The sequence below is a fragment of the Ramlibacter sp. genome, assembly GCF_036383835.1.
Lineage (GTDB): Bacteria > Pseudomonadota > Gammaproteobacteria > Burkholderiales > Burkholderiaceae_C > Ramlibacter.
Genome location: NZ_DASVNN010000045.1, coordinates 1 through 57,276, shown reverse-complemented (window position 1 = coordinate 57,276; position 57,276 = coordinate 1). Strand labels below are relative to the sequence as shown.

At 68.3% G+C, this 57,276-nt stretch carries 51 protein-coding genes, 1 tRNA gene and 2 pseudogenes; 12 read left to right on the top strand and 42 right to left on the bottom strand.

Going from position 1 to position 57,276, the window contains the following annotated elements:
• Window positions 1–45: 45 nt before the first annotated feature.
• The 13 genes from VF522_RS07820 to guaB all read right to left on the bottom strand — a co-directional run bounded on the left by VF522_RS07820 (window position 46) and on the right by guaB (window position 12,903).
• Complete coding sequence (locus tag VF522_RS07820) at window positions 46–963, bottom strand: LD-carboxypeptidase (protein ID WP_330907670.1); 918 nt, start codon at window positions 961–963, stop codon at window positions 46–48.
• Window positions 960–2,345 (bottom strand): tRNA adenosine(34) deaminase TadA, encoded by a 1,386-nt coding sequence (gene tadA / locus VF522_RS07815; protein WP_330907669.1) that lies wholly within the window; start codon window positions 2,343–2,345, stop codon window positions 960–962. Before tadA ends, VF522_RS07820 begins: the two co-directional genes overlap by 4 nt.
• The gene (locus tag VF522_RS07810; RefSeq protein WP_330907668.1) at window positions 2,342–2,557 is read right to left on the bottom strand and encodes a hypothetical protein; all 216 of its coding nucleotides are present in this window, start codon (window positions 2,555–2,557) and stop codon (window positions 2,342–2,344) included. Before VF522_RS07810 ends, tadA begins: the two co-directional genes overlap by 4 nt.
• On the bottom strand, window positions 2,557–3,201 hold the full coding sequence (locus tag VF522_RS07805; RefSeq protein WP_330907667.1) for an FMN-binding negative transcriptional regulator: 645 nt from the start codon (window positions 3,199–3,201) through the stop codon (window positions 2,557–2,559). The genes VF522_RS07810 and VF522_RS07805 overlap by 1 nt, the downstream gene beginning before the upstream one ends.
• 64 nt (window positions 3,202–3,265) lie before the next feature.
• Window positions 3,266–3,793, bottom strand: coding sequence for a hypothetical protein (locus tag VF522_RS07800; protein WP_330907666.1), 528 nt, complete (start codon window positions 3,791–3,793; stop codon window positions 3,266–3,268).
• 14 nt (window positions 3,794–3,807) lie between these two features.
• Window positions 3,808–4,197 (bottom strand): hypothetical protein, encoded by a 390-nt coding sequence (locus VF522_RS07795; RefSeq protein ID WP_330907665.1) that lies wholly within the window; start codon window positions 4,195–4,197, stop codon window positions 3,808–3,810.
• Between the two features lie 92 nt (window positions 4,198–4,289).
• Window positions 4,290–6,176, bottom strand: a complete 1,887-nt coding sequence (locus tag VF522_RS07790) for a sensor histidine kinase (protein ID WP_330907664.1) — start codon at window positions 6,174–6,176, stop codon at window positions 4,290–4,292.
• Window positions 6,173–6,886: a response regulator transcription factor gene (locus VF522_RS07785; RefSeq protein ID WP_330907663.1), complete on the bottom strand. Its 714-nt coding sequence runs from the start codon at window positions 6,884–6,886 to the stop codon at window positions 6,173–6,175. Before VF522_RS07785 ends, VF522_RS07790 begins: the two co-directional genes overlap by 4 nt.
• Window positions 6,887–7,054: 168 nt before the next feature.
• Window positions 7,055–9,013: an acyltransferase family protein gene (locus VF522_RS07780; RefSeq protein ID WP_330907662.1), complete on the bottom strand. Its 1,959-nt coding sequence runs from the start codon at window positions 9,011–9,013 to the stop codon at window positions 7,055–7,057.
• Window positions 9,010–10,623: a glutamine-hydrolyzing GMP synthase gene (guaA, locus tag VF522_RS07775; RefSeq protein WP_330907661.1), complete on the bottom strand. Its 1,614-nt coding sequence runs from the start codon at window positions 10,621–10,623 to the stop codon at window positions 9,010–9,012. Before guaA ends, VF522_RS07780 begins: the two co-directional genes overlap by 4 nt.
• A 1-nt stretch (window position 10,624) precedes the next feature.
• Window positions 10,625–11,041 (bottom strand): type II toxin-antitoxin system VapC family toxin, encoded by a 417-nt coding sequence (locus VF522_RS07770; RefSeq protein ID WP_330907660.1) that lies wholly within the window; start codon window positions 11,039–11,041, stop codon window positions 10,625–10,627.
• Window positions 11,028–11,336 carry a type II toxin-antitoxin system prevent-host-death family antitoxin gene (locus tag VF522_RS07765; protein WP_330907659.1) on the bottom strand — a complete coding sequence of 103 codons (309 nt, stop codon included), beginning with the start codon at window positions 11,334–11,336 and terminating at the stop codon, window positions 11,028–11,030. Before VF522_RS07765 ends, VF522_RS07770 begins: the two co-directional genes overlap by 14 nt.
• A gap of 97 nt (window positions 11,337–11,433) precedes the next feature.
• A complete protein-coding gene (gene guaB, locus VF522_RS07760) occupies window positions 11,434–12,903 on the bottom strand; it encodes an IMP dehydrogenase (protein ID WP_330907658.1) in 1,470 nt (489 codons plus the stop codon).
• 122 nt (window positions 12,904–13,025) lie between these two features.
• Between guaB and VF522_RS07755 the strand changes: the two genes are divergently transcribed.
• Window positions 13,026–13,535, top strand: coding sequence for a DUF4124 domain-containing protein (locus tag VF522_RS07755; protein ID WP_330907657.1), 510 nt, complete (start codon window positions 13,026–13,028; stop codon window positions 13,533–13,535).
• 64 nt (window positions 13,536–13,599) lie between these two features.
• Here VF522_RS07755 and VF522_RS07750 read toward each other — a convergent pair whose 3' ends face one another.
• Both VF522_RS07750 and VF522_RS07745 read right to left on the bottom strand, forming a co-directional pair.
• Entirely contained in the window at window positions 13,600–13,929 is a 330-nt protein-coding gene (locus VF522_RS07750; RefSeq protein WP_330907656.1) for an RnfH family protein, read from the bottom strand.
• A gap of 4 nt (window positions 13,930–13,933) precedes the next feature.
• Window positions 13,934–14,374 carry a type II toxin-antitoxin system RatA family toxin gene (locus tag VF522_RS07745; RefSeq protein WP_330907655.1) on the bottom strand — a complete coding sequence of 147 codons (441 nt, stop codon included), beginning with the start codon at window positions 14,372–14,374 and terminating at the stop codon, window positions 13,934–13,936.
• Window positions 14,375–14,434: 60 nt separating this feature from the next.
• Between VF522_RS07745 and smpB the strand changes: the two genes are divergently transcribed.
• From smpB to VF522_RS07725, 4 genes are all read left to right on the top strand, one after another.
• Window positions 14,435–14,908: an SsrA-binding protein SmpB gene (smpB, locus tag VF522_RS07740; protein WP_330907654.1), complete on the top strand. Its 474-nt coding sequence runs from the start codon at window positions 14,435–14,437 to the stop codon at window positions 14,906–14,908.
• Between the two features lie 82 nt (window positions 14,909–14,990).
• Entirely contained in the window at window positions 14,991–15,371 is a 381-nt protein-coding gene (locus VF522_RS07735) for a hypothetical protein (RefSeq protein WP_330907653.1), read from the top strand.
• Between the two features lie 77 nt (window positions 15,372–15,448).
• Entirely contained in the window at window positions 15,449–16,009 is a 561-nt protein-coding gene (locus tag VF522_RS07730; protein WP_330907652.1) for a sigma-70 family RNA polymerase sigma factor, read from the top strand.
• Window positions 16,010–16,022: 13 nt separating this feature from the next.
• Window positions 16,023–16,826 carry an anti-sigma factor gene (locus tag VF522_RS07725; RefSeq protein WP_330907651.1) on the top strand — a complete coding sequence of 268 codons (804 nt, stop codon included), beginning with the start codon at window positions 16,023–16,025 and terminating at the stop codon, window positions 16,824–16,826.
• Between the two features lie 97 nt (window positions 16,827–16,923).
• Here VF522_RS07725 and VF522_RS07720 read toward each other — a convergent pair whose 3' ends face one another.
• Together VF522_RS07720 and VF522_RS07715 are read right to left on the bottom strand one after the other, a co-directional pair.
• Window positions 16,924–18,006, bottom strand: a complete 1,083-nt coding sequence (locus VF522_RS07720) for an enoyl-CoA hydratase/isomerase family protein (protein WP_330907650.1) — start codon at window positions 18,004–18,006, stop codon at window positions 16,924–16,926.
• Window positions 18,007–18,061: 55 nt separating this feature from the next.
• On the bottom strand, window positions 18,062–18,934 hold the full coding sequence (locus VF522_RS07715; protein ID WP_330907649.1) for a DMT family transporter: 873 nt from the start codon (window positions 18,932–18,934) through the stop codon (window positions 18,062–18,064).
• A 197-nt stretch (window positions 18,935–19,131) separates the two neighbouring features.
• Between VF522_RS07715 and VF522_RS07710 the strand changes: the two are divergent.
• Both VF522_RS07710 and infA read left to right on the top strand, forming a co-directional pair.
• Window positions 19,132–19,386, top strand: a pseudogene (locus VF522_RS07710) (RNA recognition motif domain-containing protein); the annotation flags it as partial.
• A 32-nt stretch (window positions 19,387–19,418) separates the two neighbouring features.
• On the top strand, window positions 19,419–19,691 hold the full coding sequence (infA, locus tag VF522_RS07705) for a translation initiation factor IF-1 (RefSeq protein ID WP_330907648.1): 273 nt from the start codon (window positions 19,419–19,421) through the stop codon (window positions 19,689–19,691).
• Window positions 19,692–19,739: 48 nt separating this feature from the next.
• Here the strand turns inward: infA and typA are convergent, their stop codons facing one another.
• The 15 genes from typA to VF522_RS07630 form a co-directional block, all read right to left on the bottom strand.
• Entirely contained in the window at window positions 19,740–21,569 is a 1,830-nt protein-coding gene (gene typA, locus VF522_RS07700; protein ID WP_330907647.1) for a translational GTPase TypA, read from the bottom strand.
• Window positions 21,566–22,522, bottom strand: coding sequence for a tRNA pseudouridine(55) synthase TruB (gene truB, locus VF522_RS07695; RefSeq protein ID WP_330907646.1), 957 nt, complete (start codon window positions 22,520–22,522; stop codon window positions 21,566–21,568). The genes typA and truB overlap by 4 nt, the downstream gene beginning before the upstream one ends.
• Window positions 22,523–22,525: 3 nt before the next feature.
• Window positions 22,526–22,894, bottom strand: a complete 369-nt coding sequence (gene rbfA / locus VF522_RS07690; RefSeq protein WP_330907645.1) for a 30S ribosome-binding factor RbfA — start codon at window positions 22,892–22,894, stop codon at window positions 22,526–22,528.
• A gap of 165 nt (window positions 22,895–23,059) precedes the next feature.
• Window positions 23,060–25,966: a translation initiation factor IF-2 gene (gene infB / locus VF522_RS07685; protein WP_330907644.1), complete on the bottom strand. Its 2,907-nt coding sequence runs from the start codon at window positions 25,964–25,966 to the stop codon at window positions 23,060–23,062.
• Window positions 25,967–25,985: 19 nt separating this feature from the next.
• A complete protein-coding gene (gene nusA / locus VF522_RS07680) occupies window positions 25,986–27,488 on the bottom strand; it encodes a transcription termination factor NusA (protein ID WP_330907643.1) in 1,503 nt (500 codons plus the stop codon).
• 3 nt (window positions 27,489–27,491) lie between these two features.
• On the bottom strand, window positions 27,492–28,061 hold the full coding sequence (gene rimP / locus VF522_RS07675; protein WP_330907642.1) for a ribosome maturation factor RimP: 570 nt from the start codon (window positions 28,059–28,061) through the stop codon (window positions 27,492–27,494).
• Between the two features lie 167 nt (window positions 28,062–28,228).
• Window positions 28,229–28,798, bottom strand: a complete 570-nt coding sequence (locus VF522_RS07670; RefSeq protein ID WP_330907641.1) for a hypothetical protein — start codon at window positions 28,796–28,798, stop codon at window positions 28,229–28,231.
• 1 nt (window position 28,799) lies between these two features.
• Window positions 28,800–29,420: a nucleotidyltransferase family protein gene (locus tag VF522_RS07665; protein WP_330907640.1), complete on the bottom strand. Its 621-nt coding sequence runs from the start codon at window positions 29,418–29,420 to the stop codon at window positions 28,800–28,802.
• Window positions 29,417–30,544 (bottom strand): vWA domain-containing protein, encoded by a 1,128-nt coding sequence (locus VF522_RS07660; RefSeq protein ID WP_330907639.1) that lies wholly within the window; start codon window positions 30,542–30,544, stop codon window positions 29,417–29,419. Before VF522_RS07660 ends, VF522_RS07665 begins: the two co-directional genes overlap by 4 nt.
• Entirely contained in the window at window positions 30,538–31,431 is an 894-nt protein-coding gene (locus VF522_RS07655; RefSeq protein ID WP_330907638.1) for a MoxR family ATPase, read from the bottom strand. Before VF522_RS07655 ends, VF522_RS07660 begins: the two co-directional genes overlap by 7 nt.
• Window positions 31,428–32,000: an SRPBCC family protein gene (locus tag VF522_RS07650; RefSeq protein WP_330907637.1), complete on the bottom strand. Its 573-nt coding sequence runs from the start codon at window positions 31,998–32,000 to the stop codon at window positions 31,428–31,430. Before VF522_RS07650 ends, VF522_RS07655 begins: the two co-directional genes overlap by 4 nt.
• A gap of 3 nt (window positions 32,001–32,003) precedes the next feature.
• Window positions 32,004–34,412, bottom strand: a complete 2,409-nt coding sequence (locus tag VF522_RS07645; protein WP_330907636.1) for an aerobic carbon-monoxide dehydrogenase large subunit — start codon at window positions 34,410–34,412, stop codon at window positions 32,004–32,006.
• An 11-nt stretch (window positions 34,413–34,423) separates the two neighbouring features.
• Window positions 34,424–34,909: a (2Fe-2S)-binding protein gene (locus VF522_RS07640; protein WP_330907635.1), complete on the bottom strand. Its 486-nt coding sequence runs from the start codon at window positions 34,907–34,909 to the stop codon at window positions 34,424–34,426.
• An 18-nt stretch (window positions 34,910–34,927) separates the two neighbouring features.
• Entirely contained in the window at window positions 34,928–35,791 is an 864-nt protein-coding gene (locus VF522_RS07635; RefSeq protein ID WP_330907634.1) for a xanthine dehydrogenase family protein subunit M, read from the bottom strand.
• Between the two features lie 126 nt (window positions 35,792–35,917).
• Window positions 35,918–36,718, bottom strand: a complete 801-nt coding sequence (locus tag VF522_RS07630) for a PAS domain-containing transcriptional regulator (protein ID WP_330907633.1) — start codon at window positions 36,716–36,718, stop codon at window positions 35,918–35,920.
• A 117-nt stretch (window positions 36,719–36,835) separates the two neighbouring features.
• On the opposite strand from VF522_RS07630, the gene VF522_RS07625 reads away from it, so the two are divergent.
• Entirely contained in the window at window positions 36,836–38,242 is a 1,407-nt protein-coding gene (locus tag VF522_RS07625; protein WP_330907632.1) for a selenium-binding protein SBP56-related protein, read from the top strand.
• Window positions 38,239–38,889 (top strand): hypothetical protein, encoded by a 651-nt coding sequence (locus tag VF522_RS07620; RefSeq protein ID WP_330907631.1) that lies wholly within the window; start codon window positions 38,239–38,241, stop codon window positions 38,887–38,889. Before VF522_RS07625 ends, VF522_RS07620 begins: the two co-directional genes overlap by 4 nt.
• Here VF522_RS07620 and VF522_RS07615 read toward each other — a convergent pair.
• From VF522_RS07615 to VF522_RS07600, 4 genes are all read right to left on the bottom strand, one after another.
• On the bottom strand, window positions 38,886–40,514 hold the full coding sequence (locus VF522_RS07615; RefSeq protein ID WP_330907630.1) for a dipeptide ABC transporter ATP-binding protein: 1,629 nt from the start codon (window positions 40,512–40,514) through the stop codon (window positions 38,886–38,888). The two genes, VF522_RS07620 and VF522_RS07615, sit on opposite strands and share 4 nt — an antisense overlap.
• Window positions 40,511–41,548 carry an ABC transporter permease gene (locus tag VF522_RS07610; RefSeq protein ID WP_330907676.1) on the bottom strand — a complete coding sequence of 346 codons (1,038 nt, stop codon included), beginning with the start codon at window positions 41,546–41,548 and terminating at the stop codon, window positions 40,511–40,513. Before VF522_RS07610 ends, VF522_RS07615 begins: the two co-directional genes overlap by 4 nt.
• Before the next feature lie 76 nt (window positions 41,549–41,624).
• Complete coding sequence (locus tag VF522_RS07605; protein WP_330907629.1) at window positions 41,625–42,653, bottom strand: microcin C ABC transporter permease YejB; 1,029 nt, start codon at window positions 42,651–42,653, stop codon at window positions 41,625–41,627.
• Entirely contained in the window at window positions 42,653–44,482 is a 1,830-nt protein-coding gene (locus VF522_RS07600) for an extracellular solute-binding protein (protein ID WP_330907628.1), read from the bottom strand. The genes VF522_RS07605 and VF522_RS07600 overlap by 1 nt, the downstream gene beginning before the upstream one ends.
• Before the next feature lie 37 nt (window positions 44,483–44,519).
• Here VF522_RS07600 and fabI point away from each other — a divergent pair, with 37 nt between their 5' ends.
• Window positions 44,520–45,302: an enoyl-ACP reductase FabI gene (fabI, locus tag VF522_RS07595; RefSeq protein WP_330907627.1), complete on the top strand. Its 783-nt coding sequence runs from the start codon at window positions 44,520–44,522 to the stop codon at window positions 45,300–45,302.
• 107 nt (window positions 45,303–45,409) lie between these two features.
• Here the strand turns inward: fabI and VF522_RS07590 are convergent, their stop codons facing one another.
• Window positions 45,410–47,698 (bottom strand): arginine/lysine/ornithine decarboxylase, encoded by a 2,289-nt coding sequence (locus tag VF522_RS07590; protein WP_330907626.1) that lies wholly within the window; start codon window positions 47,696–47,698, stop codon window positions 45,410–45,412.
• 113 nt (window positions 47,699–47,811) lie between these two features.
• On the opposite strand from VF522_RS07590, the gene VF522_RS07585 reads away from it, so the two are divergent.
• The gene (locus tag VF522_RS07585; protein ID WP_330907625.1) at window positions 47,812–48,228 is read left to right on the top strand and encodes an NfeD family protein; all 417 of its coding nucleotides are present in this window, start codon (window positions 47,812–47,814) and stop codon (window positions 48,226–48,228) included.
• 16 nt (window positions 48,229–48,244) lie between these two features.
• Window positions 48,245–49,234 (top strand): SPFH domain-containing protein, encoded by a 990-nt coding sequence (locus VF522_RS07580; RefSeq protein ID WP_330907624.1) that lies wholly within the window; start codon window positions 48,245–48,247, stop codon window positions 49,232–49,234.
• Here the strand turns inward: VF522_RS07580 and VF522_RS07575 are convergent.
• From VF522_RS07575 to VF522_RS07550, 5 genes and pseudogenes are all read right to left on the bottom strand, one after another.
• Window positions 49,198–49,587 (bottom strand): hypothetical protein, encoded by a 390-nt coding sequence (locus VF522_RS07575; RefSeq protein ID WP_330907623.1) that lies wholly within the window; start codon window positions 49,585–49,587, stop codon window positions 49,198–49,200. The two genes, VF522_RS07580 and VF522_RS07575, sit on opposite strands and share 37 nt — an antisense overlap.
• Before the next feature lie 20 nt (window positions 49,588–49,607).
• A complete protein-coding gene (locus VF522_RS07570; protein WP_330907622.1) occupies window positions 49,608–51,098 on the bottom strand; it encodes a MerR family transcriptional regulator in 1,491 nt (496 codons plus the stop codon).
• A gap of 343 nt (window positions 51,099–51,441) precedes the next feature.
• Window positions 51,442–51,532 (bottom strand) — tRNA-Ser (locus VF522_RS07565).
• Window positions 51,533–51,562: 30 nt separating this feature from the next.
• Window positions 51,563–53,653 (bottom strand): response regulator, encoded by a 2,091-nt coding sequence (locus VF522_RS07560; protein ID WP_330907621.1) that lies wholly within the window; start codon window positions 53,651–53,653, stop codon window positions 51,563–51,565.
• Between the two features lie 26 nt (window positions 53,654–53,679).
• Window positions 53,680–57,276: pseudogene (locus VF522_RS07550) on the bottom strand (response regulator); the annotation flags it as partial.

Here is a 57,276-nt window from a genome sequence, read left to right as displayed (position 1 = left end):
CGTCCGTAGGGTGGGCAAGCTGGCTTGCCCACCGGTAGCGCGCCTTCAGTGCCGGTGGCCCCAAAGGAGAAAGGCGTCGCGGCCTTCCGCGGCCAGCGTGACCTCCGCACCCACCGGCAGGCAGACCTTGGTCGGCACGTGGCCGAACGGCAGGCCGGTGAACACCGGCGCCTTCACCTGCGTGCGCAGCCAGTCGATCACGGTCTTCAGCTTGAAGCCCTTGTCGTGCGGGACGGGCACCCAGTTCGTGAAGTGCCCCAGCAGGATGGCTTTCTGCTTCTGCAGCACGCCGGTGTACAGCAGCTGCGTCAGCATGCGCTCGACGCGATACGGGTGCTCGTGCACGTCCTCGAGGAACAGGATGCCGCCCTTCACCTGCGGCAGCCACGGCGTGCCCGCCAGGGCCGAGACGATGGCGAGGTTGCCGCCCCACAGCACGCCCTTCTGCTGGATGGGCTTCTCCACGCGCTCGGCCGCCGGCAGCTGCCAGCCGGTGCCCTCGCCCTGGCCGGTCAGCAGATCCTCGAAGCAGGCCTGCATGATCTCGTCGGGATCGGCATCCACGCCGAAATCCTCGCCGACGGCGGGCCCGGACCAAGTCACGCGGCCGGTCTCGGCCAGCACCGCATTCTGGAAGGCGGTGAAGTCGCTCAGGCCCACGAACTGCATGCCGCGGTCGATCGCCTTGGCCACGGCCTTGTAGGGGATGCGGGGCAGCAGCCGCGTGAGGCCGTAGCCGCCGCGCGTGATGATGGCGACGTCGGCGCCGCTCGCCGCCGCGCGTTCGATCGCGGCGAGCCGGGTTTCGTCGTCGCCGGCGAAGCGCATGTGCCTCGCGAACACGTCGGGATCGAGTTCGACCTCGTGGCCCATGGCCTTCAGCCGCGCGATGCCGCGGCGCACCGCCGCCTTGTTGCCGACGGCACTGGAGGGGGAGAAGATGTAGATGCGCTGTTTCGTCACGGGCGGAAGTATCCCACTGCCGTGCGCGCGATCTCCTCGCCCTGCTCCTGCACGAAGTGGCCCGCGTGCGGCAGCACGATGGGCTCGGGGCAGCCGCGGATCTGCTGGCGCAGCGCTTCCATCACCGGCACGCCCAGCACGGGGTCCTGCGCGCCGACGAACATCAGGCTGCGCCCCTTCCATTGCCGCGACAGGAAGTCGCGCGCCTGGCGGGAGATCGCCGCGCCGGGCGCCTCCGGCTTGTCCGGCACCATGAGCGGGAATGCGCGCAGCGCGGCGCGGTGGCCGGCATCCGGGAACGGCGCCCCGTAGGCCGCGCATTCCTCTGGCCGCAGGTGCGGGTTGCCGCGCTCGAACAGGCGCGGCACGTCGAAATCCGGCTTCTTGCGGCACATGTCGCGCCAGGCGACGAAGCCCAGGCTCAAGGGCACATCGCCGGTGCCCAGTGCCGTGTTCATCGCCAGGAGGCCGCGGTAACGCTGCGGATCCTCCATCGGCAGGGTCAGTCCCAGCAGCCCACCCCAGTCCTGCATCACCAGCACGGTGTTGCGCAGCTCCAGGCGCTCGACGAATTCCAGCAGCACCTGGCGGTGCCACTCGAAAGTGTGGGCGCCGTCCTTCTTCGGCTTGTCGCTCTTGCCGAAGCCGATCAGGTCCGGGGCCACCACGCGCCCGCCCGCTGCCAGGAAGATCGGGATCATGCGCCGGTACAGGTAGCTCCAGGCCGGATTGCCGTGCAGGCACAGCCACGTGAGCGGCGCCTCGCGCGGACCTTCGTCCAGGTAGTGCATGCGCAGGCCGGCCAGCGACGGCAGGTCGTGGACGTAATGCGGCTCCCAGGGATAGTCCGGCAGGTCGCGGAAGCGTTCCTCCGGCGTGCGCACCGCATCGTCCCGCAACGGCCGCGCGTTCACCCGCGCCTCCTGCCGGCGCGAGCGGAAGAAGTCCGACAGCACGGCAGCGCTTTCCTGCGCGAGCACGCCAGGCTGCACCTGCGTCTGGTGATTGAGCTGCGGCTGGGCGAACAGGTCGACCACCGAGCCGGCGGCGCCGGTCTTCGGATCGGCGGCGGCGTACACGACGCGTGCGAGCCGCGCGTGCATCATGGCGCCGCTGCACATCGCACAGGGCTCCAGCGTCACGAAAAGCTCGCAGCCGTCGAGGCGGTAGTTGCCGAGGACCTGCGCGGCCTGGCGCAACGCCCGGATCTCGGCGTGGGCGGTCGGGTCGTGGCTGCCGACCGGGCCGTTGTGCCCACGCGCTATCACCCGGTCGCCATGGACCACCACGGCGCCCACCGGGACCTCGCCCGCGGCCAGAGCCAGGCGGGCCTGCGCGAGGGCTTCGCGCATGAAGCCTTCGTCGCGCGCTGCTGCGCTCACTTCTCGTTGTCCGGCATCGGGCGGGCCTGCTGCAGCGCGCCCTGCACGGCCTGCTCGAACTGCTGCACCTGCGCCTTGGGGGTGGCCGCCGGCGCGCTCGACCCCGGTGCATTCGCCACGGGCGCCACGCCCGCGGAGAGCTGCTTTTTCGCCAACAGGCCGACGATGGCCACCACGACGAGCAGCCCGATCAATCCGAAGATTCCCCGCATCACGCACCCTCCATGCCGAGCCGCTGCATCCACGCGGCGAGTTGCCGTTCGTCCTGGCTGCCGGCGGCATACACCTCGCGCATCTTCGCGTGGGCTTCGCGCCGGTGCTGGTTCAACTTCAGCTTGCAGGACCACTCCACGACGTCCAGCTCGAAACCGACGATGCCGGCCAGCATCTTGTGGGCGAATTCATCGCCGAGGCTGCGCCACTGCTCCGCGTAGGGCGGCTCGTGGTCGCCAATCAGCTTCTTCAGCAGGCGGTCCTTGGCGAGCGGGTCTTCCACCAGCCGCGCCTGCACCTTGCAGTGCACGGCGAGGTAGTTCCAGGTGGGGACGCGCTGCAGGTCCGGATAGACCTTCGGCGACAGGTAGGCATGCGGCCCCATGAACATGGCCAGGGCCGCCGGCCGCGCCTGCAGGTAGCGCCAGTGCGGGTTGGGCTTGGCGCAGTGTCCGAGCAGCACGAAGCCGGCCGCCTGCCCCGGGCTTGATCCGGGGTCGCGCTCTTCCAGGTGCAGCGGCAGGTGCGTGGCGAAGGGGAAGCCGCCGTCGTCCGTCGACACCAGGGTCGCGAACGGGTGGGAGCGCATCAGCTCCGCGGCGATGGCGGGATCGTCGGACTTGAACTGCGGCGGCTGGTACATGGCCGCATTGTGCCCCGGCGGCCGCGCTGGATCGCCGCCCCCTCGCGGGGACGGCCCTTTCAGCTCAGAGACGGAAGTTCTGGCGATACCACTGCTGCACGTCCGGCTTGCGGACGTAGCTGCACAGGCCGCCGCCGTTGCCGCCGTGAGCCGGCATGTCCACTTCCGCGGCATGCTTCACCGCCGGATGCGGCACGACCTCGTACGACGGCGCGGACTTGCGCGTGGGGTCGATGTTGCGGAAATTCGCGCATTGGTTCAGCGCGCGCTGCGCCTCGGGGTAGCGCTTCTGGTCGTAGCGCGCCTGCGCCGCGAACTGGTCGTTTGGGCGCACGACCTGCTCCCGCGTCGCCGGCGGCTTGGCCGCCTCCGCGCGGACCTTCGCCAGGAGGTCGGCATGGTTGCCCCAGTGGCCGTTGCCGTAGCGGCGCGGATCGCATTCTCCGATCGTGCCGGAGTCGTACGGCGCGCGGCCGTGCACTTCCTCGAAGGCCTTCGTCAACCAGGGGTCCTGGCAGCGGCCGGCATGCGCGCTCCCCGCGAGGGCGAGCGCGGCGAGGCCGAGGCCCGTGGTGACGAATTTCCTCATCATGGCGGCGCCTTGCATCAGCGCTGGATCAGGTTGGCGCCACCGGGCGCGACCACGTTGCCGCCGCCGGGGGACACCACGTTGGCGCCGCCAGGGGCGATGACGTTGCCGCCCGACATGACGGGCCGGCCGTTCACGAGGCCGTTGCCGGCCGGTCCCGGCCTGGCCGAGCCCGCGATGTTCATGCCGAAGGCCGTCTTCACCTTGCCCACCAGGTCCGGATAGCTGCTCCATCGGCCGCCGCCATAGCGGTGGATGTCGCATTCGCCGCTGCTGCCGGAGCCTTGCGGGGCACGACCTTTCACTTCCTGGATCGCGCGGGTAACCCAGGGGTCCTTGCAAGCGCCCGCGTTCGCAGCGCCGGCGATGGCGAGCAGGCCCAGGCCGATGGTGAACAACTTCTTCACTGATCTCTCCAATGACGTCTCCGCAAAAGTCGCGGCACTGCCCCGCCACGCGGCAAGGCCAGCCGACTGTAACTATCGGTGACGGAGAGAACCTATCCGCTGAAAAGAGTATTCCCGCCAGCGGACAGTCCCGCCTGCAGCGGCACACGCAGCGTGAGCCGCGTGCCGGCGCCGCTGCTGGCGATCTCGAGCGAACCGTGCAGCTGTTGTTGCGCGCGCAAGCGCATGTTCTTCAATCCGCGGTGGGCCGGGGATGCCCCCTGCCCGCCGTCGTCGAAGCCGCGGCCGTCGTCCTCCACGTGCAGGACGAGCTCGTCGCCCTCGCTGCGGCAGGCCAGGCGCAGCACGCCGGCGCCCGCGTGCTTCAGGACGTTGGTCACGGCCTCCTGGACGATGCGCAGCACCTGCAGCGCCGCACTCGGCGAAGGCAACGCCACGCCGTCGTCCACAGCCCACTCCAGGTGCAGGCCGGCCGCGCGCAGGCGCGGCTCCAGCCGATAGCGCAGGTTGCCCAGCGCGAGCTGCAGGGAATCGCGTTCGGGCTCCAGCGAATCGATCACGAGGCGCAGGTCGTCGATGCAGTCGCGCAAGTGCCGCTCCACCTCCCGGCTGTCCGCCTTGCCGCGCTGCACGGCATCGAGCGTCGTGATCAGCTGCGAGCCGATGCCGTCGTGCATGTCGCGCATCAGGCGGTCGCGTTCGGCCGCCACGGTGGCTTCGCGTTCGAGGGCCCGCAGGCGCTCGTGCGTGCGCTGCAGCTCCTCGGCGCGTTCCTGGACGCGCCGTTCCAGTTCCGCGTTGAGCGCACGCGCATCGTCGTAGGTCCGGAAGTAGTTCTCGGCCAGCGCATACACGAGCGCGCACAGAAGCAGCGGCGCACCGTAGGCCATGCGCGCGGCCGGTCCGAAGGGAAGCAACTGCGCGGACACGCCGAGGTCGGTCAGTCCCAGCAACAGCGTGAGCACCATGCCGGCCAGGATCACCCAGGGTCCGGCACCCGTCGTCGTGGGCCGTCGCAGGTGGCGCACCAGCAGCAGGATGCTCCAGGCGCCCATCGCGGCGCACAGGACGTACCAGGGCAGGCGCAAGGCGCGCACGAGCAACGGGTCCAGCAAGGCGAACACCGGCACCGCGAGGACGGCCGCCGCCAGCACGAAGCGCTCCATCGCGACCGCCGGATGCCCGGTGTAGCGCCGCATGAACGTCCATTGCAGCACCACGACGAGCCCGAGGCTGCCCAGGACGAAGGCTTCCCAGATGGACGACGGCACGCCGAAGCTGTCCACGGTGTAGTGGAAGTTGCGCAGCGACCAGACCAGCGCCAGGGCCGCGAACAGCCCGTAGATGCCCTCCTCCGGGCGACGCAGCCACAGCAGGAGGACCAGCACGCCGACGAACACCAGGGCCATGTTCAGGGACCGCGGCAACGTGACGCGCAAGGCCAGGTCGCGGTGGTACATCGGCTCCACGAGCGGCTGCGGCCCGAGCGTGAGCGGGCCCAGTCCGCCGCGCAGGTTGGGCGCGACCCGCAGCCGGAGCAGCAGCTCGTTGCGGCCCGCGTGCAGCAGCTGCGGCGCGATGGCATTGAGCTGCGGGCGCCCGAAGGACCGCACGAAAATCCCCGTCATGGGGCCGCCGCCGACCGTGACGCCGTTGATCACGAGCTGGTGGGTCGTCGCCACCGTGGGCAGGTAGGCCGCCCAGGCTTCGGTGGGCGCCTGCGGCAGCTCGAACACCGCCCGGTACCAGCCGTAGCCGGACTGGCCGGGATTGCTGCGGTTCCAGTTGTCCGGCAGGGACCGCACGGTCCACGGCGCGTCGGCCGCGGGCGGCTGCGGCGCATCCGATTTCAGGAAGGCGGCCTGCGTGATGTCGACGAGATGCGCCTCCGCCGGCGGCGCGCCGAGCTGCAGCAGCGCGGCGGCGCCGCCGAGCACCAGGACGAGGAGCAGCAGCAGCGCACCGGCGAGACGGCTCACAGCTTCAGGATCCCGCGCTGGTGCGCGAGGTACACCGCATGCTGCCGCGAGGTGGCTTCGAGCTTCCGGTAGATCTTCTGCACGTGCGACTTCACCGTGAGCGGCGAGATGTGCAGGCTCTCGCCGATCTCCAGCACGCTGCGGCCGCGCGCGATGGCTTCGAGGATGGTGGTCTCGCGCGGCGACAGGGGCGACGGCACGGCGGCATCGCCTGAAAGCGCCGCTTCGGGCGCGGGTACGGCCGTCGGAGCGGGAGCGGGCGCAGGCGCCGCCGCACCGGGCCGCAGCCGCACCAGCAGCAGGCGCGCCAGGGCGGGACTGATCGGCGACTCGCCCGCCTGCAGCGCGTGGATGCTGGCGTTGAAGTCTTCCGGCAGGCTGTCCTTCAGCAGGTAGCCGGTGGCGCCGGCTTCGATGGCCTCGAACAGGTTGCGTTCGCCGCCGAACACCGAGACCACCATGATCGCGGTGTGCGGCGAGGCCTGGCGGATGTGGCGGATGACGTCGAAGCCGCTGCCGTCCGGCAGGCCGAGGTCGATCAGCGCCACGTCGGGCGCGAGGGCTCCGGCCGCCTGGATCGCGTCAGCCGCGCTGGCGAATTCGCCGGCCAGCACGAGGCTGGGGTCGCGCGCGAGGTTCTCCCGGTAGCGCTGCGCATGCAGCGGGTTGTCCTCGACGACGATGACCGTGGTGCGGACTGCGGCGCGCACTGCGTCACTCCCGCTCGAAGCCGCCGTCGTCCGTCGACACCTGGGTGGCGAACGGATGGGAGCGCATCCGCTCCGCGGCGATGGCCGGGTCGTCTGACTTGAACTGCGGCGGCTGGTGCATGGCCGGATTATGAGGAAAGTGCACGACGCGTTCCGTTGCCTCGCGTCCTATGGCTTCGGGAACCTCGAGACCAGAAACTCGGATCCAGCCGTCGTCAGATGCGCCTCGTCCCACGCCGTCAGCTTGTCACCCGTTTCCCCGAGCCGGGCCAGGCAGCCAGTGGCGTCGCACATGATCTGCATGGGGGAGATGTAGTTCACGCCAAGGGCCGCAGCCCTTCCGCGCAGGGCAGCGTCCATCTGGACGGATTTCGGGCTCAAGCCCAGGGTCATCCGATACGGCACGATGTGCGGAAGGCTCTGCCTGAAATACGCGTAGAGCTGCTTCGGCAGGCCGCCGTTCCATTGCGGCACCGGCCCCACCAGGTCGATGTCCGCAACGCCCGCCTTGCGGAGCATCTGGACCGTGGCTTCCAGTCCGGACAGGTCATAGTCGGTCCAGATGGCAGCGAGGACGACCCGAGAGGGACGTTGGACAGCCAGCTGGGACAGCACATGCCGGTTGATCTCCGTGCAATGAGGCCGGTCGGGAGGATCCGTGCCGAGGATCGGCGGGCAGGCGCTGGCCGTCCTCTGCACGAGGGCGAGGGAATCCCCGAAGTGGGTCTTCAAGCCAGGATACAGGTGTGCCGCATGCGAATCCCCCCAGAGCAGGAGCGTCGGCCTGCCGTTCGGGGCCTCCGTCGGGCACTGGGAGAACTGCCGAAAGTCCTGCTCCGGCCTCAGGAAGCAGGTGCCCTCCCGGTAACCGCGCTTGTAGTCGTACTTGTATTGCGTCAGCTCCTGGATGATCGGCGGAAACCGCGAACCCAGCCCGTTTTGCGCGAACGTGCCGTAGCCGACGGATCCCACGACGACCATGGAGAACACCAGCACGAGAGCCTTGCGTGCACCCTTGGTGCCCCCGCGGATGGGACGCTCGACCACGCGGTACGTGAGCCAGGCCAGCAGGATGGACGCCGCGACGGCGGCGACACGCACCTTGCCGCTGGGAGCGTCGGTCGACACGATGCGGGCGAAGGACAGCAGGGGCCAGTGCCACAGGTACAGGGGAAAGCTGATCAACCCGATCCAGACCATGACCTTGTTGGAGAGGATCACGCGATTGGCCCAGGCCTTGGGACCGGCCGCGATCAGCAGTACGGCTCCCGCCACGGGAATCGCAGCCCACTTGCCGGGAAAGCTGGACGTCTTGTCGATGCGCCAGAAGCCGTACAGAAGAAGCGCCACTCCCAGCGATGAAAGCAGATTGGCGATCGCGCTTCCGTCGGGCTCGCGTCGCACGCGATACAGGGCGCGGGTCAGCCATGCATCGAGCCGGAGCCTCCATGGCGTCCACGAATCCTTCCGGAACACGCCGGCCCATGCCAGCAGGCTTCCGCAAAGCAGCTCCCAGATCCGGCTGTGCGGCGAGTAGAAGGTGGCGACCGGGTGCGTTTTCACGCCCTTTGCATTGAGCGCGAATGAGACCGCCGCCACCAGGCCGGTGATCGTCAGCAGGTTGAACTTGCCTTTCCAGGCGATCCAGATCAGGAGCGGCCAGACCAGGTAGAACTGCTCCTCGATCCCGAGGCTCCACAGGTGGAGCAATGGCTTGGTTTCCGCGGAGTTGTCGAAGTAGCCCGACTCGTTCCACAAGACCAGATTGGCGGTGAATCCGGCTCCGGCCATGATGTGCTTGCCCAGCTGCCTGTATTCGTCCGGCAGCAGCACGAACCACCCGAGCGCGAAGCTGGCGGCCAGCACGAGCAGAAGCGCGGGGAATATCCGCTTCACGCGGCGTGCATAGAATTCCGCGAAGCTGAAGCTCCCGTTCTCGAGTGCCTGGAACAGGATGGTCGAGATCAGGAATCCGGAGATGACGAAGAACACATCCACGCCGATGAACCCGCCTTGCACCCAGCGCGGAAAGGCGTGGAATCCCACGACGGAGAGGACTGCCACCGCGCGCAGTCCGTCGATGTCCGGTCGGTATTTGGGATGCGGCAGGGGCGCGAGGTGTGTCATTCCCACTCGATGGTCGCCGGCGGCTTGCTGCTCACGTCGTAGGTGACGCGGTTGATGCCGCGGACCTCGTTGATGATGCGGCTGGACACCTTCTTCAGCAGCGCATAGGGCAGCTCGGCCCAGTCGGCGGTCATGAAGTCGCTGGTCTGCACCGCGCGCAGCGCCACGACGTAGTCGTAGGTGCGGCCGTCGCCCATCACGCCCACGCTCTTGACCGGCAGGAACACGGTGAAGGCCTGGCTGGTCAGGTCGTACCAGCTCTTGCCGGTCTTCTCGTCGCGGAAGTTGCGCAACTCCTCGATGAAGATCGCGTCGGCCCGGCGCAGCAGGTCGGCATATTCCTTCTTCACTTCGCCGAGGATGCGCACGCCCAGGCCCGGACCCGGGAAGGGGTGGCGGTAGACCATCTCGGGCGGCAGGCCGAGCGCCACGCCCAGCTCGCGGACTTCGTCCTTGAACAGGTCGCGCAGCGGCTCCAGCAGCTTCAGGCCCAGCTGCTCCGGCAGGCCGCCCACGTTGTGGTGGCTCTTGATGGTGACGGCCTTCTTGCTCTTGCCGCCGCCGGACTCGATCACGTCGGGGTAGATCGTGCCCTGCGCCAGCCACGCGACGTGGCGCGCATGCGTCTCCTTGATCTTCGCGGCTTCCGCCTTGAACACGTCGACGAACAGGCCGCCGATGATCTTGCGCTTCTTCTCCGGGTCGCTCACGCCGGCGAGCTTGCCGAGGAACAGGTCGCTCGCGTCGACCCGCACCACCTTCGCATGGAGCTTGCCGGCGAACATGTCCATCACCATGTCGCCCTCGTCCAGGCGCAGCAGGCCGTGGTCCACGAACACGCAGGTGAGCTGGTCGCCGATCGCGCGGTGGATCAGCGCGGCGGCCACGGAGGAATCGACGCCCCCCGACAGGCCCAGGATCACTTCCTCGTCGCCCACCTGCCGGCGGATCGCTTCCACCGCTTCGGCGACGTGGTCGCGCATCACCCAGTCGGGCCTGGCCTGGCAGATGCCGCGCACGAAACGCTCCAGCATCGCGTGGCCCTGCACCGTGTGCGTGACCTCGGGGTGGAACTGCACCGCGTAGAACCGGCGCGCCTCGTCGGCCATGCCGGCGATGGGGCAGCTCTCGGTGGACGCCATCAGCTTGAAGCCGGGCGGCATCTCGGCGACCTTGTCGCCGTGCGACATCCACACGTCCAGCATGCCGTGGCCTTCGGGCGTGGTGTAGTCGGCGATGTCGCGCAGCAGTTCGGTGTGGCCGCGGGCGCGGACGGCGGCGAAGCCGAACTCGCGCTTGTGGCCGGCCTCGACCTTGCCCCCGAGCTGTTGCGCCATGGTCTGCATGCCGTAGCAGATGCCCAGCACCGGCACGCCGAGCTCGAACACCGCCTGCGGCGCGCGGTCGGTGCTCTCCTCGTACACGCTGGCATGGCTGCCGGAGAGGATCACGCCCTTGAGCTTGCCGTCGGCCGCGTACTGGCGAACCCATTCGTCGCTGACGTCGCAGGGATGGACCTCGGAATAGACGTGGGCTTCGCGCACGCGGCGGGCGATCAGCTGCGTGACCTGGGAGCCGAAGTCGAGGATGAGGATCTTGTCGTGTTGCATGTCAAACCAGGTCGGTGATCAGGGGATGTTCGAGCTTCAGGCAGGCGCGCCGCAGGGCGCGGTCCATGGTGACGAGGGGCGCTTTCAGGTCGACGGCGACCTTCAGGTAGGCAGCGTCGTAAGGAGTGAGTTCGAGCGATTGCGACCAGTTCCAGAACTCGAGCGGCGAGACGCGCAGGGGCGCGAGCGCCACGGGCAGGCGGCTCAGCAGCCGCAGCACGTGCTGGTGCGCGCTCGGGCTGAAGCGCCCGCGGGCCAGCGCGCGGCCCGCGGCATGCAGCGCCTCGAGCGGGAAGATCGCGGCGCTGGTGGCGCTCTCCTCCTCCGTCATCACGCGCACGAGGGCTTGCGACACCTTGTCGCCGCCCTCGTCGGGGAAGACCCAGCTCGCGAACGCGGAAGCGTCAACGACCAGCACGGCTCGCCTTCGGGTCGTCGGTCCATCCCTCGCCCCGCGCGTCGCGCTCGCGCTTGTGCTCGTCCCACAGCGCCTGGAAGGGTTCGCCGCGGCCCACCTTGGCGCGCAGCGCTTCGAGCTCCTGCGCGATCGCCTGGCGCCGCGCCTCGATGCTCGGCTGCTCGGATTCCGGTTCCTTGATCAGCCGGATCACCCGCTTGCCGTGGCGCGTCAGCACGACCTCCTCGCCGTTCTCGACGGCACGGATCAGCTCGGAAAGCTGGCTCTTGGCCTGATGAATGGGGACGGTTTGCATGAGTTCTGGTTCGACTGCACCGCAATCTGGTCAGATTTTATCGCCGACAAAGAAAAAAGGCCAGAAAGTTCTGGCCTTTTTCCGAAGTTCGGGAGGGTCACTCCGACCGATAGTTCGGGGCTTCCTTGGTGATCTGCACGTCGTGCACGTGGCTCTCGCGCATGCCGGCCGACGTGATCTCCACGAATTCGGCCTTGTTGCGCATCTCCTCGATGTCGGCGCAACCGCAATAGCCCATCGCCGCGCGCACGCCGCCGGCGAGCTGGTACACGATCGCCACCAGCGAGCCCTTGTACGGCACGCGGCCTTCGATGCCTTCCGGCACCAGCTTGTCCGCGTTCGGATTGGTGCTGGTCGCTTCCTGGAAGTAGCGGTCGGCGCTGCCCTGCTGCATGGCGCCGATCGAGCCCATGCCGCGGTAGCTCTTGTAGCTGCGGCCCTGGAACAGCACGATCTCGCCCGGCGCTTCCTCGGTGCCGGCGAACATGCCGCCCATCATGACGGTGCTGGCGCCCGCCGCGATCGCCTTGGCGATGTCGCCGGAGAAGCGGATGCCGCCGTCGGCGATCAGGGGCACGCCGCTGCCGGCGAGCGCCGTGGCGACGCTGTCGATCGCCATGATCTGCGGCACGCCCACGCCCGCGACGATGCGCGTCGTGCAGATGGAGCCGGGGCCGATGCCCACCTTCACCGCGTCGGCGCCGGCTTCCACCAGCGCCCGCGCGGCCGAGCCGGTGGCGATGTTGCCGCCGATCACGTCGACCTGCGGATAGTTCTGCTTCACCCAGCGCACGCGGTCGATCACGCCCTTGCTGTGGCCGTGGGCCGTGTCGACCACGATGGCGTCGACGCCGGCCTTGACGAGCGCCTCGACGCGCTCCTCGGTGCCCTCGCCCACGCCGACCGCCGCACCCACGCGCAAGCGGCCGCTGGGGTCGCGCGCGGCATTCGGGAAGTTGGTCTGCTTGGTGATGTCCTTGACGGTGATCAGGCCCTTGAGCTCGAAGGCTTCGTTGATCACCAGCAGGCGTTCCAGCTTGTGCTTGTTCAGCAGCGCCTTGGCTTCGGCCGCATTGGTGCCCTCGCGCACGGTGATCAGCTTGTCGCGCGGGGTCATGATCTGGCTGACCGGCACGTCGTAGCGCGTTTCGAAGCGCATGTCGCGGCCGGTGACGATGCCCACCACCTTGCCGCCATCGAGCACCGGGAAGCCGGAGATCCCCAGTTGTTCCTGCATCGCGAGCACCTGGCGCACCGTGTGCTGGGGCGTGATCACCACCGGGTCGCGCAGGACGCCGGATTCATAGCGCTTCACCCGTGCCACCTCGGCCGCCTGCTGCTGTGCCGTGAGGTTCTTGTGGACGATGCCCATGCCGCCTTCCTGCGCGATCGCGATCGCCAGGCGCGCCTCGGTCACGGTGTCCATCGCGGCGGAAACCAGCGGCAGGTTCAGCTGGATGTTGCGGGAGAGCCGGGTGGAGAGGGAAGTGTCCTTGGGCAGGACCTGGGAGAACGCCGGCACCAGCAACACGTCGTCGAAGGTGAGCGCTTTTCCGAGAAGCCGCATCTGATCGCTCCAAAAAAAGGATTGTACCCGCGTGCACTTTTGCACGACCCGGCCGGGGTTTGCGCGCCACGGCCAGGCCGATGCCCTACGCGGTTTCCCGACGGTCGGGCTAAACTCGAACGATGAAAGCTGCCCGCCTTGCCCTGCTCGCTCTCGCCTGTTCCCTGCCCCTGGCCGCCGCGGCCCAGTGGCAATGGCTGGACAACAGCGGGCGCAAGGTCTTCAGCGACCAGCCGCCGCCGCCCGACATCGCGCCGAACCGCATCGTGAAGACGGGCCGTGGCGCGGCCGCCACCGCGATCCAGCAGCAGGCCGCCGCCACGGAGGCCCCGGCCGCCGCCGCGGCAGCCACCAGCCTGCCCAAGCCTTCCGGCAAGGACAAGGACCTGGAGGCGAAGAAGAAGGAAAAGGAAGCGGGCGACCAGGCGAAGAAGAAGGCCGACGAGGAGAAGATCGCGGCGACCCGCACGGAAAACTGCAGCCGCGCGAAGAACGCCAAGGCGACCTTCGATTCGGGCCTGCGCGTCGTGCGCACCAACGACAAGGGCGAGCGCGAATTCATGGACGAGGGCCAGCGGGCCGCCGAGGTCAAGCACCTCAACGACATCATCGCGCGCGACTGCGCGAAATGACCGTGCGCGGCGGCGCGACGCGCCGCCAGCAGGGTCATCCCCGCGCAGGCGGGGATCCACGTTTTCAATACCCCGGCTTGGCGCCCGGCCTGCGCTTGGCGAACAGGCCCGTCGCCCGCGCGCCCTGCTTCTGGAAGCGTTCCCGCCGCGCCACCTTGGGGTCCACCAGTAGCGGACGATAGATTTCCACGCGGTCGCCTTCCTTCAACACCTGCTCCAGGCTGCTGCGGCGGCCCCAGATACCCAGGTCGAGCGCGGAAACATCCTGCCCTTGCGTGGCCTCCGGCCAGCCGCTGGCGCGGACCGCGTCGCCCACCGTGGCACCCGCGGGCACGTCCACGGCCCATTCGAGCACCTGCCGCGGCGCCGGCGAATACATCACGACCACGCGCATGGCTTCAGCCGTAGACCTGTTCGGCGCGCTTGACGAAAGCGTCCACCAGGTTGCCGGCGATCTTGTCGAACACGGGGCCCACCAGCGCCGCGAGGGCACTGCTCTTGAAGCCGTAGTGCAGTTCCAGCGTGACCTTGCAGGCGCGCTGGTCGGCTTCGCCCACGGGCTGGAACTTCCAGCTGCCATCCAGGTTGGAGAAAGGTCCCTCCACCAGCTTCATGCGCACCTCGCGCCCCGGCACGTGGGTGTTGCGGGTGGTGAAGGTCTGGCGGATGCCCGAGAAATGGATGCCGACCTCCGCCTTCATGCCATCCGGCTCGATCGCGATCACCGTGGAGCGGTCGCACCAGGGCAGGAACTCGCAGTACTTCGCGACGTCGGTGACCAGCGCGAACATCTCTTCGGCGCTGTACCAGATGAGCACGGACTTGTGGACTGTTTTCATGGAGAATTGCGGGCCCGCGCGGGATTGTAGAGAGCCGCCGCCGGCCTCACCTGTCAGCTCATGACGAAAAAGAAAGAAACGCCCTCCCGCATCGCCGACAACAAGAAAGCCGCCTTCGACTACTTCTTCGAGGAGCGGCACGAGGCGGGCATCGTGCTGGAAGGCTGGGAGGTCAAGGCCGTCCGCGAAGGCAAGGCCCGAATCACCGAAGGCTACGTGGTCATCCGCGAGGGCGAACTGTTCCTCATCGGCTGCCACATCGACCCGCTCAGGACCGCCTCCACCCACGTGAAGGCCGAATCGGCCCGCACCAAGAAGCTGCTGATGCACAAGGACGAGATCCGCCGGCTGATCGGCAAGGTGGAGCAGAAGGGCCACACCCTGGTGCCGCTGCAGCTGTACTGGAAGGCGGGCAAGGTCAAGTGCGAGATCGCGCTGGCCAAGGGCAAGGCCGAACACGACAAGCGCCACACGATCAAGGACCGCGAAGGCAAGCGCGAGGTGGAGCGCGCGATGAAGGAGCGCCACCGCTGATCGGGGAAAAACCCGGGTGCGGGAATAAACGCGTCCCGGCCGTCGTTCATGCAGGTACGAAAACCCCATCCAGGAGAAGACCATGAACCTGCCTCGCCTCGCTGTCACCCTCGCCTGCGGCACCCTGCTCGCAGCCTGCGCCTCGATGATGTCCCACGCTCCCGCCAAGGTGTCCGACGGCGTCTTCGTGGGCTCGAACGGCATGACGCTGTACACCTTCGACCGCGACACCATGGGCTCGGGCAAGTCGGTCTGCAACGGCCAGTGCGCGACCGCCTGGCCGCCCCTGATGGCCAGCGCTTCCGACAGCGCGTCGGGCGACTGGACGATCGTCGTGCGCGACGACGGCGCCCGCCAGTGGGCCTACAAGGGCAAGCCGGTCTACTTCTGGCAGCGCGACACCAAGCCCGGCGACCGCACCGGCGACGGCGTCAACAACGTCTGGCGTCTGGCTCGCCCCTGATCCCGCTGCGGCCGCAACGCTCCCCGTGGGGCGGTGCGCGCCCGAGGCATACCGTCCAGCCAGGCTAGGCTCGCACCATGCACGCCACGTCGTCGTCGCCTCCCGGACTGGCCGGTTCCTCCTCGCGCCCGGGGCTGGTCGGGCACATCCCCGACCTGCGCCGCTACGCGCGTTCGCTCACCGGCGACGCCTGGGCGGCGGACGACCTGGTGCAGGACACGCTGGAGCGTGCCTGCGAGCGCTGGAAGCTGTGGACGGCGGGCAGCGACCTGCGCGCCTGGCTGTTCACGCTGATGCACAACCTGTTCGTCGACGGTGCGCGACGCGCGCTGCGCCAGCAGGCGCACCGGGTGGACGTGGAGGACGTGGCGCAGGAGCTGGCGGCGCCCGGCGGCGCCCCGGACCAGGCGCTGGACCTGCAGCGGTGCCTGCTGCGGCTGCCCGAGGAGCAGCGCGAAGTGCTGCTGCTGGTCACCTTGCAGGACCTTGCCTATGAGGACGTGGCGCGGATCACCGGGGTGCCGATCGGCACGGTGATGTCGCGGCTGTCGCGCGCACGCAGCCGCCTGCGCGAACTGATGGAAGGGCGGCAACCGCCCGCGTCGGGAGCGGCGCCTTCGCTGCGCCGTTTGAAGTGAAAGTAGGTCGCAGATGAACGACGACAAGCGACTGCAGCAGGACGAGGCCGAACTCCACGCCTTCGTGGACGGACGCCTCGATGCAGCCGCGCGCGCGGCGGTGCAGGCGCGGCTGGACGCGGATCCACAAGCCGCCCGCACCGTGGCCGCGTGGACGGAACAGAAGCTGGCGCTGCGCGCCCTGCACGCGCAGTTGCTGCACGAACCCGCGCCGCCCTTGCTGGCGCAGGCGGCGCAGCGGCTCCACCACCGCAGCGACAGCGCTCTGCGCTGGGTCCGCTGGGGCGGCATCGCCGCTTCGGTGCTGCTCGCGTTCGCCGCGGGATGGATGGCGAACACGCAATGGCAGTCCCAGCACGAGGTGCAGCCCATCGCGCGGGCGCGCGGCCCGGGCGAGTTCGCGCGCCAGGCCGTGCTGGCGCACTCGGTGTACCTGCCCGAAGTGCGGCATCCGGTCGAAGTGGACGCCGCGCAGCAGGACCACCTGGTGCAGTGGCTGTCCAAGCGCCTGAACCGGCCGCTGAAGGTCCCCAATCTCGGTGCCATGGGTTACGAGCTGGTCGGCGGCCGCCTGCTGCCGGGGGAAAGCGGCGCCCGGGCGCAGTTCATGTACCAGAACGGCAGCGGCCAGCGCGTGACGCTCTACGTCGGCGCGGTCGATGCGAAAGGCACGGCAGAAACCACGTTCCGCTATTCGACCCAGGGCGACGTGGCGAGCTTCTACTGGGTCGACCAGGGTTTCGGCTACGCGCTTTCGGGCAAGTTGCCGCGCCAGGGGCTGCTGGTGCTCGCGGAGTCGGTGTACCGGCAGTTGTGAACGTTTCGCGTCGCGTAGGGTTGGGCAGCTCCGCTGTCCACCGTTTCCCGGATGCCCGGTGGGCAACGGGCGTTGCCCACCCTACGTCGACCGCGGACTAGCGCAGGTCCCGCAAGGGATGCGCGTGCGCGGGCCACGGACTCGCGAAGAAGGCCTGCACCATTTCCGGCGCGACCTCCTCGATGCGCGCCGGGTTCCACCGCGGCGCGTGATCCTTGTCGATCGCGAGGGCGCGGATGCCTTCGAAGGTCTCGCTGGCCGCGCCGGGACGAAGCTGGAAGCAGTGGCGCACCATGTCGCGCTCCATGCGCAGGTCGTCGGCGAGCTTCATGTGGCGGGCACGCCGCGCGTGCTCCAGCGTGACGTGCAGCATCAGGGGCGAACGCTGGCGCAGTGCAGCGGCGGTCTGCTGCGCCCAGCCGGAGGCGTCCGCCTCGAGTGCGTGGACGATCGCGCTCACGGTCGGCAGCGCGAAGAAATGGTCGATGTCGGCGCGCTGCGCGGCGAGCGCGCTCGTGCCGGTGGCCTGCTGCCGCGTGCGCTCGCGCAGCGCCGCGAAGCCCTCGCCGTCGGCGATGCGCTCCCACAGCGTCGGCAGCTCCGCCGAGGACACCAGGAGGTCGGCCAGGCCGGCCGCGAGCGCATCCTGGCCCGTGATCGGGTTGCCCGTCAACGCCAGGTACTCGCCCAGCCGCCCGGGACAGCGCGCCAGGAACCAGCCGCCGCCCACGTCGGGGAACAGGCCGATGTTGGTCTCGGGCATCGCCATCTTCGTGCGCTCGGTGGCGATGCGCAGGCTGTAGTCGCCGCCGTGCGCGGAGATGCCCATGCCGCCGCCCATCACGATGCCGTCCAGGAAGACGACGTACGGCTTCGGATACACGTGGATCAGGTGGTTGAGCGTGTATTCCTCGGTGAAGAAATCCTCCAGCCGCGGATCGCCGGCCAGCACCGCCTGGTGGAAGAAGCGGATGTCGCCGCCGGCGCAGAAGGCGCCGAACGGGCCTTCCTTGCCCATGCCACGGACCGCGACGCGCTCCACGCGCGGGTCGTCGCGCCAGGCGAGCAGCGCCGCGGTGAGCTCGCGGATCATGTCGAGCGACAGCGCGTTCAGCGCCCTGGGCCGGTTCAGCGTGATCAGTCCCGCACTGCCGCGGACTTCGGCGACGACATGACTCATCAGGAAACCTCCGCGCGGTGCGCTGCGGTATTCGCCTCGGGAGCGGCCCGGCGGCTCATGCCCGCTGCCTCCATCCGAGCAGCTCGTTCGCCACCAGCGCGCCGATCACCAGCGCGCCGCCGGCCAGCACGGTCTGGCCCGGCACTTCGTCGGCGCCGAACCAGGCCAGCACGATGCCGAAGATCACTTCCAGCAGCGCCAGCAAGGCGATCTCGGGCGCCTTGAGCACGCGGGCGCACATCACCGCCAGCGCGCAGGGGATGGCGAGCTGCACGAGACCGAGCAGCGCCAGCAGGCCGATGTCGTGCGCCGAGGCGCGCAGCGGCATGGCCAGCGGCAGCGTCGCGATCGAGGAGAGCACGGCGCCCACCAGCACCGCCGGCACGAGGTCCACGTTCTGGCCCTGCGCATGCGCGCGCTGCGTGATCGTCCAGTTGATGCCACCCGCCAGCGGCACGAGCAGCGCCACCAGCGTCCCGGCGAGCTGGTCGCGCTCCATCTGCGCGCCGTACATGGAGGCGATGCCGGCCCCGGCGACCAGGATCGCGAGCCAGGTGCGCAGCGGAATGCGGTGGCCGATGAACACCCGCGCGATCAATGCGGTCAGGAGCGGGCCGATCGCCATCGTCACCAGCACGTTGGCCACGCTGGTGAGCGTGAGCGCCACCATGAACGCCGTGAACATGACGCTCCAGCAGATCCCCGACAGCCATAGCGGCCAGCCGCCCCGGCGGATCCTGGCGAACACGACACGTCCCTGGAAGAACGGCAGGATGACGAGCAGCGACAGCACGGTGAAGAAGCTGCGCCAGAAGGTCACCTCGAAGCTGCGCGCGTGCTCGAGGTGGCGCGTGATCACGCCCGCGATGGACCACATGAGGGTCACCGCGACCATGAGGAAGACCGCTTTCGTATGCGTCAGTTTCAAGGGGTCGTGGTTCTCTTCCGGAAGCGCCGGATGTTATCAAGCGCGGGGGGCCGATAAGTAAGATAATGGGAGACGCGCGGGACATCGCACCCGTCGCGCCAGTGCGGTGATCGGTCAGATTCGCGTTTTTCGAATGAATGCCATGAGTTTGTGATTGCGTCGGGCTCCATCGCTTACCAACCTTCAATGGAGTCCCCATGGACAACAAACTTTACGTGGGCAACCTGCCCTATTCCTTCCGCGACGGCGACATGGAACAGGCGTTCAGCCAGTTCGGCAGCGTCCAGAGCGCCAAGGTCATGATGGAACGCGACACCGGCCGCTCCAAGGGCTTCGGTTTCGTCGAGATGGGCAGCGCCGCCGAGGCGCAGGCCGCCATCCAGGGCATGCACGGCAAGGATTACGGCGGCCGCGGCCTGACCGTCAACATCGCCAAGCCGATGGAACCGCGCACCGGCGGCCGTCCCCGCTACTGAGCGATCGCGTGGCCAAGGAAGAACTGATCGAGATGCGCGGACGCGTCGAGGAAATCCTCCCCGATTCGCGCTGCCGCGTCGTCCTGAGCAACGGCCACGAACTGGTGGCCTACACCGGCGGCAAGATGAAGAAGCACCGCATCCGCATCATCGCCGGCGACGACGTGACGCTGGAGCTGTCGCCCTACGACCTCACCAAGGGCCGCATCATGTTCCGGCACTTGCCGGAGCGCAGGCCGGGCCCGCCGGGCGGCGGCAATCGCCCGCCGCACCGCCGCTGAACGCGGCACCATGAAAAAGGCCCCGCATGCGGGGCCTTTTCCTTTGGCTTACGCCGCTTCCCGCAGGGAACGCTTGCGCTCGTGCTCCTTCAGGTAGCGCTTGCGCAGGCGGATGGTCTTGGGCGTGATCTCGACCAGCTCGTCGTCCTCGATGAACTCCACGCCGTATTCCAGCGTGAGGTCGATCGGGGGCGTGATCTTGATCGCGTCTTCCTTGCCGGAGACGCGGAAGTTGGTCAGCTGCTTGGTGCGGGTGGCGTTCACCACGAGGTCGTTGTCGCGGTTGTGCACGCCCACGATCATGCCCTCGTACACCTTGTCGTTCGGCTTGACGAACATGCGGCCGCGGTCGTCCAGCTTGCCCAGGGCATACGTGAAGATCTCGCCGTCGTCCATGGAGATCAGCACGCCGTTCTTGCGGCTGGCGATCTCGCCCTTGAAGGGCTCGTAGCCGTCGAAGATGTTCGAGATCAGGCCCGAACCGCGGGTCAGGTTCAGGAACTCGTTGGAGAAGCCGATCAGGCCGCGGGCGGGGATGCGGTACTCCAGGCGGACGCGGCCGCGGCCGTCCGGCTCCATGTTGACCATCTCGCCCTTGCGCTCGCCCAGGGCCTGCATCACGCCGCCCTGGTGCTGCTCCTCGACGTCGGCCGTCACCAGCTCGATCGGCTCGCTGCGCACGCCGTCGATGTCCCGGAACACCACGCGCGGCTTGGACACCGCAAGTTCGTAGCCTTCGCGGCGCATGTTCTCGACCAGGATGGTCAGGTGCAGTTCGCCCCGGCCCATCACTTCGAACACGCCTTCCTCGTCGGTCTCCTTCACGCGCAGGGCCACGTTGGACTGCAGTTCCTTCTGCAGGCGGTCCCAGATCTGGCGGCTGGTGACGAACTTGCCTTCCCGGCCGGCGAGCGGCGAGGTGTTGACGCAGAAGTTCATCGTCAGCGTCGGCTCGTCGATCTTCAGCATCGGCAGCGGCAGCGGATTCAGCGGGTCGGTCACGGTCACGCCGATGCCGATCTCCTCGATGCCGTTGATCAGCACAATGTCGCCGGGGCCGGCTTCCTTGACCTGCACGCGCGTCAGGCCTTCGAAGGTCAGCACCTGGTTGATGCGGCCCTTGAGCTGCTTGCCGTCCGGGCCTTCCATCACGAGCACGTCCATCGACGGGCGGATGGTGCCCTGGTTGATGCGGCCCACGCCGATGCGGCCCACGAAACTGGAGTAGTCCAGCGCCGAGATCTGCAGCTGCAGCGGCGCTTGCGGGTCGCCCTCGTGCTGCGGCACGTGCTTCAGGATGGTGTCGAACAGGGCCGACATGTCGGGACCCCACTGCGCGCCGGCCGCGCCCTCTTCCATCGAGGACCAGCCGTTGATGCCGGAGGCGTACACCACCGGGAAGTCCAGCTGTTCGTCGTTGGCGCCGAGCTTGTCGAACAGGTCGAAGGCGGCGTTGATCACCTTGTCCGGATTGGCGCCCGGCTTGTCGACCTTGTTCACGACCACGATCGGGCGCAGGCCGAGGGCCAGCGCCTTCTTGGTCACGAAGCGCGTCTGCGGCATCGGGCCTTCCTGGGCGTCGATCAGCAGCAGCACGCCGTCGACCATGGACAGCGCGCGCTCCACCTCCCCGCCGAAGTCGGCGTGGCCGGGGGTGTCGACGATGTTGATGTGCGTGCCCTTCCAGCTCACGGCGCAGTTCTTGGCCAGGATGGTGATGCCGCGCTCCCGTTCGATGGCGTTGTTGTCCATCACGGTGTCCTGCACCTTCTCGTGGTCGGCGAAGGTGCCGGACTGGCGCAGGAGCTGGTCGACCATGGTGGTCTTTCCGTGGTCGACGTGGGCGATGATGGCGATGTTGCGGATCTGCGTGGTCATGGTGTGGCTACGGGCTCTACTGAACCCAGGATTTGTTGGATTTCGACAGGGCTCAGGAGGCGGGAAGGAATCAGCTCACCGCCCTTGACGTGGGCCGTTCCTAAAAGTGATCGGGGATGGTCGGCGAACACCGCCACCTGTTCGGCTTCTGCCCAGGCTCCCCGCCTGCGCATGCCGCTGAGAAAGCGCCCAGCATCTTCCGTGCCGAGCGTGACGCGCGCGTGACCGGGCAGGAGGGACTCCACCGGCAACAGGCGCGCAATCCTGTCTGATTCCGCCAGCGCCTCGAGTTCCCCGAGGGTGACGCATTGCGCGATGCCGAACGGCCCCGTGGCAATTCTTCGCAGGGAAACGAGGTGCGCCCCGCATCCCAAGGCAGAGCCGATGTCCTCGCCCAGCGTCCGGATGTAGGTCCCCTTGCTGACCTTGGCCACGATCCTCAGCAGCGCGGGCTCCAGGAGCTCCAGCCGCAAGTCGAAGATCGTCACGTTGCGCGGGGCGCGCTCCACTTCCTGGCCGGCGCGCGCGTATTCGTAGAGGGCCTTGCCGTCCTTCTTCAGCGCGCTGTGCATCGGCGGCACCTGCGCGATGGCGCCGGTGAACTGCGACTGCACTTCGGCCAGCCGCCGAGGCGCGATCGCCGGCACTTCGCACCGGGCGATCACCTCGCCTTCGCTGTCGCCGGTTGCGGTGCGCACGCCCAGCTGGGCCACGGCCTCGTAGGTCTTGTCAGCGTCGAGGTGCAGCTGGCTGAACTTGGTCGCCGAGCCGAAGCACAGCGGCAGCACGCCGGTGGCCATCGGGTCCAGCGTGCCCGTGTGGCCCGCCTTTTCCGCGCGCAGCAGCCACTTGGCCTTCTGCAGCGCGTCGTTGCTGGAGAAGCCCAGCGGTTTATCGAGCAGCAACACCCCATGCACAGGGCGCCGCTGCACCCTGGTGCGTGGCGCGTTCACGGGCTAGTCGTCCTTGGAACGGGAGGAAACGGCCTTGGCGATCAGGGCGTTCATGTCCGCCGCGCGCTCGGTGGTGCGGTCGAACTGGAAGTGCAGCGTGGGCACGGTGTGGATGTGCAGGCGCTTGAAGAGGTGGTTGCGCAGGAAGCCGGCCGCCTGGTTCAGGGCGTCCTCGGTTTCCTGCGGGTCCCCCACCAGGATGCTGAAGAACACCTTGGCGTGCGCGTAATCCGGCGTGACCTCCACCGCACTGAGCGTGACCATGCCCACCCGCGGGTCCTTCAACTCGCGGGCGACCAGCTCCGTCAAGTCGCGCTGGATCTGGTCCGCGATCTGGTAGGAGCGATTGGGCTTGGACGACTTCTTGGGCATGGCCTGGTTTGCGCGAATTGAACGACCAACATCCGGACGCAGAGGACGCAGAGATTTCGCAGAAGACGCAGAAGGAGCCAAGAAAATCCTCAAGGAAGTTCTTTTGCGTCTTCTGCGTAACCTTTGCGTCTTCTGCGTCCGGTTGTCCGTCTTCGACTGTTCGTCTTACAGCGTACGCGCAATCTCCTTGACTTCGAAGAATTCGAGCTGGTCGCCTTCCTTGATGTCGTTGTAGTTCTTCAGCTTGATGCCGCACTCGAAGCCTTCCTTGACCTCGCGCACGTCGTCCTTCATCCGCTTCAGCGACTCGAGTTCGCCCGTGTAGATCACCACGTTGTCGCGCAGCAGGCGGAAGTGCGCGCTGCGGGTGACCATGCCGGACGTGACCATGCAACCGGCCACCGTGCCGATCTTCGAGGCCACGAAGACGGTGCGGATCTCGGCCGCGCCGATGACCTCTTCCCGCTTCTCCGGGGCCAGCATGCCGGACATCGCCGCCTTCAGCTCATCCACGGCGTCGTAGATGATGTTGTAGTAGCGCAGCTCGACGTCGTTGCCTTCGGCCAGCTTGCGCGCGCCGGAGTCGGCCCGCACGTTGAAGCCGATGATGATGGCCTTGGAGGCGATCGCCAGGTTGACGTCCGACTCGCTGATGCCGCCGACGGCCGTGTAGACCATCTGCACCTTGACCTCTTCGTTCGACAGCTTCAGCAGCGACTGCGACAGCGCTTCCTGCGAGCCCTGCACGTCCGCCTTCACGATGATCGGCAGCGTCTTCACCTCGCCGGCGCCAATGTCCGAGAACATGTTCTCCAGCTTGGCGGCCTGCATCTTGGCCAGCTTGGTGTTGCGGAACTTGCCGGCACGGTAGGTCGCGATCTCGCGGGCACGACGCTCGTCGGTCATGACCATGAACTCGTCGCCGGCCTGCGGCACCTCGGTCAGGCCCTGGATCTCCACCGGGATCGACGGACCCGCGGTCTTGATCGTGCGGCCGTCCTCGTCCAGCATCGCGCGGACGCGGCCGTAGGTCTGGCCCGCCAGCACCACGTCGCCGACCTTCAGCGTGCCGGACTGCACCAGCACCGTGGCCACCGGGCCGCGGCCCTTGTCCAGCTGCGCTTCGATGACGAGACCCTTGGCGGCGGCATCCACCGGCGCCTTGAGTTCCAGCACTTCGGCCTGCAGCAGCACCTGCTCCAGCAGTTCGTCGACGCCCTGGCCGGTCTTGGCCGACACGCTCACGAAGGGCGACTCGCCGCCGTACTCTTCCGGCACGACTTCCTCGACCACCAGTTCCTGCTTGACGCGGTCGGGGTTGGCATCGGGCTTGTCGATCTTGTTGACGGCCACCACGATCGGAACGCCGGCCGCTTTCGCGTGCTTCACGGCTTCCCTGGTCTGCGGCATGACGCCGTCGTCGGCCGCGACCACCAGGATCACGATGTCCGTCGCCTGCGCGCCGCGGGCCCGCATGGCGGTGAACGCCTCGTGGCCCGGGGTGTCCAGGAAGGAGATCACGCCGCGCGGCGTCTCCACGTGGTACGCGCCGATGTGCTGCGTGATGCCGCCGGCTTCTCCCGCCGCCACCTTGGCGCGGCGGATGTAGTCCAGCAGCGAGGTCTTGCCGTGGTCGACGTGGCCCATGACGGTCACGACCGGCGCGCGCGGCAGGGCGTCCGCCTGCTGCGTCGACACTTCTTCCTCGGTGAACGCCTCGGGATCGTCCAGGGCAGCCGTGACCGCCTTGTGGCCCATTTCCTCGACCACGATCATGGCCGTGTCCTGGTCCAGCGACTGGTTGATCGTCACGAGCTGGCCCATCTTCATCAGGGCCTTGATCACCTCGGAGGCCTTCACGGCCATCTTGTGGGCGAGCTCGGAGACCGTGATGGTTTCCGGCACGTGCACTTCGACGATGCGCTGTTCCACCGGCGCCGCCATCTGCTGGCGGTCGTCGCGGTCGCGGTGATCGCGGCGGCCGCCGCGCGGCCCGCCGCGCCAGTTGTTGCGGCCGACCCCGCCGGACGCATCGCCCCGGGTCTTGATTTCCTTCTTCTTGGCCGGATCGTTCGCCCAGCTGGAGGACAGCTTGGCGGACTTGACTTCCTTGCCGGCGCCCGGTGCACCCGGTGCGGGCGCGGCCGTGCCCGGGCGCGGAGTGCCCGTGGTGGCCGGCTTGTGCAGCGTGCCCTTGACGCCCGGCTTGCCGGGTTCCGGCGCCTTCGCGACCGGCTTCTCCGGCGCCTTGGCGACCAGCACCTTCTTGGGCGCGCTCATCATCGAGCGGATCGCGGCGGCTTCGGCTTCGGCCTTGCGGCGGCGCTCCTGCAGGTCGTGGGCGCGGGCGGCCTCTTCCTCGGCGCGCTTCCTGGATTCGGCGGCGGCCTTCTCGCGGGCTTCGGCGGCAGCCTTGTCGCGCGCTTCGGCCTGCGCCTTGGCCACGGCCTGGGCGGCCTCGGCTTCGGCGGCCTTGGCCGCAGTGGCACCGGCCTGCGCGTTCGAATAGGCTTCCGCGCGGGCTTGCGCCTCGCGCTCGCGTTCGCTTTCGCGCTCCGCGGCGGCACGGGCCTCTTCCTCGGCGCGCTGGCGCGCTTCCGCTTCCTCGCGCTCGCGGCGCTTGGCGACCAGCTCTTCTTCCTGGCGGCGGATCAGTTCGGCCTGGCGGCGGGCTTCCTCCTCGCGGCGCGTGAGGTCGGCCTCGTCCGGGCCGGGAGGCGCGGGCGGCTGCGCGGCGTCGGGCGCTTCGACCACGGCGGTGTCGGCGCCTTCGTCGCGCTTGATGAAGGTGCGCTTCTTGCGCACTTCCACCTGGATGGTGCGGGCCTTGCCCGACGAGTCGGCCTGCTTGATCTCGCTGGTGGATTTCTTCACCAGGGTGATCTTCTTGCGCTCGGGCGTGGCGGTGCCGTGGCTCGCCTGCAGGTAGCCCAGGAGCTTCTGCTTGTCGGCGTCGGTCAGCGAATCGGTCGGCGCTGACTTGGCCACGCCGGCGCTCTTCAGCTGTTCGAGCAGCGTCTCGGTCGATTTCTTGAGTTCGTTCGCGAACTCGGCGACGGTGGTACTAGACATGTGTATTCGGCTCCTCCCATCACTCGTGGGCGGCAGCGGCGGCGGGCTGGTTGAACCAGTGCTCGCGCGCCTTCATGATCAGGGTCTTGGCCTCTTCCGCGGACTGGCCAGTGATGTCCGTGAGTTCGTCGACGGCCAGGTCGGCCAGTTCGTCGCGGGTGTGCACGTTGTTCTCGGCGAGCTTGGCGATCAGCTGCGGGTTCAGGCCCTCGAGGTCGCGCAGGTCCTGCGAGACTTCCTCGACGCTCTCCTCGCGCGCGATCTCCATCGTCAGCAGCGCATCCTTGGCGCGCGTACGCAGCTCGTTGACCGTGTCCTCGTCGAAGGACTCGATCTCCAGCATCTCCTGCAGCGGCACGTAGGCCACTTCTTCCAGGCTGGTGAAGCCTTCGACGATCAGGATGTCGGCGATCTCCTCGTCGACGTCCAGCTTCTCCATGAACAGCACGCGGATCGTGGACTGCTCCTCGGCCTGCTTCTGCGCCGACTCGTTGGCGTCCATGATGTTGATCTTCCAGCCCGTGAGCTCGGAAGCGAGGCGCACGTTCTGGCCGCCGCGGCCGATGGCGATCGCGAGGTTCTCCTCGTCGACCACCACGTCCATCGCGTGCTTCTCCTCGTCGACGACGATGGAGCTCACGTTGGCGGGCGCCAGCGCGCCGATCACGAACTGCGCCGGATCCTCGGACCACAGCACGATGTCGACGCGCTCGCCGGCCAGCTCGTTGGTCACGGCGTTCACGCGGGAGCCGCGCACGCCCACGCAGGTCCCGATCGGGTCGACGCGCTTGTCGTGCGAGACGACGGCGATCTTGGCGCGCGAACCGGGGTCGCGGGCGCAGCTCTTGATCTCCAGCAGGCCCTGCTCGATCTCGGGCACTTCCTGGCGGAACAGCTCGATCATGAACTCGGGGGCGGCGCGCGACAGGATGATGGGTGCGCCGCGCAGCGTCAGGTCCACCTCCATGATCATGGCGCGGACGCGGTCGCCGTTGCGCAGGTTTTCCTTGGGGATCATCTCGCCGCGGCGCAGGCGTCCCTCGACGCGGCCGGATTCGACAATGATGTCGCCCTTGTCCATGCGCTTGACGGTGCCCACGAAGATCTTGTCGCCGCGCGACATGAAGTCGTTCAGCAGCATCTCGCGCTCGGCGTCGCGGATCTTCTGCAGGATCACCTGCTTGGCGGCCATGGCGCCGATGCGGCCGATCGGCAGCGATTCGATGCCTTCCTCGATGTACTCGCCCGGCTCGACTTCACCGACGCGGTCCTTCGCGTCCATCAGCAGTTCCTCGGCGTCGGGGTTCTGCAGGCCCTGTTCGTCGGGCACCACCAGCCAGCGGCGGAAGGTCTCGTAGTTGCCGGTGTCGCGGTCGACCGCCACGCGGATGTCGACTTCGCCCTGGTACAGCTTCTTCGTCGCCTGCGCGAGGGCGGCCTCCACCGCGCCGAAGACCACGTCGCGTTCGACGTTCTTCTCGCGCGAGATGGCGTCCACCAGCATCAACAGTTCGCGATTCATGTCCTACTCCTGTACCCCGGCGCGCTTGCGCCCCTTGAAATCCACTATCGGTGCCAGACGCGCGTCCTTGACTTCGTCCAGCGTAAAACCCAGCACCTGCAACGGTGCAGGCTCCTTCTTCTTTTTCGAAACCTTCTGGCCGGGCAGCGGCGCCGGCTCGTCGCTCCAGGTGATCTGCCAGCCTTTTCCGTCAGGCGCCTGCTCCAGCGTGCCGCGGAACTTGCGGCGGTTTGCGGCGACCTGGCCGGCGCCCGCCGCGCCGATCGGCGCCTTCAGCGTGAGGTCGACCACCTCGCCGGTGAATCGCTCGAAGTCCTTCTCGCCGTGCAAGGGGCGATCGATGCCGGGCGACGAAACCTCCAGGCGCTTGTAGTCGACCTCCTCGACTTCCAGCGTGTACTGCAGCTGGCGCGTGACGCGCTCGCAGTCCTCCACGTTGACGGACTTCTCGTCCCCGGGCTGCCAGGGGAAGTCGATCGTGACGCGCAGGGTTCCGCCGGCGGAACGTTCGAGTTCCACCAGTTCGTAGCCGAGGCCGGCCACGGTTTGAGAGACGATGTCCTGCAGTGCCAAGTTCGAGAGTCGATCAGCCAAAAAAAACGGGCGGTGAGTACCCGCCCGTTTGGTCGTGAAGCCGGTATTGTAACGGCTAAGGCCTTGTCCCGCAAGGCATCGGGCCGGCGGGACCGGTTGCGTGCGCAATCCGGGCGACCTGTCAGATTGCGGCCGCGACGCGGAATTCAAGCGCCGCCGCCCGCATAGGGCGCGGGCCCGTAGCTCAACCGGATCAGTGCCTGCACCAGCGCGACGCTGGCCACCATGCCCCACACCATGCCGGCGGCCATTCCGGCGAGGACGGCCGCGGGCTCGCGCACGGCCTGCAACCAGCCTGCGAGTTCGAGAAACAGCAGCGAACCGGCCGCCATGCCCACCACCATCCAGGCCGAACAGACGGCGTTCTGCCCCGCCTGCGCGCAGAGCTGGCGGCGGCAGCCGCGGCGCAGTTTCGGCATCAGGGGCACGACCAGCGCGCCGCCGGCCGCCATGCCGATATGGGCCCATGGCAGTTGCTGCAGGTGCAAGGCCAACATCGCGGCCAGGTCGGCCGGCCCCGTGCAGAGCGCGGCGAGCACCTGCAGGCCGCCCGCGCGCACGTCCCAGGCGAGGCCGAGCAGCATGCCGATGGCGCCCAGCAGCAGCATCCACTGGGGCGAGGTCAGGCCGCCGCGGCGGGGTCGCAGGCGACCGAGCGCCAGCAGCCCTGCCAGCACCAGGACAAGGCCGGCGGCGGTCCAGGCGAGCGCGGACATTTCAAGCCTCCTGCGGCTGGCCCAGCCGCTCCAGCACCCGCCGGTAATCCTCGAGCGTGTCGAGGTCCGTGGTGTAGCGATCGTGGTCCGCCTCGAAGTACCAGGTCTCCTCGGGATACTGTTGCGCCAGCTTCCGGCAGCCGATCAGGCGCCGCCCCGCGGCGACCTCGGGGGCATGGGCCGCGGCGAACACGATCGGGTTGCCGCGCTCGCCGTCGCGGCGCGGGATCACGATCGAGTGGTCCGCATGGGCCACGTAGGCGTCCATCAGCGTCCGCAGGTCCTGCGGCGTGAGCAGCGGCATGTCCCCGGGGCAGACGAGGATCGCGTCGGTGGCCCGCGTGAGCGCGGCGACGCCGGCGGCGACGGATCGCATCTGGCCTTCCTCGTGGCGCAGGTTGGGCTGCACCGTGACCGGCAGGTCCGCCACGGCACGCATGACTTCACGGCCCTGGTGTCCGGCCACCACCACGGTCTCCTGCACGCCCGAGGCCAGCACGGTGCGCACGGTGCGGCGCACCAGAGGCTCGCCCAGGATCGTCAGCAGCAGCTTGTTGGGCCCGCCCATGCGCGAGGACGCGCCGGCCGCCAGGACGATGGCCGAGAAGCGGAACTCGTTCATGCCAGCGCCTCCAGCAGTTCGGGCAGCACGCCCGCGATGGCGGCCAGGCTGCCGCCGGGCGCCAGCAGGTCCAGGTGCGGCAGGGCCGCCTGCATGCCCTCGCTGACCGGGGCATAACCCGGCCGGCCGCACAGCGGGTTGAGCCAGACGACGCGGCGCGCCCGCCGACGCAGCCGGGCCAGCACCTGCGCCAGTTGCGCGGGCTCGCCCGTGTCGTAGCCGTCGCTCATCACCAGGATCGCGGTGCGCGAGTGCAGCAGGCGCGGCGCGTGTTCACGCTCGAACTGCAAGAGGCTCTCGCCGATGCGCGTGCCTCCGCCCCACCCTTGCGCCAGCAGGTGCAGGCGCTCCTGGGCGCGGAATGGATCCGGGTCGCGCAGGGCCTCGGACACGGCGGTGATGCGCGTGTGGAAGATGAAGCTGTGCACGTCCGCCAGTTCGCCGCTCAGGGCACGCGCCAGGCGCAGGTAGAAGAAGCTGTAGGCGGCCATGGAGCGGCTCACGTCCAGCAGCAGCACGAGCCGCGGCCGCACCCGGCGCGGCGCCTTCCAGCACAGGTGGAAGGGCGTGCCGCCGCTGGCGATGCTTCGGCGGATGGTGGGCGGCAGCGCCAGCCTGCGGCCGAGACGCGCGCGGGCCTCGCGCCGCAAGCGCAGGTGCTTCAGCCGCCGGGCGAAGCGGCGCATCAGCGCCTCGATCTCCAGCACCTGCTCGCCCTCGTCCAGTTCGCGGAAGTCGGTCGAGGCGAGCGATGCGTCGCGGCTCGCGGCGTCGCGCGGACGCAGGCCTTCGCCCTCGCCGGCTGCGTCGCCGATGCCGGCGGCCATGGCCGCTGTGGTTTCGTGCTCCACGCGGCGCTGCTCCGGCGCGGCCCAGCGATTGGCCGGCAGGAACCAGGCATCGAACAGCGCATCGAAGCGCCGCCACTCCTCGCCCCGTCCGCACAGCAAGGCCTTGAGCGACCAGCGCAGCAGCTGCGGGTCCAGCACGCCCACCGTGCGCGCGGTGCGCAGCACCTCCACGGCATCGCCCGCGCCGAGCGCGAAACCGTTGGCATGCAGGAATCCCGGGAAGCCCGCCAGGCGCTGGCCGGCCCGGTCCTCAAGGGAGAGGCTCGTCAGCATGCCGCGGCCAGCCGGGCGACCGTCTCGCGCTGCAGGGCGCCGCGGTCCCCCCGTGTCTTGATCAGCGCGCCCAGCGTCTCGAGGATGCGCTCGGTGCCGTCGCGGTCGACGGCGGTGATGCCCAGCCGCAGCAGGGCCGCCGTCCAGTCCAGCGTTTCGGCGATGCCGGGCTTCTTCTGCAGTTCCAGCCGCCGCACCGCCTGCACGAAGCTCACGATCTGGCGCGCGAGTCCCGGCGCCGCCTGCGGCACCTTCATGCGCACGATGGCGAGCTCCTTCTCGTGGTCCGGGTACTCGATGTACTGGTACAGGCAGCGCCGGCGCAGCGCATCCGACAGCTCGCGCGTGCCGTTGGAGGTGATCACCACCAGAGGCCGAGTCGTCGCGCGCACCGTGCCCAGCTCCGGGATCGAGAGCTGGAAGTCCGACAGCAGTTCCAGCAGGTAGGCCTCGAAGGCCTCGTCGGCGCGGTCCACTTCGTCGATCAGGAGCACGGGCGGCTGCTCGCAGCTGATTGCCTCCAGCAGCGGCCGGCGCAGCAGGTAGCGCTCCGAGAAGATGTCGCGCTCCTTCTGCGCGATATCGCGGCCGTCGCGCTCCAGCAGCTTGATCGCCAGCAGCTGCCGCTGGTAGTTCCACTCGTACATCGCGGCCTGCGCGTCCAGGCCCTCGTAGCACTGCAGCCGGATCAGGCGCGTGCCGCGGATCGCCGCCAGCGCCTTCGCCACTTCGGTCTTGCCCACGCCGGCGTCGCCTTCCAGCAGCAGCGGCCGCTCGAGCTCGCGCATGAGCAGCAGGGCCGCGGCCAGCGGCGCTTCGGCGACGTAGCCCGCCCCCGCCAGCGCGTCCTGCAGCGCCGCGACCTCGGGCATCCGGCCTGCGTTCATGCGCTGCGAGCGAACAGGTGATGCACCCAGTCGCGCACCATGGCCCAGAGCGTGGCGAGTCCGTTGAGCTCGCGCGCGGGCGCCGCCGGTGCCGCTTCGGCCGGCGCGGCGCGCATGGACGAAAGCCGCTCCTCGAAGTTCGCGACGAACTGCCGCAGCACCTGGTCGGCCACGCCGGACATGAGGCGGCCGCCGAAGGTCGCCGCCTTGCCGCTCACCGATACTTCGCTCGCGCCGACCAGGCGGCACGAAGCCGCGTCCACCGGCTCGATGCGCGCACGCAGGTCCATCGAAACGCCGGAGGTGCCGGTCGTGTCGGTGCCGCGGCCCACCAGGTGCAGCGCGCGGGCCGCCGCATCCAGCTCCTTCACTTCCACCTCGCCGCGGAAGGACAGGCTCGCCGGACCGAGCTTCACGGCCACCGTGCCCTTGTAGTGCGCCGCGTCCACCTTCTCGGTGATGCGCGCGCCCGGCATGCAATTCGCCACCGCCTCCACGTCCTGCAGCATCGCCCAGGCCGCTTCGGCCGGCGCCGCCAGCGCGAAGGACTTCTCCAGTTGCACCTTCATCGTTCAGCCCTCGTGCCGGTCCAGGCCCAGCGCATGGCACTGCTGCCAGACCCGGAAGGCGTTGTGCGGCATGTCCATGTGCGTCACGCCCAGGTGCGCGAACGCATCGACCACCGCGTTGCTGATGCAGGGAATGCCGCCCACGTGCGGCGACTCCGCCACGCCCTTGGCGCCCAGCGGGTGGTGCGGCGAGGGCGTGACCGTGTGGTCCGTCTCCCAGCGCGGCGTTTCCACGGCCGTGGGCAGGAAGTAGTCCATGAGGCTGTTGCCCAGGTGGTTGCCGTTCTCGTCGAAAGGCATCTGCTGCCCCAGCGCCACCGCGAAGGCCTCGGTGAGGCCGCCATGGATCTGGCCCTCGATGATCATCGGGTTGATCCGCGTTCCGCAGTCGTCCAGCGCGTAGAAGCGCCGCACCTTCACCTCGCCCGTGTACTTGTCGATGTCGACCACGCACGCGTAGGCGCCGAAGGGATAGGTCAGGTTGGGCGGGTCGTAGTAGGCGACGGCGTTGAGGCCCTGCTCCATGCCCTCGGGCAGGTCACCCTGGTGGGCCGCCATGCAGATCTCCTTCATGGTCTTGGCCTGGCCGGCGTTCCCCTTGACCGTGAAGCGGTCCACCTCCCACTCCAGGTCGCCCTCGCCGACTTCCAATAGGTGCGCCGCGATCTGGCGGGCCTTGTCCTTGATCTTGCGCGCGGCTTTGGCGGTGGCCGCGCCCGACACCGGCGTGGAGCGCGATCCCCAGGTACCCGCGCCATAAGGCGCCTTGTCGGTATCGCCCTCCTCCACCACGATGTCGCTCGCCGGCAGGCCCAGCTCGCTCGCGATGATCTGCGCGTAGGTCGTCGCGTGGCCCTGCCCCTGGCTCATGGTGCCCAGGCGGGCGATCACGCCGCCGGTGGGATGCACGCGGATCTCGCAGCTGTCGAACAGGCCGATGCCGAGGATGTCGCAGGCCTTGGTCGGCCCGGCACCCACGATCTCGGTGAAGGTGGAGAGGCCGATGCCCATCAGCTCGCCCTTCGCCCGCTTTTCGGCCTGCTCGCGCCGCAGCCCTGCGTAATCGACCGCCTGCAGCACCCGCTCCAGCGCGGGCACGTAGTCGCCGCTGTCCAGGGTCCAGCCGAGGGACGTGGTGTACGGGAACTGCTCCTTCTGCACGAAGTTGCGGCGGCGGATCTCGGCCTTGTCGATGCCCAGCTTCTGCGCCAGCACGTCCACCATGCGCTCGATCAGGTACACCGCTTCGGTCACCCGCAGCGAGCAGCGGTAGGCCACGCCGCCGGGCGCCTTGTTGGTATAGACCGCGTCCACCCGGCAGTACGCATTGGGGATGGCATAAGAGCCGGTGCAGATGGAGAACAGGCCCGCCGGGAACTTGCTCGCCGACACGTGCGAGTTGAAAGCGCCGTGGTCGGCCAGCGCCGTGAAGCGCAGGCCCTTGATGCGGCCGTCGGCATCGGCGGCCAGCTCGCCGACGCCGTGGTAGTCCCGCGCGAAGCCGGTGGTGGAGATGTTCTCGATGCGCGACTCGATCCACTTCACCGGCACGCCGGTGACGATGGACGCCACGATCGCCACGACATAGCCCGGATACACCGGCACCTTGTTGCCGAAGCCGCCGCCGATGTCTCCGGCCACCACGCGGATCTTGCTCTCGGCGATCCCCGAAAGCATCGCCAGCACGGTGCGTACCAGGTGCGGCGCCTGCGTCGTGAGGTACACCGTCAGCTGGCCCGTGACCTTGTTGAAGGACGCCACGCAGCCGCACGGCTCCAGCGGACAGGGATGCACGCGCGGGTTCAGGATTTCCTCGCGCACCGTCACGGCGGCGCCGGCGAAGGCCGCATCGGCCGCCGCCTTGTCGCCCGCTTCCCAGGTGAAGATGTGGTTGGGATGCGTGCGGGGCCCGTGCCCGACCTCCTTCTTTTCCGCGATGTCCTCGCGGATGACGGGCGCGTCCGCCGCCATCGCCTTCTTCGGATCGACGATGGCCGGCAGTTCCTCGTAGTCCACTTCCACCAGCGCGGCGCCATCGGCCGCCGCATAACGGTCGGTGGCCAGCACCATCGCGACTTCCTGCAGCTGGAAGCAGACCTTCCGGTCGGCCAGAACCGCCTGAACGTCGCCGCCGAGCGTCGGCATCCAGTGCAGGTTGACGGGCTTCAGGTCGTCCGCCGTGAGCACCGCCACCACGCCCGGGCAGGCCAGCGCCTTGTCCTTGGCGATGCCCTTGATGCGCGCATGCGCGTAAGGGCTGCGCACCAGCGCGCCGAACAGCATGCCCGGCAGCTTCACGTCGTCGATGTAGCTGCCCTGGCCGCGGATGAAGCGGGCGTCTTCCTTGCGCGGCAGCGAGGTGCCCAGGCCCTGCAGCCTGTCTTCGCGTTCGCGAATTTCGGAAAGGTCCATGGCATCCTCCATCAGGCCGGCTGGGCCGCGAGCTTCTGCGCCGCCGCCTGCACCGCCTTCACGATGTTCTGGTAGCCCGTGCAGCGGCACAGGTTGCCGGAGATCCAGTAGCGGATCTCCTCCTCGCTCGGGTTCGGGTTCTCCTGCAGCAGCCGGTACGCGCGCGTCAGCATGCCGGGCGTGCAGTAGCCGCACTGCAAGCCATGCTGCTCGTGGAAGGCTTCCTGCAAGGCGTGCAGCACGCCGCCCTGCTCCAGGCCCTCCACCGTCAGCAGGCTGCTGCCGTCGCACTGCACCGTGAGCAGGGTGCAGGCCTTGACCGACATGCCGTCCATGTCGACGGTGCAGGCCCCGCAATGCGAGGTCTCGCAGCCGATGTGCGGGCCGGTGTGCAGCAGCCGCTCGCGCAGCGTGTGGATCAGGAGCTCGCGCCCCTCCACCGCCACGTCCACTTCCTTGCCGTTCAGCCGGAACGACACCACGTGCTTGTTCGCCATGCTCCGCTCCTCGGGTGGTCAGGCCGCGCGCGAACGCGCCTTGAGCAGCGCCCGGCGGGTCATCTCGCCCGCCATCGCCCGCTTGTACTCGGCGTCGCCGCGCTGGTCGGGCACGGGATCGCAGATCTCCATGGCCAGGCTCGCCGCTTCGGCGAGCGCCGCCTCGTCCAGCGGCTGGCCGACGAGCGCTCGTTCCGCGTCGGCTGCCTTCAACGGTGTCGGACCGACGTTGGTGAGGACTATGCTCACCGCGGCGACGCGCTCTCCATCCATGCGCAGCAGCACGGCCGCCGCCGCCGTGGCGAAGTCGCCGATCTTGCGCTTGAGCTTCTCGTAAGCCCAGCCGGTGCCGGTGCGCGGGATCGGCACTTCGATGCGCGTGAGCACCTCGCCGGGCTGCAGTTCCGTGGCATAGGGGCCATGGAAGAAATCCGCGGCGGCCACCATGCGCTCGCCGCGCGCGCCACGCAGCGCGAAACCCGCGCCCAGCGCCAGCATCAGTGCCGGGTGGTCGTTGCCCGGGTCGCCGTGGGCGAGGTCGCCGCCGACCGTGCCGCGATAGCGCACCTGCGGGTCGGCGATGGCGCGCGCGCCTTCCACCAGCAGCGGCACCTTCTCGGCCAGCAGCGCGGACCAGACTAGCTCGTTCTCGGTGGTCATGGCGCCGATGTGGATGAAGCTCCCGACCTCGGAGATCCCGCGCAGGTCGGGAATGCGTCCCAGGTCCACCAGGTGCCCCGGAGCCGCGAAGCGCAGCTTCATCATGGGCAGCAGGCTGTGGCCGCCGGCCAGGGGTCGCGCTTCGTCACCGAGGCTGCCGAGCAGCGCGATCGCATCGGCCAGGCTGGTCGGGGCGTGGTATTCGAAAGCACTGGGGATCACGCTCGTCTCCTGATGCGGCCGGACGCGGCCCGGGCGACCGACTGTAGGCACTGCGCGGCCGGGCGCGCCGGTCGCGCAACCAACGGCCTGACGGCTGCACGAACGGCAGCCGCGCTGCACGAACGGTCAGGAACGCGGCGCGAGCGGGACGGCGTCGCCCAGCCCCAGCTGCTCCATCAGGTGCGGGGCGCTGGCGCGCGACACGGGGATGTCCACGGGCGTGGAGCCCATCATGCGCAGCATCATGCGGCCGTCGTCGCGCACGATCTCGTCGACCTGCGAGAGGTTGACGATGTAGCTGCGGTGCACCCGCAGGAACAGCTGCGGGTCCAGCCGGCTTTCCAGGTCGCCGATGTTCAGGTTGCAGAACTGGCTGCCCTGCGGCGTGTGCACCCAGGTGTAGTGGCCTTCGGAGCGGATGAATTGCACGGCGGGCACGTCCACCAGCAGAACCCGGTTCTGCTTGATGGTCGGGATCTTGCGCAGGCGCCGGCGTTCGGCACCTTCGGCGTCGCGGGCGCGGCCGTCTTCGACCTTGTGGGCCACGACCTCGGTGATGTCGTAGAAGACCAGGGTGTAGCCGATGAGGGCGCCCTGCCCGTCCCCGATCTTCGACACCTTGATCAGCAGCACGCGGTCGGGGATGTTGATCATCAGCGCCATCGGCGGCGCGTTGTTCACCGGGCACTCGGCCTGCCCCAGCAGGAACTTCAGCTTGGCGCGCGCGGCTTCGGGATGGAAGGACGTCACGATCTTGCCGAAGGGCAGCTTCTCCTGCACCGGCAGGCTGCGCCGCGCGAAGTCGTTCATGCCGACCACGCGCAGCTCGCGATCGATGTGGACCACGCCCACGTCGAAGCGCTCCAGCAGGTACAGCCAGGAACTGGAGGGCGCGGCCGGCTCGACGCCGTAGGGGCAGGTCTTCACGACCGGACCAAGCTACTCCGATCGCCCCGGCCCCGCAAGCCCGTTCCGCGCGTGCTGTCGGCTTGACTCCGGATGCGAAACGTCCAGTATCCGAGTCCCAACGTCCGAGGAGCTGCCATGACCGAACGCCTGCGCCCGGACCCGACCTTCCACCCTTCGCCGCGCCTGGCGATGGAGGCCGAGCCCGAACACATCTGCTACACCGCCCTGCTCTCGCCGGACCGCTCGCGGCCCGATGCGCTGGCGGTCGTCGACGTCGACCCGTCCTCGAGGAAGTACGGCCAGGTGCTGAAGAAGCTGGAGCTGCCGAACACGGGTGACGAGCTGCACCACTTCGGCTGGAACGCGTGCAGCTCGGCGCTGTCGCCGCTCACGGGCCACGCCTTCCTGCAGCGCCGCTACCTGATCGTCCCGGGCATGCGATCCTCGCGCATCTACGTCTTCGACACCCAGCACGACCCGGTGCATCCCAAGCTGGTCAAGACCATCGAGCCGGAAGAGATCCTGCGGAAGACCGGCTACTCGCGCCCGCACACCGTGCATTGCGGGCCGGAAGGCATCTACGTCAGCACGCTGGGCGGCGCCGGCCCCGACGGCACGCAAGGGCCGCCCGGCATCTTCATCATGGACTGCGAGACCTTCGAGGTGCTGGGGCGCTGGGAGATCGACCGCGGGCCGCAGAAGCTGCACTACGACTTCTGGTGGAACCTGCCGCGCGACTACATGGTGTCCAGCGAATGGGCGGTGCCGCCGCAGTTCGAGAACGGCATCGTTCCCGAGGACCTGCTGGGCAACAAGTACGGCCACGCGCTGCACTTCTGGAACCTGCGCGAGCGCAAGCACGTGCAGACCATCGACCTCGGCGCGAACCACCAGATGGCGCTGGAGATCCGGCCCGCGCACGACCCGACGCGCGAGTACGGCTTCGTCGGCGTGGTGGTCGACACGACCAACCTGGAAGCCTCGATCTGGACCTGGTACCGCGAGAACGGCAAGTTCCAGGCGCGCAAGACCATCACCATCCCGCCGGAGCCGGCGAAGGCCGAGAACCTGCCGCCGCTGCTCAAGGGCTTCGGCGCCGTGCCGCCGCTGGTGAGCGACATCGACCTGTCGCTGGACGACAGGCACCTCTACGTGGCCTGCTGGGGCACCGGCGAGCTGCGGCAGTACGACGTGAGCGACCCGATGGAGCCGAAGCAAAGCGGCAGCGTGCGCGTCGGCGGCATCGTGCAGCATGCGCCGCACGCCAACGGCAAGCCCTTCGGCGGCGGGCCGCAGATGATCGAGATCAGCCGCGATGCCCAGCGCGTGTACTTCACGAACTCGCTGTACAGCGCCTGGGACACGCAGTTCTATCCCGAGGGCATCCCCGGCGTGCAGGCGATGTGCAAGGTGGGCGGCGCCGGCGGCATCGTTCTCGACAAGGAGTTCTACGTGGACTTCGGGCCGCACTACGGCGCGCACCAGGTGCGCCTGCAAGGCGGGGACTGCTCCACCGACTCCTTCTGCTACCCGTCCGCTTGAGCGCCGCCGCGGCGCTCTGGCTCACGGTCGTCGGGCTCGGCCTCTACCACGGCCTGAGTCCGGCGATGGGCTGGCCGCTCGCCGTCGCGAACGGGCTGAGCGAACGCAGTGCCGGCGCCGTCTTCCGCACGGTGCTGCCGCTGGGCGGCGGGCATTTCGCGGCGATGGCGGTGGTGCTGGTGCCGGTGGCCCTGCTCGGGTGGCTGGTGGAATGGAGCACGGCCATCCGGGTCGGTGCCGCCGGACTGGTGCTGGCCTTCGGGCTCGTGCGGCTGGCCCGGCCGCGGCATCCGCGGGCGCTGGCGCGCATCCCGCCCAGCCGGCTCGCCTGGTGGTCCTTCCTCATGGCGACCGCGCACGGCGCCGGCCTCATGCTGGTGCCCTTCATGCTGGGACTGTGCGGGCCGGCGGAGGGCGCAGCGCACGCGCGCGTCGAGCAGGTCCTGGCCCGCTCCGATCTCGTGACGGCCTTGCTGATCGCGGCCGTCCATACGCTGGCCATGGTGCTGGCCGGCCTGGCGGTGGCCTGGGCGGTGTACCGCTACCTCGGCCTGCAGTTTTTGCGGCGTGCCTGGTTCAACCTGGACCTCGCCTGGGCGGCCAGCCTGGTGCTCGCCGGCGGGGCGGGACTCTGGATGGCTCTTTAATGGGCGGCGGCGACCAGCGTCTGCGTGTACGGATCGCGCGGGTTCTGCAGCACCTCGTCCACCCGCCCCGACTCCACCACCTTGCCGTCCTTCATCACGAGCACTTCATGGGCCATCGCCCAGATCACGTCGACGTCGTGCGTGATCAGGAGGTAGCTCAATCCCCTCTCGCGTTGCAGCCGCTGCAGCAGCCGCAGGACCTGCTGCTGGATGGTCACGTCCAGCGCGCTGGTCGGCTCGTCCAGCACCAGCAACTGAGGCTCGACGATCAGCGCGCGCGCGATCGCCAGGCGCTGGCGCTGGCCGCCGGAGAACTCGTGCGGGTAGCGTCCGAGCAGGCCGGGGAACTGCGCCTCGGCGAGACCCACTTCCTCCAGCACCCGCACGACGCGCTCGCGCCGTTGCTCGAGCGACAGCGACGGCTCGTGCACCAGCAGGCCCTCGCCCACGATCTCCTCCACCGTCATGCGCGGCGACAGCGAGGAGAACGGGTCCTGGAACACCACCTGCACGAGGCGGCGGATGCCGCGGTTGCGGCTGCTGTCCGGGCCCCATTTCCGGCCGACCACATCGAGCTCGCCTTCGTGCTTGATCAGGCCCAGCGCCGCCAGCGCCATGGTGGATTTGCCGGACCCCGATTCGCCGACGATGCCCAGCGTGCCGCCGGTCGGCACCTGGAATTCGGCGCCGTGCACCGCGACGAAAGCGCCCTTGCGGAACCATCCCTTGAAACCGGGGATGGGCACCGGGTAGCTCACCTTCATCGCCTGCGCCTTCATCACGGGCGCGTTGCCGGACCTCGGCTCCTCCACGTCGCGCGCCGGCCGGCTCTCCATCAGCCTGCGGGTGTACGGATGCTGCGGCTGCTGGAACACGGAACCGACGGGGCCCTGTTCCACCAGGTGGCCCTTCTCCATCACCGCCACGCGGTCGGCGAAGCGGCGCACCAGGTTCAGGTCGTGGGTGATCAGCAGCACCGCCATGCCGGCCTGCCGCTGCAGGTCGGCCAGCAGCTCGAGGATCTGGCCGCGCAGGGTGACATCGAGCGCGGTGGTCGGTTCATCGGCGAGCAGCAGGCGCGGCCGGCTCGCCAGGGCCATCGCGATCATGGCGCGCTGGCGCTGCCCGCCGGAGAGCTGGTGCGGATAGCTGGCGGCGCGCCGGGCCGGTTCGGGGATGCCGGTGGCTGCCAGCGCCTCGATCGCGCCGTCCCAGGCCTGTTTCGCCGTCAGTCCCTGCTTGACCTGCAGCACTTCGGCGACCTGGTCGCCGATCGTGTAGACCGGGTTCAGGGCCGTCATCGGCTCCTGGAAGATCATCGCGATGTCGCGGCCGCGGATGCCGAGCAGTTCGCGTTCCGACGCCTGCAGCAGCTCGATGGGCTGGCCGTTCGGCTGGGCGGGCGCGAGGCGCGCCGAGCCCGCGATGTGCGCGTTTTGGACGAGACGGACCAGGCTCAGGGCCGTGACCGTCTTGCCGGACCCCGACTCGCCCACCAGCGCCAGCTTCTCGCCCGGTGCGATGGAGAAGTCCACGCCGTGCACCACTTCCTTGCCGCCGAAGGAGACGCGCAGGTCGCGGACGTCGAGCAGCGGCGGCAAGGCGTGCTTCTGTTCGTGGGTCACGTGTCGGCCTTCCGCGGATCGAGGGCATCGCGCAGCGCGTCGCCCATGAAGGTGAGGAGCAGCAGCGTCATGACCAGCACGCCGAAGGTGGACAACGAGATCCACCAGGCATCGATGTTGTTCTTGCCCTGGCTCAGGAGCTCGCCCAGCGAGGGCGTGCCGGGCGGGACGCCCAGTCCCAGGAAGTCCAGCGAGGTCAGGGCCAGGATGGCCGCGCTCATGCGGAACGGCAGGAAGGTGATCACCGGGGTCATGCTGTTCGGCAGGATGTGCTTCCACATGATCCGGCCGTTGCCGACACCTAGGGCGCGGGCGGCGCGCACGTAATCCATCTGCCGGTTCTTCAGGAACTCCGCGCGCACGTACTGGGACAGGCCCATCCACCCGAACAGCGACAGCAGGATCAGCAGCAGCGCCACGCTGGGCGCGAACACCGCGCTGAAGATGATCAGCAGGTACAGCTCCGGCATCGAATCCCAGATCTCGATGAAGCGCTGGAACGCGAGGTCCGTCTTGCCGGCGAAGAAACCCTGGATGGCGCCGGTGACGACCCCGATCACGACGCCCATGAAGGTCAGCGCCAGCGCGAACAGCACGCTCAGGCGGAAACCGTAGATCAGCTGCGCCAGCATGTCGCGGCCGCGGTCGTCGGTGCCGAGCAGGTTCTCGGTCGTCGGCCGCGAAGGATTCGGCTCCCTGGCGAAGTAGTTCAGCGTCTTGGCGCCGTAGGGGTTGGGCGGATAGATCGCGAAGTTGCCGCCCTGGCCCAGTTGCTGCCGGATGAAGGGATCGAGGTAATCCGTTTCCGTCGGGAAGTCGCCGCCGAAGGTGGTCTCGGGATAGCTGTGGACGAGCGGGTAGTAGTACTGGCCCTGGTAGCGCACCACCAGCGGCTTGTCGTTGGAGATCGCCTCGGCGAACAGGCTCAGCACCACCAGGGTGACGAAGAGGACCAGGCTCCAGAAGCCCAGCCGGTTCTTGCGAAAGCGCCGCCAGGCCCGCCGCGCGGGCGACACGTGCACCCACGGTTCGATGACCGACGCCGGCGTGGCGGCGGCGCCCCCGCCCTGCGTCTGGCCGACGGCGGTCGGATCGGCAAGGAGATTCGGGTTAGTCGAACTTGACACGCGGATCCACCCACACGTACATGAGGTCGCTCATCAACTTGGTCAGCAGGCCGATCAGCGTGAAGAAATAGAGCGTGCCCAGCACCACCGGATAGTCGCGGCGGATCACGCTCTCGTAACTGAGGAGGCCCAGGCCGTCGAGCGAGAACAGCGTCTCGATCAGCAGCGAGCCGGTGAAGAACGCGCCGAGGAAAGCCGCGGGAAAGCCCGCGATGATCGGCATCAGGGCGTTGCGGAACACGTGCTTCCACAACACGCGGCTTTCGTCGAGTCCCTTGGCGCGCGCGGTCAGCACGTATTGCTTGCGGATCTCCTCGAGGAAGGAGTTCTTGGTCAGCATCGTGGTGACTGCGAAGCTCCCCACCACCATGGCCGTGACGGGCATCGCGATATGCCACAGGTAGTCGACGATCTTGCCGCCGATACTCAGTTCGTCCCAGTTCGAGGACGTCAGGCCGCGCAACGGGAACCACCCGAGCTGGCCGCCGAAGATCACCAGCATCGCCACGCCCAGCACGAAGCCCGGTATCGCGTAGCCCACCAGCACGACGAGGGTCGAGAACAGGTCGAAGCGCGACCCGGCGCGCACCGCCTTGGCGACGCCCAGCGGGATCGCGATCAGGTAGCTGATGAAGAAGGTCCAGAGTCCCAGGCTGACCGATACGGGCAGCTTCTCGACCATGAGCTGCCAGACTTCCTTGTTCTGGAAGAAGCTCTTGCCCAAGTCGAAGCGGGCGTACTGCCCCAGCATCTGCAGGAAGCGCTCGTGCGCCGGCTTGTCGAAGCCGTACAGCTTCTTGATCTCATCGATCCGCTTGGTGTCCACGCCCTGCCCGCCCCGGTAGCTGAAGGTGCCGCCTTCGCCGCCGCCGCCCACGCTCGTTCGCGCTTCGGCGAGGTATTGCTGCACCGGTCCGCCCGGGACGAACTGGGTGACGACGAACGTCACCAGCAGCACGCCGAGCAGCGTGGGCACCATGAGGAGGAGGCGCTTCGCGATATAGGATCCCATCAGCCGTCCCTGCCGTTGGCGCCCTGTCGGCCGCCCTTCGCCCACCAGTTGTCGATGACCCAGCCTTCGCCCTGCGCATAGGGCGGCATGGCGCCGCTGGGTTGCAGCCGCCAGGCGTTGTAGACCATGCGGTGCGTGGGTGCGGTCCACTGCGGGATCAGGATGTGCGAGTGCATGACCACGCGCTCCAGGGCACGGCAGGCGGGCAGGAATTCCGCCTTGGTCTGCGCGCTGGTCATCCGTCGCAGCAGCTCGTCGACCGCCGGGCTCTTGATGCCCGTGTAGTTGCCCGAGTCCTCGATGTCCGCGGCCTTGCTGCCGAACAGGTCCACGTATTCCTGGCCGGGCGTGTGGGTGCCCAGGATGTTCAGGGAGATGACCTCGAACTCCTTCTTCTGCAGCCGCTGCTGGTACAGCGCGTAGTCCACCGGACGGAACTTCAGGGTCACGCCGAGTTTCTCCAGGTTCCGGATCCACGGCGTGACCACCCGGGCGCCCGTTTCCTGGCTGTCCAGGTACTCCAGCACCATCGGTTCGCCCTTGGCGTTGCGCAGGGCGCCGTCGCGAACCTCCCAGCCCGCCTGCTTGAGGAGCTCGCGCGCCTTGCGGAGGTTGTCGCGCAGCGAATGCGGCGGATCCGTGCGCGGTGCCACGTAGATCGGCCCGAACACGGCATCCGGCACCTTGCCGCGCCAGGGCTCCAGTAAGGCCAGTTCCTCGGGCGGTGGGGTCGCCGTCGACTTGCACTCGGTATTGCCGAACAGGCCTTGCACGCGCTGGTAGGAGTTGTAGAACAGCTGCCGGTTCATGTACTCGAAGTCCATGGCCAGGCCCAGCGCTTCGCGCACCCGGCCGTCCTGCAGTTTCGGCAGGCGAGTGTTCAGGATGTAGCTCTGGAAGCCCGCCGGCAACTGGTGGCGGAATTCGCCTTTCACCAGCTCGCCCGAATTGAACTTCCGCCCGATCATCGCGCGCGCCCAGTCCTTGGAGATGTTGATGCGCATCAGGTCGAACTCGCCCGCCTTCAACGCCTCCAGCCGCGCGGCCGGATCGGTGTAGATCTTGACCGTGATGCGGTCGAAGTTCGCGCTGCCGCGGCGCACGTTCAGGTCGCGGCCCCAGTAATTGGGGTCGCGCACGTAGGTGATGTCCTTGCCGAACTTCACGTCCCCGATCCTGTAGGGACCGCTGCCGATCGGCTTGTCCATCACGACTTCGTCGAAGCGCTTGGCCTTGCCGTTCTCGACGCCCCACTTGCGGCTGAAGATCGGCATGCCGCCCACCGTGAGCGGCATCTCGCGGTTCTTGCGCTTGAAGCGGAAGCGCACGGTGCGCTCGTCGATCACGTCGAGGCCGTCCAGGTCCTCCAGCGAGGTCTTGTAGGCCGGCGAGGTGTAGGGCCCGAGCAAGGTGTCGAAGCTGTGCTTCACGTCCGCGGCCAGCACGGGGTCGCCATTGTGGAAGCGCGCCTGCGGCCGCAGCCGGAAGGTGGCGGACAGGCCGTCCGGCGGGACGTCGACGTCCTCCGCCAGCAGGCCATAGCCGGAGCCGACCTCGTCGGCCGCGCCGGTCAGCAGGGAGTCGAACATCAGCGTCGACAGGTAGGCCGGCGGCGAACCCTTGATCGTGAACGGGTTGTACTTGTCGAACGTGGAATAGCGCAGGTTGCTCACCAGGCGCAGTTCCCCGCCCTTGGGGGCCTGCGGGTTCACGTACGAGAAGTTCGGGAAGTTGGCCGGGTACTTCAGGTCGCCCCAGAGGGCATAGCCGTGAGCGGCCCAGGCGGCCGGGCTCAGGCCCCAGGCCAGCAATAAGAGCAAACCTCGCATGAGACAATTCTGCCGAGTTTTTTCACACGAGAGTTCCATGGGCTTCCTCACTGGCAAGAAATTGTTGATCACCGGCGTGTTGTCCAACCGCTCCATCGCCTACGGCATCGCCCGGGCCTGCAAGGACCAGGGCGCGGAGCTGGCTTTCAGCTACGTGGGTGAACGGTTCAAGGACCGCATCACCGAATTCGCGGCCGAGTTCGGCTCGAACCTGGTGTTCGACTGCGACGTCGGCGACGACGCGCAGATCGCCAAGCTGTTCCAGGACCTCTCGGCCGTGTGGCCCAAGTTCGACGGCTTCGTGCACAGCATCGGCTTCGCCCCGCGCGAGGCGATCGCCGGCGACTTCCTCGACGGCCTGTCGCGCGAGGCCTTCAAGGTGGCGCACGACATCAGCGCCTACAGCTTCCCGGCGATGGCCAAGGCGGCGCTGCCCTACCTGAACGACAAGGCGGCGCTGCTGACCCTGTCCTACCTCGGCTCGGTGCGCATCGTCCCGAACTACAACACCATGGGCCTGGCCAAGGCCTCGCTGGAAGCGTCGGTGCGCTACCTGGCCGGCTCGCTGGGCCCCAAGGGCGTCCGCGTCAACGGCATCAGCGCCGGGCCGATCAAGACGCTGGCCGCCAGCGGCATCAAGGACTTCGGCAAGCTGCTGAAGGTGGTGGCGGACATCGCCCCGATCCGCCGCAACGTGACGATCGAGGACGTCGGCAACGTCGCCGCCTTCCTCCTGAGCGACCTGGCCGGCGGCGTGACCTCGGAGATCACCTACGTGGATGGGGGCTTCAGCCACACCGCGATCGCGGTGGAGGAATGATCCGTCACCCCCGCGGAGGCGGGGGCCCAGGGCATTGAAGAAGGGCCGCACTGCGGCCCTTTCTCGTTACTGGATGCTCTGGATTCCCGCCTGCGCGGGAATGACGGCTACTTGTTCCCGATGGAACCGCCCTGCTTCACGCAGTCCGCGTAGTACCGCACCTTGCCGGTCTTCTCGTCGACTTCGCTCACGAGCCCGTGGATGTCGGTCTCGAAGCCGGGGCACTCCTCGTTGAAGGCGCGGGCGAACTTGAGGTAGTCGACGATCCGCTTGTTGAACACCTCGCCCGGGATCAGCAGCGGGATGCCGGGCGGGTAAGGCGTGATCAGCGCGGTCGTGATCCGGCCTTCCAGGTGGTCGATCTCCACCCGCTCGGTCTTGCGATGGGCGATGTGCGCGAAGGCGTCGCTCGGCTTCATCGCCGGCGTCAGGTCGCTCAGGTAGATCTCGGTGGACAGGCGCGCGATGTCGTACTTGGCGTACAGCTCGTGGACGTACTGGCACAGGTCGGCCAGGCCCATGCGCTCGTAGCGCGGGAACTGCTGGCAGAACTCCGGCAGGATGCGCCACATCGGCTGGTTCTTGGCGTAGTCGTCCTTGAACTGCTGCAGCGCCGACAGCAGCGTGTTCCAGCGGCCCTTGGTGATGCCGATGGTGAACAGGATGAAGAAGCTGTACAGGCCGGTCTTCTCCACGATCACCCCGTGCTCCGCCAGGAAGCGGGTGACGATCGAGGCCGGGATGCCGGTCTTGGCGAACTTGCCGTTCAGGTCCAGGCCGGGCGTGACGATGGTGGACTTGATCGGGTCCAGCATGTTGAAGCCTTCGGCCAGGTTGCCGAAACCGTGCCACTTGGCCGTGCGCGACTCGCCCTTGATGATCCAGTCGTCGGCGCGGCCGATGCCCTCCTCGACCAGCTTGTCCGGCCCCCAGACCTTGAACCACCAGTCCTTGCCGTACTCCTGGTCCACCTTGCGCATGGCGCGGCGGAAGTCGATGGCCTCGGCGATGGATTCCTCCACCAGCGCGGTGCCGCCGGGCGGCTCCATCATGGCCGCCGCCACGTCGCAGCTCGCGATGATCGCGTACTGCGGGCTGGTCGACGTGTGCATGAGGAAGGACTCGTTGAACAGGTGCCGGTCGAGCTTGCTTTCCTTGGCGTCCTGCACCAGAACGTGGCTCGCCTGGCTGATACCGGCCAGCAGCTTGTGGATGGACTGCGTGGAATAGACCAGCGACTTCTGCGGCCGGGCGCGCTTGCGGCCCATGGCGTGGAAGCTGCCGTAGAAGGGATGGAAGGCCGCGTGCGGCAGCCAGGCCTCGTCGAAGTGCAGCGCATCGACGTAGCCGTCGACCATGCCCTTGATCGTCTCGGTGTTGTACAGGACGCCGTCGTAGGTCGACTGCGTCAGCGTCAGGATGCGCGGCTTGACCTTCTCGGCATCCACCCCCTTCAGCAAGGGGTTCGCCCGGATCTTCTCCTTGATCGACTCCGGCGAGAACTCGCTCTGCGGGATCGGGCCGATGATGCCGAAGTGGTTGCGCGTCGGCTTCATGAACACCGGGATCGCGCCGGTGAGGATGATCGAGTGCAGGATGGACTTGTGGCAGTTGCGGTCCACCACCACCACGTCGCCGGGCGCCACCTGGTGCTGCCAGACCATCTTGTTGGAGGTGCTGGTGCCGTTGGTGACGAAGAAGCAGTGGTCTGCGTTGAAGATCCGCGCCGCGTTGCGCTCGCTGGCCGCCACCGGGCCGGTGTGGTCCAGGAGCTGGCCCAGTTCGTCCACCGCGTTGCAGACGTCGGCGCGCAGCATGTTCTCGCCGAAGAACTGGTGGAACATCTGGCCGACCGGGCTCTTCAGGAAGGCCACGCCGCCCGAGTGCCCGGGGCAGTGCCAGGAATAGGAGCCGTCTTCCGCGTAATCGAGCAGCGCCTTGAAGAACGGCGGCTGGATGCCCTCCAGGTAGGCGCGCGCCTCCCGGATGATGTGGCGGGCCATGAACTCCGGCGTGTCCTCGTACATGTGGATGAAGCCGTGCAGTTCCCGCAGGATGTCGTTGGGCAGGTGCTGCGAGGTCCGGGTTTCGCCGTACAGGTAGATCGGCACGTCCGCGTTCTTGCGGCGGACTTCCGCGATGAAGTTGCGCAGGTTGACGACCGCCGGATCCAGGTCCGGTCCGGGCGTGAACTCCTCGTCGTCGATCGACAGGATGAAGGCGCTGGCGCGGCTTTGCTGCTGCGCGAACTGCGACAGGTCGCCGTAGCTGGTGACGCCCAGCACCTCGAAACCCTCGGCCTCGATCGCCTGCGCCAGGGCGCGGATGCCCAGGCCGGAGAGGTTCTCCGACCGGTAGTCTTCGTCGATGATGACGATGGGGAAACGAAACTTCATGAGCAGGTGTCCAGGGGCGAAAAAGGCGAACGAGGGGCGAAGTGTATGAAATCCGCAGCAGCGCTTTGGGCCGCGGCCGGGGTTTTCGCCCACAATCCGGCCAAAGGGGACTTATGGCTGACTCGACTCTCTGGTGGCTGCTCGCCGGTGCGGCCGTGGCCGTCGAATTGCTGACGGGCACTTTCTACCTGCTGATGTTCGCGGTGGGACTGGCCGCCGGCGCCCTCGCCGCGCACCTCGGCGCCTCCATGCCGACGCAACTGGTCGCCGCGGCCGTGGTGGGCGGCGGGGCGGTGGCCGGCTGGCACTTCCTGCGCGGGCGCCAGTCCGCGGGCACGGCTGGCACCAACCTGGATTTCGACAGCGGCGAGCACGTGCATGTGGACGCCTGGACCAGCGAGAACACGGCGCAGGTGCGCTACCGCGGCGCGGTCTGGACGGCCGTGCCCGTCGAAGGCGCCCCGCAAGGCACCGGAGCGCACCGCGTGCGCCACGTCGACGGCAGCCGCCTGGTCGTCGAGAAGATTTGAAGAAGGAGAAGAACGCATGGAATTCGGAATCGTCCTGCTGGTCATTGCCGGCATCTTCGTGTCGCAGTCCGTCAAGCAGGTGCCGCAGCAGAACGCCTGGGTGGTGGAGCGCCTGGGCAAGTACCACCGCACCCTCACCCCGGGACTGAACTTCCTGGCGCCCTTCATCGACCGCGTCGCCTATCGGCACAGCCTGAAGGAGATCCCGCTGGACGTGCCCAGCCAGGTCTGCATCACGAGGGACAACACGCAACTTCAAGTCGATGGAATCCTGTACTTCCAGGTGACGGATCCGACGCGCGCCAGCTATGGAAGCTCCAATTACGTCGTCGCCGTCACCCAGCTCGCCCAGACCTCGCTGCGCAGCGTGATCGGCAAGCTGGAACTGGACAAGACCTTCGAGGAGCGCGACATCATCAACGCGCAGGTGGTCCAGGCCATCGACGAGGCGGCGCTGAACTGGGGCGTGAAGGTGCTGCGCTACGAGATCAAGGACCTCACGCCGCCCAAGGAGATCCTGCACGCCATGCAGCGCCAGATCACGGCGGAGCGGGAAAAACGCGCGCTGATCGCGGCCTCCGAGGGCCGGCGCCAGGAGCAGATCAACATCGCCACCGGCGAGCGCGAGGCCTTCATCGCGCGGTCCGAGGGCGAGAAACAGGCCGAGATCAACAAGGCCCAGGGCGAGGCCGCCGCCATCCTGGCCGTGGCCGAAGCGACGGCCGAGGCGATCCGCAAGGTCGGCGAATCGATCCGCCTGCCGGGCGGCGAGCAGGCGGTGCAGCTGAAGGTGGCCGAGCGTGCGGTCGATGCCTTCGGCAAGGTGGCGGAAGACTCGACGACCACGCTGGTCATTCCCGCCAACATGAGCGAGGTGTCGGGCCTGATCGCTTCCGCCATGAAGATGATCTCCGCCTCCAAGGGGCCGGCGCCCTTGCCTGCCGCCACGCCGGCGGCGCCGGCAGGGTCTCAGCTTTCGTCCGAATGGGGGCGCGAGTTGCGGTAATCCCGGTTCAGCGGGCTGGGCCGCGAGCGCAGCCCGCTGGGCAACAGGTCCTCGAACAGCGAACTGAGGGTGTCGAGCCGCTCCCGCGCCGCCACCTCCCCGTGCGAGCGCGCCATCATCCCCATGAGCTCGCCGCGCATGAACCACAGGGCCTCCAGGTCCGCATAGCGGATGCGGCGGGCCAGCTTCTCGGCGCGTTCGCTGCCATCGAGTTCCACCATCCCCAGCATCGCCTGCCGGATCGCTTCGGTCCGGCTGAGCTCGTGGTCGTCCTTGGGAGTGGTGCGGCGCACGCCGACGCTCAGCAGCGCGTAGATGCTGCTGCGAAGGTCTTTCGTGTTGAACCAAGACATGGCTGTCCTTTTCTTTCTTGTCAGACTGCGCCGCCGGCGCCGGGGTCGGGGTTCGGGAACTTGAGGTCCAGGAGTTCGGCGACGGCGAGGTCGGCGAAGCGCGCAGGGACCGTCGAGGGGGAAGCGATGTCTTCGAGGCGGGCGAAGGTGAAGAGGACGCGGGCCTCGCTGCCGTCCTGGGCCGGCACGCCATAGGTCGCCCGTTGCAGGTCCCCGGGAGGCAACTTGCCCACCAGGCTGCGGGTGAGCAGCACGGCGCCCATGCGGGCGGAACGCGCGAGCTGCTCGGCGCGGTCCGGGGCGTCCCCCAGCACCCGGACCGCGCCGAGCGCTGCGCTCCCAACGCCCCCCATCCACTCCTGTCCTTCGTCGACGCCGACGTTCATCGCCAGCTCGATGTCCCAGCTCTTGCGCAGGTGCCACCGGCGGCTGACCTGCCGCATCGCGTCGCGTGTCTGCTGCGCGGCGGCCAAGGCGTTCCCGAGGTAGCTCTGCCCCTCCGAGGGGAGGAAGTAGCAGACCAGCACCTCGCCGGTCTGCGCGCCGCGCACCCCGTGGTGGCGGCGGAAGATGCGATCGAGCTCGGTCCAGACCTCGTTGAGGAGCTCGAAATATTCCTGGGCGGTCAGCCGCACCCACAGGCCGTTGGCGTCCTGCAGCGAGGCGACCAGCACGGCCACCGGCGTGAGGACCGGGGCAGCCGGGGACTTGCCGTTGGCGCGCGGGGCCGCCGGCAGCGTTTCCGCGGCGGTGCCCGGCGCATAGGCAAACAGCACGCCGTCGCGCAGGTGGACGGCATAGGCAAGGCGCGCGGGTACGCCCGGGCCGGCAGGCACTACGGCGTGGCTGACCAGCCGCGCGTCCTGCGAGCGGGCGTCGCGCAGCATGGCTTCCAGCGCCGCGGCGTCGGCGGCCGGGAGGTCGCGAAACAGGTCGGCCGCGTCGGTGGAGCGCTGGCGGGCCACGGCCAGGTGGAAACGCAGGATCGCGTCGCGGCCCTTCGCCGGGTCGATTTCCAGCAGCGATGCGAACACGCTGGTGCCGGCGTCCGCCGGGCCGGACAGCGGGGACAGGCCCGCCGACCGCGCCTCGTCGTTCATCCACACGACGCGGAAAGACTCGTCGACGATGTAGGCGGGGTGGCGGATGTCGCGCAGCCAGAGGCGGCCGGACGGATCGGCGATCGGCGCCGTGACGGACGCCCCCCGGGCCGGAACCGCGGGTGCGGGAACGGGAACCGCCGGCGCGGGCGCGGCTGCGTCGGGCGCCGGCGGGTGCGCCGCCAGGTGCTCGGCGATCCGGGTGATGCTCCAGCCTTCGCGCTTGAAGCGCTGGATCGTTTCGATCCGGGCGATCGTGTCGTCCGGGAAATAGCCGATGCGAGGCGCAGCTCCATGCTCCGGACCCGGCGGCAGCACCTGCGGCCGCGGGACGAGTCCGCTAGCGATGTAGTTGTTGAGCGTGGCACGCGAGATGCCAGTCCGCTCGATGATCTCTTTGCTGGTGAGCAACGAGTTGCCTCTGTCTTAGACTGTATAGGCAGACTATGTAACTCATTGGACAGTTCGTCAAGACTGTGTAATACCGTTTGTCCGGACAGCACGACAGGACGTGGTTGTGTCGCGACGCGGTTTGGCAATGGATGAGGGTTGCCGCGGGCCTGCGGGCGGGCGATGGCTCGGCAGGCACGCCACGGACAGTCTAAGCAATGAGCTTAATCTGTCTACCTAACTGTCTAGGCTATTGTCCAATACTGTCTAAGTGTCTAGACACTCTTGGACAGAGAAGGAGCGGCGGCTCGCCCTTCTCGATCGAAAACAAAAAACCCGCCTCGCGGCGGGTTCCTGTTCTGTCTGGCGGAGAGGGCGGGATTCGAACCCGCGGAGGGCTATTAACCCTCACACGCTTTCCAGGCGTGCGACTTAAACCGCTCATCCACCTCTCCAGCAGAGCCCGCGATTGTAGCAGTTGAAATTCAGGCGGCCGCCGCCGCGGCAGCATTCTGCGACTTCCGCGCCTCCTGCGGATCGGCCAGCATCGACAGCAGCAGGTCGACGTCGGCCGGCTTGACCATGTGGAAGTCGAAGCCGGCCTGGGCCGAGCGCGAGCGGCTCTCGGCTTCGCCGTAGCCCGTCAGCGCGATCAGCAAGGCGTCCTTCGACTCGGGCTGGCTGCGCAGGCCGTGGGCGACCTCGAAGCCGTTCATGCCCGGCAGGCCGATGTCCAGCAGCACGACGTCGGGCCGGAACTCGCGCGCGATGCGCAGCGCGTCCTGGCCTTCGTGCGCCACCCGCACCTGGAAGCCCTCCATTTCCAGCAGCGTCATGAGCGTCTCGGCCGAAGGCGCGAGGTCGTCCACCACCAGGATGCGGGAGCTTTCGATGCGCGCGGGCGACGGGCGCTGCGTCGGCTGCGGCGCCGGGGCGACCCCCTGGGTGGCGATGTGCGCCGGCAGCGCGATCGTGACCTGCGCCCCCTTCCCCAGACCTTCGCTCGACGCCCACACCCGGCCGCCGTGCAGTTCCACCAGGTGCTTCACGAGCGTGAGGCCGATGCCGAGGCCGCCCTGGGAGCGGTCCAGCGACTGGTCGGCCTGGGCGAACAGGTCGAACATCCGCGGCAGGAATTCGGCGGCGATGCCGGCGCCTTCATCCTTCACCGCGATCTGCAGTTCCCCGTCCCCGTAGTTCGCATCCAGCCGGATGCGGCTGCGCGGCGGCGAGAACTTGCAGGCGTTGTTGATCAGGTTGGAGAGCACCTGCGACAGCCGCACCGCATCTCCGTCCAGTTCCACGTTCTCCTTCGGCAGCACGACGTCGAGCACCTGCTCGCGCGCGCCCAGGCGCGGCGAGCTGGCTTCCACCGAACGCTCGACCAGCGTGGACAGCTGCAGCTTCTCCGGCTTGACGGCCACCTTGCCCTGGACGATGCGCGAGACATCCAGCAGGTCGTCGATCAGGCGCGCCATGTGGTCGGCCTGCCGGCCGATCACGTCCCGGGCCCAGGCGAGCTTGGGCGCGAGTTCCTCCGCGCTGGACAGGATGTGCACGGCATTGCGGATCGGCGCCAGCGGGTTGCGCAGCTCGTGGGCCAGCATCGCCAGGAACTCGTTCTTGCGGCGGTCGGCTTCCTGCACCGCCGAATACAGGCGCGCGTTCTCCATCGCGATCGAGGCGCGGCTCGCGAACTCGCGGATCAGCGAAACGCGGTTGCCGTCGAACACGGTGTCGTCGCCCAGCAGCGCCAGCGCGCCGCGGATCTCGTCGCCGGCCATCAGCGGGCAGATCGCGGCCGCACGGCCGGTGTCCCACTTCGCGAGGCGGAACTCCTTGTCGCGGATCACCAGGTCGGCCGCCGCACGCAGCTCCGGGGTGAAGACTTCGGGGTCGTCGGCGCGCGGCGCCGGATGCATCTCGAGCCGCCGCACGCCGCCGTCCTTGCCGGGGATGCCGAGGACGGCACGCTCGCCCAGCATGGGCACGGACAGGTCCAGGATCGCGGCCAGCGTGTCGTCGAGGTTCAGCGACCGGGACATCACGCGGCTGGCCTCGGCCAGGAAGTCCGCCCGGTGGATCGCCTCCTCCGCGGCTGCACGCGCCGCCTCGGAGCGCGCCAGGGCTTCCCGCTGCACCGCCTGCTTCTGCAGCTGGCGGTTCATGCGGAACAGCTCGCAGAACACCCGCACCTTGGAGCGCAGCACTTCCGGCACCACGGGCGACGGGATGTAGTCCACCGCGCCCAGCGCGTAGCCGCGGCGCGCCTGGAGTTCGTCGACGTAGGCGGTGATGAAGACGATCGGGGTCTGCGACGACTTCTTGTACTGCCGGATCAGGCTCGCGGTTTCCAGGCCGTCGATGTCCGGCATGTTCACGTCGAGCAGGATGACCGCGAACTCCATCTCGAGGATGAACTTCAGGGCCTCCTGCCCGGACCGGGCGCTGACGATGTTCTGGTCGAGCTCGTCGAGGATGGTGCGGAAGACGACATGCTTTTCCGCCAGGTCGTCCACCACCAGGATGTTGACCTTCTCGGGGGCCTCCTGCGGAGGACTCGCAGCGCTCGTCACCTGTTCTCCTTACTGCCTTTGCCGCTTCACTGCTGCAGCCACGCGCGCAGCACCGCCAGCAGGTCCGGTGTGTTCACCGGCTTGGCCAGGTAGTCCCAGGCGCCTGCCTCGATGCACTTTTCGCGATCTCCCTTCATGGCCTTCGCGGTGACCGCGATCATAGGCAGATTCCGGCCCTGCGGGAGCTTGCGGATCTCCTTCATGGTCGCCATGCCGTCCATCTCCGGCATCATGATGTCCATCAGGACCACCTGGATGCCGGGGTCGTTGGCCACGCGGTTGATCGCCTCGCGGCCGTTGTCGGCCCAGACGATGTCCATGCCGTGCTCCTCGAGCACGGTGGCCAGCGCGAAGATGTTGCGCATGTCGTCGTCGACGATCAGCACCCGCTTGCCGGCGAGCGGCTTGGCCGATTCGTAGACGTCGTCGATCACGCTGCGCTTGGCCTCGGGCAGGCGCGAGAGGCTGCGGTGCAGCGCGATCAGCGTGGCGTCGAAGAGCCGCGCCCCGCCCTGCACTTCCTGCACGGTGATGCCCTCGTCCGAATGCCAGGCGTTGCGCACGCCCTCGTCGCCGCGATAGAGGACCAGGGGCACCGGGCCGATGCCGGCCTGGGTCGCGATGGCGCGGCGGAACTCGCGCGGGTCGGTGCCGCCGAAGCCGTCCTCCAGCACCACCGCGTCGAAGCGGGCGTCGTCGAGGGCCTGCAGCAGCTGCGGGCCCGTGGCGACCACGGTCACATCGATCTGCTCGTCCTCGATCTCGGCCAGCAGCCCGGTGCGCGCGTTCTCGTCGGCGAGCGCCACCAGCAGGCTTTTCCCGGTGCGCGACACGTAGGCGTGCAGCTTCTCGAGCATCGCATCGAGCACCTCCTTGGAGCGGATCGGCTTCTCGAGGAAGGCGAGCGCGCCGGACTGGAAGGCGCGGTCCTTGCTGTCGTCGGTGGAGATCACGCACACCGGCACGTGGCGCAGCGTCAGGTCGTTCTTGATGCGGTCGAGCACGCGCCAGCCGGCCATGTCGGGCAGGTGCATGTCCAGCGTCACGGCCGAGGGCTTGTGCTGGCTGGCGAGCGTCAGGGCGCCGGCGCCCGCGGTGGTCACCAGGCCCTTGAAGCCCTTGCTGCGCGCGGCGTCCAGCAGGAAGCGGGCGAAGGCCAGATCGTTCTCGACGATGAGCAGCACCGTGTCGCTGGGCTGGATGTTGTCGCGGTCGTCGTTCGCCACGTTGTCGGCGGCCAGCGCCTCGTCGGGCTCGACCGGCACTTCCACGGCGTCCTCGATCAGCTCGTCCACCAAGGGCAGCTGCGGGTTGGGCAGGCGCTTGGGCACCGGCGCGATCGTCTGGTCGGGACGGAAATCGCCCGTCACGCGGCGCGCCATGCGCGTGGCCATGTAGACCAGCGGCAGGTACAGCGAGAAGGTCGAGCCCTGTCCGGGCGCGGACACGAGGCGGATCTCGCCGCCCAGCAGCTTGGACAGCTCGCGGGAGATCGCCAGGCCCAGGCCCGTGCCGCCGTACTTGCGGCTGGTGGAGCCGTCGGCCTGCTAGAAGGCCTCGAAGATGATCTGCTGCTTGTCGGGCGAGATGCCGATGCCGGTGTCGGACACCGAGAATGCCAGCACCTGCTGGGCGCGGTTGAGGTCGTCGTTGTCGGCGCTCCAGCCGGCGAACACCTCCTCGACGGTCAGCGTCACGTGGCCCTGGTGCGTGAACTTGAAGGCGTTGGACAGCAGGTTCTTCAGGATCTGCTGCAGGCGCTTCGCATCCGTGACCATGGAGGCCGGCAGGTTCAGGCCGGTGCGGACGGTGAAGTCCACGTTCTTGGCTTCCGCCACGTGGCGGAAGGTGCGCTCCACGTACAGCTGCAGGTCCGAGAGGCGCAGCTCGTTGACGTCCACCACCACGGTGCCCGACTCGATCTTGGACAGGTCCAGGATGTCGTTGATCAGCATCAGCAGGTCGTTGCCCGACGAGTGGATCGTCTTGGCGAACTCCACCTGCTTGGGCGTGAGGTTGCCTTCCGGGTTCTTGCACAGCTGGTCCGACAGGATCAGCAGCGAGTTCAGCGGCGTGCGCAGCTCGTGCGACATGTTGGCCAGGAACTCCGACTTGTACTTGGAGGTCAGGGCCAGCTGCTTGGCCTTGTTCTCCAGCTCCTGCCGGGCCTGTTCCACTTCCGCGTTCTTGCGCTCCACCTCCTGGTTCTGGTGGGCCAGCAGGCGCGCCTTCTCCTGCAGCTCCTCGTTGGTCTGCTGCAGTTCTTCCTGGCGCGACTGGAGTTCCTGGGCCAGCGACTGCGACTGCGACAGCAGGTCTTCCGTCCGCATGTTGGCCTCGATCGTGTTGATCACGATGCCGATCGATTCCGTCAGCTGGTCCAGGAAGGCCTGGTGGGTCGGGTTGAAGCGCTCCACCGAGGCCAGCTCGATCACGCCGCGCACCTGGCCTTCGAAGATGATCGGCAGCACCAGCACGTTCAGCGGCGCGCTCTCCGTGAGGCCCGAGACGATCTTGAGCGTCTCCGGGAAGCTCGAGGTGAGCATGATCTTCTTCTTGTCGAAGGCGGCCTGGCCCACGAGGCCCTGCCCCAGGTCGACCTCCTTGCCGTAGGCGCCGTGGCCGTCCGAGGCATACGACGCCATCAGGCGCAGCTTGGGCTGCTCCTGCGTGTAGCGCAGCACGTAGAACTCGGCCTGCTGCGCGCCCACCACGGGGGCCAGCTCGGACAGGATCAGGTGACCCACGGCGACCAGGTCGCGCTGGCCCTGCAGCATCCGCGAGAACTTGGCGAGGTTGGTCTTCAGCCAGTCCTGCTCGGTGTTCACCTGCGTGGTGTCGCGCAGGTTGCGGATCATCTCGTTGATGGTGTCCTTCAGCGCGGCCACCTCGCCTTGCGCCTCCACCGTGATGGACCGCGTCAGGTCACCTTGCGTCACGGCCGTCGCCACCTCGGCGATCGCGCGCACCTGCGTGGTGAGGTTGGCGGCCAGCTGGTTCACGTTCTCCGTCAGGCCCTTCCAGGTACCGGCCGCGCCCGGCACCTTGGCCTGGCCGCCCAGCTTGCCTTCCACGCCCACTTCGCGGGCCACGGTGGTCACCTGGTCGGCGAAGGTCGCGAGCGTGTCGGTCATGGAGTTGATCGTGTCGGCCAGCGAGGCGATCTCGCCCTTGGCTTCCACGGTCAGCTTCTGTTCGAGGTCGCCGTTGGCCACGGCGGTCACCACCTTGGCGATACCGCGCACCTGCGACGTCAGGTTGCCGGCCATGAAGTTCACGTTGTCCGTGAGGTCCTTCCAGGTGCCGGCCACGCCCTGCACGTAGGCCTGGCCGCCCAGCTTGCCTTCGGTGCCCACCTCCCGCGCCACGCGGGTCACTTCCGAGGCGAACGAGGAGAGCTGGTCCACCATCGTGTTGATGGTGATCTTCAGCTCCGAGATCTCGCCCTTCACGTCCACCGTGATCTTCTTGGAGAGGTCGCCGGCGGCCACCGCCTTCGTCACGTCCGCGATGTTCCGCACCTGGGAGGTCAGGTTGCCGGCCATGAAGTTCACGTTGTCCGTGAGGTCCTTCCAGGTGCCGGCCACGCCCTGCACGTAGGCCTGGCCGCCCAGCTTGCCTTC

Bases quoted from the DNA above. Each gene is read 5' to 3' on its own strand.
- VF522_RS07810 (WP_330907668.1), bottom strand. From the start codon at position 2,557: ATGCGGGGAATCTTCGGATTGATCGGGCTGCTCGTCGTGGTGGCCATC.
- VF522_RS07805 (WP_330907667.1), bottom strand. From the start codon at position 3,201: ATGTACCAGCCGCCGCAGTTCAAGTCCGACGATCCCGCCATCGCCGCG.
- VF522_RS07800 (WP_330907666.1), bottom strand. From the start codon at position 3,793: ATGATGAGGAAATTCGTCACCACGGGCCTCGGCCTCGCCGCGCTCGCC.
- VF522_RS07780 (WP_330907662.1), bottom strand. From the start codon at position 9,013: ATGACACACCTCGCGCCCCTGCCGCATCCCAAATACCGACCGGACATC.
- guaA (WP_330907661.1), bottom strand. From the start codon at position 10,623: ATGCAACACGACAAGATCCTCATCCTCGACTTCGGCTCCCAGGTCACG.
- VF522_RS07765 (WP_330907659.1), bottom strand. From the start codon at position 11,336: ATGCAAACCGTCCCCATTCATCAGGCCAAGAGCCAGCTTTCCGAGCTG.
- guaB (WP_330907658.1), bottom strand. From the start codon at position 12,903: ATGCGGCTTCTCGGAAAAGCGCTCACCTTCGACGACGTGTTGCTGGTG.
- VF522_RS07755 (WP_330907657.1), top strand. From the start codon at position 13,026: ATGAAAGCTGCCCGCCTTGCCCTGCTCGCTCTCGCCTGTTCCCTGCCC.
- VF522_RS07750 (WP_330907656.1), bottom strand. From the start codon at position 13,929: ATGCGCGTGGTCGTGATGTATTCGCCGGCGCCGCGGCAGGTGCTCGAA.
- VF522_RS07745 (WP_330907655.1), bottom strand. From the start codon at position 14,374: ATGAAAACAGTCCACAAGTCCGTGCTCATCTGGTACAGCGCCGAAGAG.
- smpB (WP_330907654.1), top strand. From the start codon at position 14,435: ATGACGAAAAAGAAAGAAACGCCCTCCCGCATCGCCGACAACAAGAAA.
- VF522_RS07735 (WP_330907653.1), top strand. From the start codon at position 14,991: ATGAACCTGCCTCGCCTCGCTGTCACCCTCGCCTGCGGCACCCTGCTC.
- VF522_RS07730 (WP_330907652.1), top strand. From the start codon at position 15,449: ATGCACGCCACGTCGTCGTCGCCTCCCGGACTGGCCGGTTCCTCCTCG.
- VF522_RS07725 (WP_330907651.1), top strand. From the start codon at position 16,023: ATGAACGACGACAAGCGACTGCAGCAGGACGAGGCCGAACTCCACGCC.
- VF522_RS07720 (WP_330907650.1), bottom strand. From the start codon at position 18,006: ATGAGTCATGTCGTCGCCGAAGTCCGCGGCAGTGCGGGACTGATCACG.
- typA (WP_330907647.1), bottom strand. From the start codon at position 21,569: ATGACCACGCAGATCCGCAACATCGCCATCATCGCCCACGTCGACCAC.
- rbfA (WP_330907645.1), bottom strand. From the start codon at position 22,894: ATGCCCAAGAAGTCGTCCAAGCCCAATCGCTCCTACCAGATCGCGGAC.
- infB (WP_330907644.1), bottom strand. From the start codon at position 25,966: ATGTCTAGTACCACCGTCGCCGAGTTCGCGAACGAACTCAAGAAATCG.
- nusA (WP_330907643.1), bottom strand. From the start codon at position 27,488: ATGAATCGCGAACTGTTGATGCTGGTGGACGCCATCTCGCGCGAGAAG.
- VF522_RS07670 (WP_330907641.1), bottom strand. From the start codon at position 28,798: ATGTCCGCGCTCGCCTGGACCGCCGCCGGCCTTGTCCTGGTGCTGGCA.
- VF522_RS07665 (WP_330907640.1), bottom strand. From the start codon at position 29,420: ATGAACGAGTTCCGCTTCTCGGCCATCGTCCTGGCGGCCGGCGCGTCC.
- VF522_RS07660 (WP_330907639.1), bottom strand. From the start codon at position 30,544: ATGCTGACGAGCCTCTCCCTTGAGGACCGGGCCGGCCAGCGCCTGGCG.
- VF522_RS07655 (WP_330907638.1), bottom strand. From the start codon at position 31,431: ATGAACGCAGGCCGGATGCCCGAGGTCGCGGCGCTGCAGGACGCGCTG.
- VF522_RS07650 (WP_330907637.1), bottom strand. From the start codon at position 32,000: ATGAAGGTGCAACTGGAGAAGTCCTTCGCGCTGGCGGCGCCGGCCGAA.
- VF522_RS07645 (WP_330907636.1), bottom strand. From the start codon at position 34,412: ATGGACCTTTCCGAAATTCGCGAACGCGAAGACAGGCTGCAGGGCCTG.
- VF522_RS07640 (WP_330907635.1), bottom strand. From the start codon at position 34,909: ATGGCGAACAAGCACGTGGTGTCGTTCCGGCTGAACGGCAAGGAAGTG.
- VF522_RS07625 (WP_330907632.1), top strand. From the start codon at position 36,836: ATGACCGAACGCCTGCGCCCGGACCCGACCTTCCACCCTTCGCCGCGC.
- VF522_RS07605 (WP_330907629.1), bottom strand. From the start codon at position 42,653: ATGGGATCCTATATCGCGAAGCGCCTCCTCCTCATGGTGCCCACGCTG.
- VF522_RS07600 (WP_330907628.1), bottom strand. From the start codon at position 44,482: ATGCGAGGTTTGCTCTTATTGCTGGCCTGGGGCCTGAGCCCGGCCGCC.
- fabI (WP_330907627.1), top strand. From the start codon at position 44,520: ATGGGCTTCCTCACTGGCAAGAAATTGTTGATCACCGGCGTGTTGTCC.
- VF522_RS07590 (WP_330907626.1), bottom strand. From the start codon at position 47,698: ATGAAGTTTCGTTTCCCCATCGTCATCATCGACGAAGACTACCGGTCG.
- VF522_RS07585 (WP_330907625.1), top strand. From the start codon at position 47,812: ATGGCTGACTCGACTCTCTGGTGGCTGCTCGCCGGTGCGGCCGTGGCC.
- VF522_RS07580 (WP_330907624.1), top strand. From the start codon at position 48,245: ATGGAATTCGGAATCGTCCTGCTGGTCATTGCCGGCATCTTCGTGTCG.
- VF522_RS07575 (WP_330907623.1), bottom strand. From the start codon at position 49,587: ATGTCTTGGTTCAACACGAAAGACCTTCGCAGCAGCATCTACGCGCTG.